The 57,671-nt window shown below is 52.7% G+C and carries 54 protein-coding genes and 1 tRNA gene (1 of these 55 running past the window's edge); 33 read left to right on the plus strand and 22 right to left on the minus strand.

Going from position 1 to position 57,671, the window contains the following annotated elements:
* The 3 genes from ACESNI_RS01375 to dapF all read right to left on the minus strand — a co-directional run.
* Positions 1–271 (minus strand): signal recognition particle receptor subunit alpha (locus tag ACESNI_RS01375; protein ID WP_373084246.1); only part of this gene is annotated, 271 nt, incomplete at its 3' end.
* A 9-nt stretch (positions 272–280) separates the two neighbouring features.
* Positions 281–1,546, minus strand: coding sequence for a tRNA (N(6)-L-threonylcarbamoyladenosine(37)-C(2))-methylthiotransferase MtaB (mtaB, locus tag ACESNI_RS01380; protein WP_373084248.1), 1,266 nt, complete (start codon positions 1,544–1,546; stop codon positions 281–283).
* A complete protein-coding gene (dapF, locus tag ACESNI_RS01385) occupies positions 1,546–2,385 on the minus strand; it encodes a diaminopimelate epimerase (RefSeq protein ID WP_373084250.1) in 840 nt (279 codons plus the stop codon). Before dapF ends, mtaB begins: the two co-directional genes overlap by 1 nt.
* Positions 2,386–2,633: 248 nt before the next feature.
* On the opposite strand from dapF, the gene ffh reads away from it, so the two are divergent.
* From ffh to ACESNI_RS01465, 16 genes are all read left to right on the plus strand, one after another.
* On the plus strand, positions 2,634–3,995 hold the full coding sequence (ffh, locus tag ACESNI_RS01390; RefSeq protein ID WP_373084252.1) for a signal recognition particle protein: 1,362 nt from the start codon (positions 2,634–2,636) through the stop codon (positions 3,993–3,995).
* Positions 3,996–4,029: 34 nt separating this feature from the next.
* Positions 4,030–4,515 carry a 30S ribosomal protein S16 gene (gene rpsP, locus ACESNI_RS01395; RefSeq protein ID WP_373084254.1) on the plus strand — a complete coding sequence of 162 codons (486 nt, stop codon included), beginning with the start codon at positions 4,030–4,032 and terminating at the stop codon, positions 4,513–4,515.
* A 9-nt stretch (positions 4,516–4,524) separates the two neighbouring features.
* Positions 4,525–5,076, plus strand: coding sequence for a ribosome maturation factor RimM (gene rimM / locus ACESNI_RS01400; protein WP_373084256.1), 552 nt, complete (start codon positions 4,525–4,527; stop codon positions 5,074–5,076).
* Positions 5,077–5,131: 55 nt separating this feature from the next.
* Positions 5,132–5,833, plus strand: a complete 702-nt coding sequence (gene trmD, locus ACESNI_RS01405) for a tRNA (guanosine(37)-N1)-methyltransferase TrmD (protein ID WP_373084258.1) — start codon at positions 5,132–5,134, stop codon at positions 5,831–5,833.
* Between the two features lie 16 nt (positions 5,834–5,849).
* Positions 5,850–6,233, plus strand: coding sequence for a 50S ribosomal protein L19 (gene rplS, locus ACESNI_RS01410; protein WP_373084260.1), 384 nt, complete (start codon positions 5,850–5,852; stop codon positions 6,231–6,233).
* Between the two features lie 62 nt (positions 6,234–6,295).
* Entirely contained in the window at positions 6,296–7,702 is a 1,407-nt protein-coding gene (gene leuC / locus ACESNI_RS01415) for a 3-isopropylmalate dehydratase large subunit (protein WP_373084262.1), read from the plus strand.
* A 12-nt stretch (positions 7,703–7,714) separates the two neighbouring features.
* Complete coding sequence (leuD, locus tag ACESNI_RS01420) at positions 7,715–8,338, plus strand: 3-isopropylmalate dehydratase small subunit (protein WP_373084264.1); 624 nt, start codon at positions 7,715–7,717, stop codon at positions 8,336–8,338.
* Between the two features lie 12 nt (positions 8,339–8,350).
* Positions 8,351–9,463 (plus strand): 3-isopropylmalate dehydrogenase, encoded by a 1,113-nt coding sequence (leuB, locus tag ACESNI_RS01425; protein WP_373084267.1) that lies wholly within the window; start codon positions 8,351–8,353, stop codon positions 9,461–9,463.
* 66 nt (positions 9,464–9,529) lie between these two features.
* A complete protein-coding gene (locus ACESNI_RS01430; RefSeq protein ID WP_373084269.1) occupies positions 9,530–10,552 on the plus strand; it encodes an aspartate-semialdehyde dehydrogenase in 1,023 nt (340 codons plus the stop codon).
* 174 nt (positions 10,553–10,726) lie between these two features.
* Positions 10,727–11,602, plus strand: a complete 876-nt coding sequence (locus ACESNI_RS01435) for a CoA ester lyase (RefSeq protein ID WP_373084271.1) — start codon at positions 10,727–10,729, stop codon at positions 11,600–11,602.
* An 11-nt stretch (positions 11,603–11,613) separates the two neighbouring features.
* Positions 11,614–12,684 carry a MaoC family dehydratase gene (locus ACESNI_RS01440; RefSeq protein ID WP_373084273.1) on the plus strand — a complete coding sequence of 357 codons (1,071 nt, stop codon included), beginning with the start codon at positions 11,614–11,616 and terminating at the stop codon, positions 12,682–12,684.
* 100 nt (positions 12,685–12,784) lie between these two features.
* Entirely contained in the window at positions 12,785–13,174 is a 390-nt protein-coding gene (gene sdhC, locus ACESNI_RS01445; protein WP_373084275.1) for a succinate dehydrogenase, cytochrome b556 subunit, read from the plus strand.
* 2 nt (positions 13,175–13,176) lie between these two features.
* Positions 13,177–13,557 carry a succinate dehydrogenase, hydrophobic membrane anchor protein gene (sdhD, locus tag ACESNI_RS01450; RefSeq protein WP_373084277.1) on the plus strand — a complete coding sequence of 127 codons (381 nt, stop codon included), beginning with the start codon at positions 13,177–13,179 and terminating at the stop codon, positions 13,555–13,557.
* Between the two features lie 10 nt (positions 13,558–13,567).
* Positions 13,568–15,361, plus strand: a complete 1,794-nt coding sequence (sdhA, locus tag ACESNI_RS01455; RefSeq protein WP_373084280.1) for a succinate dehydrogenase flavoprotein subunit — start codon at positions 13,568–13,570, stop codon at positions 15,359–15,361.
* Positions 15,362–15,379: 18 nt separating this feature from the next.
* Positions 15,380–16,156: a succinate dehydrogenase iron-sulfur subunit gene (locus tag ACESNI_RS01460; protein ID WP_373084283.1), complete on the plus strand. Its 777-nt coding sequence runs from the start codon at positions 15,380–15,382 to the stop codon at positions 16,154–16,156.
* 99 nt (positions 16,157–16,255) lie between these two features.
* Positions 16,256–16,849, plus strand: a complete 594-nt coding sequence (locus tag ACESNI_RS01465) for an FMN-binding negative transcriptional regulator (protein WP_373084286.1) — start codon at positions 16,256–16,258, stop codon at positions 16,847–16,849.
* A gap of 11 nt (positions 16,850–16,860) precedes the next feature.
* Here ACESNI_RS01465 and ACESNI_RS01470 read toward each other — a convergent pair whose 3' ends face one another.
* Positions 16,861–18,021, minus strand: coding sequence for an iron-containing alcohol dehydrogenase (locus tag ACESNI_RS01470; protein WP_373084288.1), 1,161 nt, complete (start codon positions 18,019–18,021; stop codon positions 16,861–16,863).
* Positions 18,022–18,092: 71 nt separating this feature from the next.
* Positions 18,093–19,226: a cell division protein ZapE gene (gene zapE / locus ACESNI_RS01475; protein ID WP_373084290.1), complete on the minus strand. Its 1,134-nt coding sequence runs from the start codon at positions 19,224–19,226 to the stop codon at positions 18,093–18,095.
* Between the two features lie 360 nt (positions 19,227–19,586).
* Here zapE and mdh point away from each other — a divergent pair, with 360 nt between their 5' ends.
* The 8 genes from mdh to ACESNI_RS01515 all read left to right on the plus strand — a co-directional run bounded on the left by mdh (position 19,587) and on the right by ACESNI_RS01515 (position 30,280).
* Positions 19,587–20,552 carry a malate dehydrogenase gene (mdh, locus tag ACESNI_RS01480; protein WP_373084292.1) on the plus strand — a complete coding sequence of 322 codons (966 nt, stop codon included), beginning with the start codon at positions 19,587–19,589 and terminating at the stop codon, positions 20,550–20,552.
* Between the two features lie 121 nt (positions 20,553–20,673).
* The gene (sucC, locus tag ACESNI_RS01485; RefSeq protein ID WP_373084294.1) at positions 20,674–21,843 is read left to right on the plus strand and encodes an ADP-forming succinate--CoA ligase subunit beta; all 1,170 of its coding nucleotides are present in this window, start codon (positions 20,674–20,676) and stop codon (positions 21,841–21,843) included.
* A complete protein-coding gene (gene sucD / locus ACESNI_RS01490; RefSeq protein ID WP_373084296.1) occupies positions 21,843–22,718 on the plus strand; it encodes a succinate--CoA ligase subunit alpha in 876 nt (291 codons plus the stop codon). The genes sucC and sucD overlap by 1 nt, the downstream gene beginning before the upstream one ends.
* 67 nt (positions 22,719–22,785) lie before the next feature.
* On the plus strand, positions 22,786–25,674 hold the full coding sequence (locus tag ACESNI_RS01495) for a 2-oxoglutarate dehydrogenase E1 component (protein ID WP_373084298.1): 2,889 nt from the start codon (positions 22,786–22,788) through the stop codon (positions 25,672–25,674).
* 10 nt (positions 25,675–25,684) lie between these two features.
* Complete coding sequence (odhB, locus tag ACESNI_RS01500) at positions 25,685–26,959, plus strand: 2-oxoglutarate dehydrogenase complex dihydrolipoyllysine-residue succinyltransferase (protein ID WP_373084300.1); 1,275 nt, start codon at positions 25,685–25,687, stop codon at positions 26,957–26,959.
* A gap of 27 nt (positions 26,960–26,986) precedes the next feature.
* Entirely contained in the window at positions 26,987–28,390 is a 1,404-nt protein-coding gene (lpdA, locus tag ACESNI_RS01505; RefSeq protein ID WP_373084302.1) for a dihydrolipoyl dehydrogenase, read from the plus strand.
* A gap of 88 nt (positions 28,391–28,478) precedes the next feature.
* The gene (locus ACESNI_RS01510; protein WP_373084303.1) at positions 28,479–29,078 is read left to right on the plus strand and encodes a glutathione S-transferase family protein; all 600 of its coding nucleotides are present in this window, start codon (positions 28,479–28,481) and stop codon (positions 29,076–29,078) included.
* A gap of 14 nt (positions 29,079–29,092) precedes the next feature.
* Positions 29,093–30,280 (plus strand): MFS transporter, encoded by a 1,188-nt coding sequence (locus ACESNI_RS01515; RefSeq protein WP_373084305.1) that lies wholly within the window; start codon positions 29,093–29,095, stop codon positions 30,278–30,280.
* A gap of 10 nt (positions 30,281–30,290) precedes the next feature.
* Here the strand turns inward: ACESNI_RS01515 and ACESNI_RS01520 are convergent, their stop codons facing one another.
* From ACESNI_RS01520 to fsa, 3 genes are read right to left on the minus strand one after another with little or no spacing between them, the layout of a single operon-like run.
* Positions 30,291–31,208: a tyrosine recombinase XerC gene (locus ACESNI_RS01520; RefSeq protein ID WP_373084307.1), complete on the minus strand. Its 918-nt coding sequence runs from the start codon at positions 31,206–31,208 to the stop codon at positions 30,291–30,293.
* A gap of 2 nt (positions 31,209–31,210) precedes the next feature.
* On the minus strand, positions 31,211–31,936 hold the full coding sequence (locus tag ACESNI_RS01525) for a DUF484 family protein (protein ID WP_373084309.1): 726 nt from the start codon (positions 31,934–31,936) through the stop codon (positions 31,211–31,213).
* 23 nt (positions 31,937–31,959) lie between these two features.
* A complete protein-coding gene (gene fsa / locus ACESNI_RS01530; protein ID WP_373084311.1) occupies positions 31,960–32,619 on the minus strand; it encodes a fructose-6-phosphate aldolase in 660 nt (219 codons plus the stop codon).
* Positions 32,620–32,684: 65 nt separating this feature from the next.
* On the opposite strand from fsa, the gene ACESNI_RS01535 reads away from it, so the two are divergent.
* From ACESNI_RS01535 to ACESNI_RS01570, 8 genes are all read left to right on the plus strand, one after another.
* Positions 32,685–34,865: a primosomal protein N' gene (locus ACESNI_RS01535; protein ID WP_373084313.1), complete on the plus strand. Its 2,181-nt coding sequence runs from the start codon at positions 32,685–32,687 to the stop codon at positions 34,863–34,865.
* A 207-nt stretch (positions 34,866–35,072) separates the two neighbouring features.
* On the plus strand, positions 35,073–35,633 hold the full coding sequence (locus ACESNI_RS01540) for a F0F1 ATP synthase subunit delta (protein ID WP_373084315.1): 561 nt from the start codon (positions 35,073–35,075) through the stop codon (positions 35,631–35,633).
* On the plus strand, positions 35,633–37,162 hold the full coding sequence (atpA, locus tag ACESNI_RS01545) for a F0F1 ATP synthase subunit alpha (RefSeq protein ID WP_373084317.1): 1,530 nt from the start codon (positions 35,633–35,635) through the stop codon (positions 37,160–37,162). Before ACESNI_RS01540 ends, atpA begins: the two co-directional genes overlap by 1 nt.
* A gap of 31 nt (positions 37,163–37,193) precedes the next feature.
* Complete coding sequence (locus ACESNI_RS01550) at positions 37,194–38,072, plus strand: F0F1 ATP synthase subunit gamma (protein WP_373084319.1); 879 nt, start codon at positions 37,194–37,196, stop codon at positions 38,070–38,072.
* A gap of 52 nt (positions 38,073–38,124) precedes the next feature.
* The gene (gene atpD, locus ACESNI_RS01555; protein WP_373084321.1) at positions 38,125–39,546 is read left to right on the plus strand and encodes a F0F1 ATP synthase subunit beta; all 1,422 of its coding nucleotides are present in this window, start codon (positions 38,125–38,127) and stop codon (positions 39,544–39,546) included.
* A gap of 30 nt (positions 39,547–39,576) precedes the next feature.
* Complete coding sequence (locus ACESNI_RS01560) at positions 39,577–39,978, plus strand: F0F1 ATP synthase subunit epsilon (protein ID WP_373084323.1); 402 nt, start codon at positions 39,577–39,579, stop codon at positions 39,976–39,978.
* Between the two features lie 148 nt (positions 39,979–40,126).
* Complete coding sequence (locus ACESNI_RS01565) at positions 40,127–41,449, plus strand: NAD(P)/FAD-dependent oxidoreductase (RefSeq protein ID WP_373084325.1); 1,323 nt, start codon at positions 40,127–40,129, stop codon at positions 41,447–41,449.
* A 211-nt stretch (positions 41,450–41,660) separates the two neighbouring features.
* Entirely contained in the window at positions 41,661–43,073 is a 1,413-nt protein-coding gene (locus tag ACESNI_RS01570; RefSeq protein WP_373084326.1) for a sensor histidine kinase, read from the plus strand.
* Positions 43,074–43,092: 19 nt separating this feature from the next.
* On the opposite strand, the gene ACESNI_RS01575 is transcribed toward ACESNI_RS01570, so the two are convergent.
* From ACESNI_RS01575 to rplU, 14 genes are all read right to left on the minus strand, one after another.
* Complete coding sequence (locus ACESNI_RS01575) at positions 43,093–44,553, minus strand: PilZ domain-containing protein (protein ID WP_373084328.1); 1,461 nt, start codon at positions 44,551–44,553, stop codon at positions 43,093–43,095.
* A 335-nt stretch (positions 44,554–44,888) separates the two neighbouring features.
* Positions 44,889–45,359, minus strand: coding sequence for an RNA pyrophosphohydrolase (locus ACESNI_RS01580; RefSeq protein ID WP_373084331.1), 471 nt, complete (start codon positions 45,357–45,359; stop codon positions 44,889–44,891).
* Positions 45,356–47,131, minus strand: coding sequence for a divergent polysaccharide deacetylase family protein (locus ACESNI_RS01585; protein ID WP_373084333.1), 1,776 nt, complete (start codon positions 47,129–47,131; stop codon positions 45,356–45,358). The genes ACESNI_RS01580 and ACESNI_RS01585 overlap by 4 nt, the downstream gene beginning before the upstream one ends.
* Before the next feature lie 83 nt (positions 47,132–47,214).
* Positions 47,215–48,507 carry a S41 family peptidase gene (locus tag ACESNI_RS01590; protein WP_373084336.1) on the minus strand — a complete coding sequence of 431 codons (1,293 nt, stop codon included), beginning with the start codon at positions 48,505–48,507 and terminating at the stop codon, positions 47,215–47,217.
* Positions 48,507–49,850 carry a murein hydrolase activator EnvC gene (locus ACESNI_RS01595; protein WP_373084337.1) on the minus strand — a complete coding sequence of 448 codons (1,344 nt, stop codon included), beginning with the start codon at positions 49,848–49,850 and terminating at the stop codon, positions 48,507–48,509. Before ACESNI_RS01595 ends, ACESNI_RS01590 begins: the two co-directional genes overlap by 1 nt.
* A complete protein-coding gene (gene gpmI, locus ACESNI_RS01600; RefSeq protein WP_373084339.1) occupies positions 49,837–51,414 on the minus strand; it encodes a 2,3-bisphosphoglycerate-independent phosphoglycerate mutase in 1,578 nt (525 codons plus the stop codon). The genes ACESNI_RS01595 and gpmI overlap by 14 nt, the downstream gene beginning before the upstream one ends.
* Before the next feature lie 44 nt (positions 51,415–51,458).
* A complete protein-coding gene (rlmH, locus tag ACESNI_RS01605; RefSeq protein WP_373084341.1) occupies positions 51,459–51,917 on the minus strand; it encodes a 23S rRNA (pseudouridine(1915)-N(3))-methyltransferase RlmH in 459 nt (152 codons plus the stop codon).
* 43 nt (positions 51,918–51,960) lie between these two features.
* On the minus strand, positions 51,961–52,320 hold the full coding sequence (gene rsfS / locus ACESNI_RS01610; RefSeq protein WP_373084343.1) for a ribosome silencing factor: 360 nt from the start codon (positions 52,318–52,320) through the stop codon (positions 51,961–51,963).
* A 73-nt stretch (positions 52,321–52,393) separates the two neighbouring features.
* On the minus strand, positions 52,394–52,999 hold the full coding sequence (locus tag ACESNI_RS01615) for a nicotinate-nucleotide adenylyltransferase (RefSeq protein ID WP_373084345.1): 606 nt from the start codon (positions 52,997–52,999) through the stop codon (positions 52,394–52,396).
* Between the two features lie 9 nt (positions 53,000–53,008).
* Entirely contained in the window at positions 53,009–54,295 is a 1,287-nt protein-coding gene (locus tag ACESNI_RS01620; protein ID WP_373084347.1) for a glutamate-5-semialdehyde dehydrogenase, read from the minus strand.
* A 21-nt stretch (positions 54,296–54,316) separates the two neighbouring features.
* On the minus strand, positions 54,317–55,441 hold the full coding sequence (gene proB, locus ACESNI_RS01625) for a glutamate 5-kinase (RefSeq protein ID WP_373084349.1): 1,125 nt from the start codon (positions 55,439–55,441) through the stop codon (positions 54,317–54,319).
* The gene (gene obgE, locus ACESNI_RS01630; protein ID WP_373084351.1) at positions 55,429–56,493 is read right to left on the minus strand and encodes a GTPase ObgE; all 1,065 of its coding nucleotides are present in this window, start codon (positions 56,491–56,493) and stop codon (positions 55,429–55,431) included. Before obgE ends, proB begins: the two co-directional genes overlap by 13 nt.
* Positions 56,494–56,613: 120 nt before the next feature.
* Positions 56,614–56,871, minus strand: a complete 258-nt coding sequence (gene rpmA / locus ACESNI_RS01635) for a 50S ribosomal protein L27 (RefSeq protein WP_373084353.1) — start codon at positions 56,869–56,871, stop codon at positions 56,614–56,616.
* 5 nt (positions 56,872–56,876) lie between these two features.
* Positions 56,877–57,395: a 50S ribosomal protein L21 gene (gene rplU / locus ACESNI_RS01640; RefSeq protein WP_373084355.1), complete on the minus strand. Its 519-nt coding sequence runs from the start codon at positions 57,393–57,395 to the stop codon at positions 56,877–56,879.
* A 239-nt stretch (positions 57,396–57,634) separates the two neighbouring features.
* Here rplU and ACESNI_RS01645 point away from each other — a divergent pair.
* Positions 57,635–57,671 (plus strand) — tRNA-Ser (locus ACESNI_RS01645); it runs 53 nt beyond the window's last position.

Raw genomic sequence — 57,671 nt, forward strand, 5'->3', positions numbered from 1 at the left:
CGGCGATCTCACTCGCGAGCGCAGCGCGAATTTCGTCGGGAGAAATTTCCTTGTCATACCGTGTCTTGGCGATATTTGCCGTAATGCGGGCGGCGGTTGGGACACCGAGATCGGCACTGATCAACAGGTCTTCCAGCTCTTCAACCATCTCGTCGTCAAGCTTTCGCTTGGTGAAGATGTCCGTAATGCCGCTGGAAAGAGCGTTGGAAGAGCGTTTCAGTCCCTCGCTCAGGCGCCGGAACCAGCCTCTTTTCTCTTTGGTATCACTCATGCAGATTACTTAGACCACGGGTTGGGCGAACAGTTTTTTACCGTCCGTACTGTAAATATTGACGTTAATGATGTCACCACCTGTCGCCATGAAGCTAAACTCGACCGGTGCATAATGTAGCGTGCGGCCCGTTTTCTCGTTTTCGACCAGTATGGATTGTTCCGTGCCGACAAGCGTTTCAAGAAAGCGGGCGAGATTTTTGTCTCCGGCGGCTCGTAAATTAGCAGCGCGGGTTTTGCGGATATCTCCTGCGATCTGCGGCATCCGGGCGGCGGGGGTACCGGGGCGCGCCGAATAGGGGAAGACGTGCATATAGGCAATATCGCATTCTTCCACTAACTTCAGGCTATTCATTGCCATATCATCAGTTTCAGTGGGAAAACCGGCGATGATATCAGCCCCAAACACCACATCGGGGCGAAGCCCCCGCGCTTTCGCGACAAAGTCATAGACATCGCTCCGAAGATGGCGGCGTTTCATCCGTTTCAATATCATGTCATCCCCGGCTTGCAGGCTGATATGCAAATGCGGCATCAGGCGTGGTTCGGTCTCGATCAGCTGCCAAAGATCAGCGTCGATCTCGACGGGATCGAGCGAGGACAGGCGCAGACGTTCAATACCGGGAACGAGGGCAAGCAGACGGCGGCACATCTGGCCCAAAGTCGGTGTGCCCGGCAAATCCTCGCCATATGCTGTGATATCGACACCAGTCAGGACAAATTCGCGATAGCCGTTCCGGGTGAGTGAAATTGCCTGTTCGACAATGGCGCCGAGCGGGACTGACCGGCTGTTGCCGCGGCCATAGGGAATGATGCAGAAGGTACAGCGGTGGTTGCAGCCATTCTGGATCTGCAGGAAGGCGCGCGCCCGACCGTCAAACCCCTCGATCAGATGGCCGGCGGTTTCCGTCGCCGACATAATATCGTTCACCTGGACACGTTCACTCTGTTCAAGACCGAAGGACTGCGGTTCAAGTTTTTCCATATTACCGAGAATCTGATCGACTTCCGGCATTTTTGAAAATTGCCCAGGGTTGGTCTGGGCGGCGCATCCCGTGACAATGATTTTGGCATCGGGATGCTCACGGCGGGCCTTGCGCACGGCCTGGCGAGCCTGCCGCTCGGCCTCATTGGTGACCGTGCAGGTATTAATGATAACAACGTTGGTCATGCCTGCGGCCATGGCGTGGCCGCGCATGACTTCCGATTCGTACGTATTGAGGCGACAGCCGAACGTAATCAACTCCGGGGCGGCTAGCGGCTTGATCTCTCCCATCAGGCGGCTCCTTCAAGCAGAGCCGGATTAAGCTCGCCGTTGTAAGACGTGGCAACGGCGCCGCTCATGAAGATGTGGCCATTTTCCCCGATCCTCATATCAAGATGGCCGCCATTCAAATGCAACCGTGCCGATTTCCCGGCAAGCCCGCGGATGTTGGCGGCGACCATGGTCGCACAGGCCGCGGATCCACAGGCAAGCGTGATCCCGACCCCGCGCTCCCAGACGCGCAGGCGAATATCGCCGTTCGCCATCTCGCTGGCGACGCTGATATTGGCCTTCTCGGGAAATAGCGGATCGGTCTCCGCGATCGGGCCCCATTTTTCAAGATCAATTGCCTCTGCATCGGCGACAAAAAACACGGCATGGGGATTACCCATATTGACCCCCACAGGATTTCGAAGTGGACCGATTGTGAGATTGATATTTGCCGTATCCGCGGGCATAGCCAGAGGGATCTGTTGCCAGTCCAGCTTTGGCTTCCCCATGTCAATGACGATGTCGCCGCCACCAATCTCATTTCCGGTGAGCATTCCGGCGCGGGTTTCTATGACAACCGCCTCTTTCCCCGTTTCCCGCATGAGTAATTGAGCGACACAGCGAGTGGCGTTACCACAGGCTTCGGCTTCCGACCCGTCAGCGTTGTAGATACGCATAAAAATTTCGGCCTCCCCTTGCGTTGGTTCCATGACAATCAACTGGTCATAGCCAACGCCGCGATGCCGGTCGGCGATCGCGCGCAAAGCAGAGGCAGAGAGGGTTGGCAGCTGTTCCCGTCCGTCAATTACTACGAAATCATTGCCAAGCCCGTGCATCTTTATGAAGGGTATCCGTTCCATACCTCGCGATATAGGCGTTTGTGGGCTTTCGGTCCAGTATATTTATGGCGGCGAATGGTCGGTTATACTTGACTTCCTGTCCTGCCTATGGCTAATTCCGGCCACTCAAGACAACGAGTCGCAACATATGAAGTGCCGTTATCGGCATCCGCCAGCCCGCGAGTTTCGCGCCCTGGCGTTTTTTGCGTTGTTTGAACTGGTTGTCTGGGATGCGAATTTGAATTTGTTTTGAACGGGTTGCAGACCATATGTTCGAAAATTTGACAGGCAGGCTGGGCGATGTACTTGGACGACTGACCAAGCGCGGCGCCCTTACTGAGGCAGATGTCTCGGAGGCCATGCGCGAAGTGCGTATCGCCCTCCTTGAGGCGGATGTGGCGTTGCCTGTCGTCAAAAGCTTTATAAAGCGCGTCAAGACCCGGGCGGTCGGGACGGAAGTCCTGAAGTCGGTCAATCCGGCACAGATGGTGATCAAGGTGGTCCATGACCAGCTTATTGAGATGCTGGGTTCCGAGCAGCAGGAACTAAACCTCGTCGCTGTCCCGCCGATCGTTTATATGATGGTCGGTCTGCAAGGCTCCGGTAAGACCACCTCGACCGCAAAAATTGCTAAATGGCTGACGGAACGCCAGGGGAAAAAGGTCATGATGGCCTCTCTCGACGTACGCCGTCCTGCCGCGCAGGAACAGCTTAAAATTCTCGGCGAACAGACCGGTATTACGACCTTGCCTGTGGTCGCCGGTCAAATGCCGGTCGAGATTGCGAATCGTGCCCTTCAGTCCGCCCGGCTGCAAGGGATTGATGTGGTTCTGCTTGATACTGCGGGCCGTTTACATGTTGATGAAGAGCTGATGGCCGAGATGGACGCAGTCCATCGTAATTCCCATCCGACCGAAACCCTGCTGGTGGTGGACAGCCTGACGGGTCAGGACGCCGTGAATGTCGCTGAGCAGTTCAAGGCCCGCGTGAATGTAACCGGCATCGTCATGACCCGTATCGATGGGGACGGACGTGGTGGTGCTGCGCTGTCCATGCGCGAAGTCACCGGCTGCCCGATCAAATTGCTTGGCACAGGCGAAAAACTGGATGCGTTGGAAGTCTTTCATCCGGATCGGATCGCCAACCGTATTCTCGGCATGGGCGATATTGTCTCGCTGGTGGAAAAGGCGGCGGAGACGATCGAGAAGGATGAGGCCGAAAAGCTCGCCCTTCGGATGCAGAAGGGTATTTTCGATCTCGATGATCTTGCCGGCCAGTTACGCCAAATGCGGAAAATGGGTGGCATGAGCGGGCTGATGGGTATGCTTCCCGGTGTTGGCAAAATGAAGAAGCAGCTTGATTCGGCCAATCTTGACGACAAGCTGTTGGTGCGTCAGGAAGCCATGATCCAGTCAATGACGCCGAAAGAGCGTCGAAATCCGCAAATTATCGCGGCTTCTCGCAAGAAGAGAATTGCCGCGGGATCCGGTATGAGTGTTCAGGATGTCAATCGTTTGCTCAAACAGCATAAGCAAATGGCGGGCATGATGAAAAAAGTGAAGAAGCTCGGTAAGAAGGGTATTGCACGCGGAGGCATGCAGGGTCTCCTTCCGCCGGGAATGAAATTTTAATCGAAATTAAGCTTGTTTAAGGAAAGAACGTAATATGGCATTGAAAATTCGCCTCACCCGTCAGGGCGCAAAGAAGCGCCCGTTTTATCGCGTCGTCGTTGCTGAAGCCAGCAGCCCGCGCGACGGACGTTACATCGAGCGTCTTGGACTTTATAATCCGATGTTGCCGAAGGATAGCGACCAGCGGGTTATTTTGGACGCCGACCGCATCCAATACTGGATCAGCAAAGGCGCCAAGGCAACTGATCGGGTCGCGAGCCTGATTGCGGCTGCGGGATTTGGTGAAAAAATTGTCCGCAATAACCCTGAAAAGGCAAAGCCGAAAGCCAAGGCTCAGGAGCGCCTGCGCGAACAGACTGAAGCGAAAAAGGCCGCAGAGGAAGCAGCAGCTGAAGCTGCCGCAGCTCCGGCAGAAGAAGCCCCGGTTGAGGAAGCGCCTGCTGAAGCACCTGCAGAAGAAGCGCCCGCAGAAGAAGTTGCAGCAGAAACTGCCGAGACTGAAGAGAAGGCTGAAGGTTAGGCTTATCTGATGCCGCACGAAGGTTACTTGCTTCTGGGCGTTATTGCCGGGGCCAAGGGTATCCGGGGGGAGGTGAAGATCAAAAGCTTTACTGAAAACCCAGAAGATATTACGGCTTACGGTCCCTTGAAGAACGCGACGGGCACGATAACTTACGACATGAAGGTTGTTGGCCTCAGCAAAGGTTTGCCGGTCGTGCGAATTAAGGGTATATCAGACCGCACTCAAGCCGAGGCCCTCAAGGGCACGGAGCTTTATGTGTCGCGGGAGATGTTCCCGGAGACGAGTGGCGAGGATGAGTTCTATCATGCGGACCTGATCGGTCTGCAAGTTGTCTTCGCCGATGGGACGCGATTTGGCAAGATACTGCGGGCACATGATTTCGGGGCAGGCGATATGCTTGAAATCCTGCCCGACGGCAAGAGTGAGAAGGCGGCAGTTCTGGTGCCTTTCACTCAGGAAATGGTGCCGGAAGTGGATCTGGATCGCGGAACGGTGACGGTCGAGCTGGGCGAGGACTTCTTTGATGTCCCGGAGGCTCCGGAGGAGATAAGAGACTAAGCCGCGCTGTGACGGGCGCCTGAGACAGAGTTGTGAGAGAAGGACAGACGGAAAGATGACCTGGACTGCCCATATCCTCAGCCTCTATCCGGAAATGTTTCCGGGACCGCTCGGCGAAAGTCTGGCAGGCAAGGGCTTGCAGGAGGGTGCCTGGGATCTGAAGGTCACTGATATTCGTGATTATGCCGTCGGCAAGCATCGCAATGTTGATGACAGTCCGTTCGGCGGCGGGGCTGGAATGGTGATGCGGCCGGATGTTCTGGGCCCCGCTGTGGATGGTGTGATTGCCACGGCAGGGGAAGTAGATCGGGTTATTTATTTCAGCCCGAGGGGCCGGGTCATGGATCAGGCCTTTGTTCGGGAACTGGCCGCGGAACCCGGCGCGATTTTGGTTTGTGGCCGGTTTGAAGGAATTGACCAGCGGGTTCTGGAGGCTCGCAATATGGAAGAGGTCAGTCTCGGTGATTTTGTCCTGTCAGGGGGCGAGATTGCGGCGCTGGCATTGTTGGATGCGGTGGTTCGGCTGCTTCCAGGGGTGACCGGAAATCGGGAATCGCTGGATGAGGAAAGTTTTGAAGGCGGGTTGTTGGAATATCCTCATTTCACCCGCCCCCCGGTCTGGGAAGGCCGGACCGTTCCGGAAGTTCTGCTTTCGGGGCATCATGAAAAGATACGGGAATGGCGGTTGCGTCAGTCCGAAGAGTTGACAAAGGAACGTCGGCGAGACCTGTGGGATCGTCGTAAGAGTAATTTTTGACATAAGGGTGAAAGCCATGAATACAGTTCAAAAGCTAGAGCAAGAACAGATTGATAAACTGGTCGCGGAACGTCCGGTTCCCGAATTTCGGGCAGGTGATACCCTGCGCGTTCATGTGAAGGTGGTTGAGGGAACGCGCGAACGTCTCCAGGCCTTCGAGGGAATTTGTATTGCCCGTAACGGGGGCAGTATCAATGCCAACTTTACGGTTCGGAAAATTTCCTACGGCGAAGGTGTGGAACGTATCTTCCCGCTCTATTCCCCGCGGATAGACAAGATTGAAGTTGTTCGCCAGGGTGTTGTCCGGCGCGCGAAACTTTACTATCTTCGCGAACTGCGTGGCAAGAAGGCTCGTATCCGCGAGCGTCGCGATGATCGTTACAACAAGGCGGCGAGCTAACAGCGCGTCGTCCTGGCAAATATTTGGTAATTTAAATAATGAACTAGAAATGAGGATATGTGATGGGCACCTCTAAAACCTTGTATGACAAAATATGGGATAGCCATATTGTGGATGAGTACGAAGATGGGGCTTATATCCTCTATATTGACCGTCATCTTGTTCATGAGGTCACCAGCCCGCAAGCCTTTGAGGGCCTGCGGATGGCGGGCCGCAAGGTTCGGCGGCCAGAAGCCACTTTTGCCGTCGCCGATCACAACGTCCCGACCAAGGATATTGAAAAAGGGATCACGGACCCTGAAAGCAGGCTCCAGGTTGAGACATTGGAAGCCAATACCGCAGAATTTGGTGTTCCCTATTTCTCAATGACCGATGACCGGCGCGGCATTGTCCATATTATCGGTCCTGAGCAGGGATTGACGCTTCCCGGCACGACGATTGTCTGCGGCGATTCCCATACCTCCACTCACGGGGCGTTCGGAGCGCTGGCCCATGGCATCGGCACATCGGAAGTGGAGCATGTTCTCGCGACCCAGACGCTGATCCAGGAAAAAGCCAAGAACATGCGTGTCCTGGTCAACGGAGACCTGCCGCCCGGCGTAACTGCCAAGGATCTGGCGCTGGCGATTATCGGCAAGATCGGGACTGCCGGCGGAACTGGACATGTCATTGAGTATGCCGGCGATGCTGTTCGCAGCCTTTCCATGGAAGGGCGGATGACCCTTTGCAACATGACGATCGAGGCGGGCGCCCGCGCCGGTCTGGTGGCACCTGATGAGACCACGTTTGAGTATGTCAAGGGACGCCCTTACGCCCCGAAGGCCGGGGCCTATGAACAAGCCGTTGCTTACTGGAAAACCCTGAAATCCGACGACGGCGCACATTTTGACAAGGAAGTCGTTCTCGATGCGGCGGATCTGGTCCCCTATGTCACATGGGGGACAAGTCCGGAAGACGCTCTGCCGATCACTGGCTATATCCCGGCGCTTTCTGATTTTGCCGATGAAGGAAAACGCGGCGCCGTCACCCGATCGCTTAAATATATGGGCCTGTCGGAGGGCATGAAACTGTCGGACATAGCCGTTGATCATGTCTTTATCGGCTCTTGCACCAACGGCCGGATTGAGGATTTGCGGGCTGTTGCGAAAGTTGTCGAGGGCAAGCACGTCAAGGACAGCGTGAACGCGATTATTGTTCCGGGCTCGGGTCTTGTTAAGATCCAGGCTGAAGAAGAAGGCCTCGATAAGATTTTCGAGGCGGCCGGTTTTGAATGGCGGCAGCCGGGCTGCTCCATGTGTCTGGCCATGAACGCGGACAAGCTCAGCGATGGCGATCGCTGCGCCTCAACGTCCAACCGGAATTTCGAAGGCCGTCAGGGTCGCGGCGGCCGCACACATCTGGTGAGCCCGGCGATGGCAGCAGCGGCGGCGATTACAGGCCACCTGACCGACGTACGGGACCTGGTGTGAGGAGAAATAACAATGGATAAATTCAATAAACTCACGGCTGTTGCCGCGCCCATGCCGCTTGTCAATATCGACACCGACATGATAATTCCCAAGCAATACCTGAAGACAATCCAGCGCGCTGGACTTGGCAAGCACCTGTTTGCTGAAATGCGCTACGACAATGATGGCAACGAGGTTGAGGATTTTGTCCTCAACAAGCCCGCCTACCGAAACGCAGAAATATTGGTGGCCGGAGACAACTTTGGCTGTGGTTCCAGCCGCGAGCATGCGCCCTGGGCACTAAAGGACTTTGGCATTCGCTGCGTGATATCGACAAGCTTTGCCGATATCTTCCATAATAACTGCTTTCGCAACGGCATTCTGCCGATTTCTGTTTCTCCCGAGGAACTTGAGAAATTGACGGAAGATGCTGAGCGCGGGGCGAACGCCACAATTTCGGTCGATCTGGAGGCCCAGGAAATCCGGGGGCCTGATGGCGGTGTCATTCATTTCAAGATCGACCCGTTTAACAAGCAATGCCTGCTGAGTGGCCTCGATGAGATTGGCCTGACCCTGAAAAAGCAAAACAAGGTCACCGATTATGAAGAGGCCCGCAAGCTGGATCAGCCCTGGCTGTCTGTTAGCCCCGTTTTGTGAGAGTAAATTATTATGGCATCAAATAAATCCCTGTTGATTCTGCCCGGTGACGGCATTGGCCCCGAAGCCATGGGGGAAGTGCGTCGTATCGTCAGCTGGATGGAAAAAAACCGCGCGGTCACTTTCGATCTTGACGAAGATCTCGTTGGCGGATCGTCAATTGATAAACATGGCACACCGATCACTGATGAAGTTGTTGAAAAGGCGCAGAATGTTGATGCGGTCCTGCTCGGTGCCGTCGGAGGACCGAAGTGGGATAATCTTGATTTTTCCATGAAGCCGGAACGCGGTCTTTTGCGTTTGCGCAAGGACCTCGAACTTTATGCGAACCTGCGCCCGGCGGTCTGCTTCGATGCGCTGGTTGATGCGTCAAGCCTGAAACCGGAACTGGTGAGCAATCTCGATATCATGATCGTGCGCGAACTAACAGGCGGTATTTACTTCGGAGAGCCACGCGGGATTGAGGATCTTGGAAATGGCATTCGCCGCGGAGTCAACACGCAGGTTTACACGACGCCGGAAATTCACCGGGTCGCGCGCGTCGCCTTTGAACTGGCAAAAAAGCGCAATAACCGTGTGTGTTCCAGCGAAAAGGCTAATGTTATGGAATCAGGCGTGCTTTGGCGTGAGGAAGTAACAAAAATCCATGAGACGGAGTTCCCGGAAGTGGAACTCAGCCATATGTACGCGGACGCTGCCTGTATGCAATTGGTGCGCGCCCCGAAACAGTTTGACGTCATCGTCACAGATAACCTGTTCGGTGACATACTCTCAGACTGTGCCGCAATGTTGACGGGTTCGCTTGGCATGTTGCCCTCTGCCTCCCTCGGGGATGTGGATGAAACCGGTCGCCGCAAGGCTCTGTATGAGCCCGTTCATGGGTCTGCCCCGGATATTGCCGGCCAGAATGTTGCCAATCCAATTGCGACCATCCTGTCTTATGCTATGGCATTGCGCTACAGCTTTGATATGGATGGAGAAGCGGACCTTGTTGAGAACGCTGTAAAAAAAGTACTTGCAAGTGGCATTCGCACTGGCGATATCATGTCTGCGGGCATGACGCAGGTATCGACGACGGCGATGGGGGATGCCATTCTTCGCGAACTGGACGTCGCCAACGGATAAGCAGGCTGATTGAACAACTGATTTAACGCCCGGGCTGACGCTTCGGGATAACAAAGAGATGAGACCATGGGATATAGAGTTGTCGTTGTCGGTGCCACTGGAAATGTGGGCCGTGAAATGCTTAACATTCTTCATGAAAGACAGTTTCCTGTCACGGAAGTTATCGCCCTTGCCTCAAAGCGGTCGGTGGGGCGGGAGGTTTCCTTTGGCAATAAAAACCTGAAGGTCAAGGCCTTGGATGGCTTTAACTTCACGGGCGTGGATTTCGCGTTGTTTTCTGCTGGCGCCACTGTTTCTGCCAAATATGCTCCAATTGCCGCGGCGCAAGGCTGTATTGTCATTGATAATTCATCCCATTACCGCATGGATCCGGATGTGCCGCTGATTGTGCCGGAAGTCAATCCCGAGGCCGCAGCTGGCTATACACGGAAAAATATCATCGCCAATCTCAACTGCTCGACGGCGCAGCTTGTGCTCGCGCTAAAGCCGCTGCATGACGCGGCAGTGATCAAGCGAGTTGTCGTCTCCACCTACCAGTCGACTTCCGGTGCCGGAAATGAAGCGATGGACGAGTTGTTCACCCAGACCAAGGGTATTTACGTGAATGATACGCCGACGCCCTCGAAATTTCCCAAGCAGATCGCCTTTAACGTGATCCCGCATATCGATGTCTTCATGGAAGACCGTTATACGAAGGAAGAGTGGAAAATGTCGGTCGAGACCAAGAAAATAATCGATCGGAAAATCAAGCTGACCGCCACCTGCGTGCGGGTACCGACATTTGTCGGTCATGCGGAAAGTATCAATATCGAATTTGAAAATGAGATGGATGCAGACCGGGCACGGGAAATTTTGCGTGAATCTCCTGGGATCATGGTTGTTGATAACCCGGAAGAAAACGGGTACGTCACCCCGGTTGAATGCGTTGGTGACTATGCGACCTTTATCTCGCGTATCCGCGATGATTCAACGATCGAAAATGGGATAAACCTGTGGTGTGTGTCAGATAACCTACGTAAAGGGGCGGCGCTTAACACTGTACAGATTGCCGAACTTGTCGCCCGGGAATACCTAAAAAAAGCAGCTTAAACCCGCATGCGCGATTTAGAAAAGCCAGCAGGATCATCCTCGCTGGCTTTTTTTATTTTGAGGTAAATTTTTAGTCGATTTGTTGCATCGCAATAAAAACCGACTATGATATAGCCAGATATTTTCACCAATAATGAATAATGAAGCAGGCGCAGGATGCGCCAGGGGAAATAAATGGATAAAACACGTCGCCCTCGCCGGTCGGTCCTCTATATGCCGGGGTCCAATGCCCGCGCCCAAGAAAAGGCAAAATCACTGGCCGCCGATGGCTTGATCCTCGATCTTGAAGACGCCGTGGCGCCAGACGTTAAGGCTGAGGCCCGCGAAATTGTCTGTGCCAATGCCGCCTCGAAAGGCTATGGAAACCGCGAGATCATAATCCGTGTCAACGGCTTGGACACGCTCTGGGGGCGCGAGGATATCATCGCGGCCTCCAAAGCGGCGCCCGATGCAATCCTGCTGCCCAAGGTTGAAAGCGCGGCGCAGGTCCATGAGATGGAGAAGATCATGGTCGCAGCGGGCGTCCCGAAGCAGACGAAAATCTGGTGCATGATGGAAACGCCGCTCGGAATCCTGAAGGCGGAGGAGATTGCCGGTGCAAGTCCGCGGGTCGATTGTTTCGTGATGGGAACTTCTGATCTGGTAAAAGACCTGCAGGCACAGCATACCGCGCTTCGTTTGCCCGTCCTGACGTCGCTCGGACTATGCCTACTGGCGGGCCGCGCCTATGGCCTGACGGTTCTGGATGGGGTATATCTTGATCTTGCCGATGACGAGGGGTTTCACTCTTCCTGCCTGCAAGGACTGGAGCTTGGCTTCGACGGCAAGACACTGATCCATCCCAAGCAACTTGCCTCCGCGAATGAGGTTTTTGCGCCGTCAGAAGAAGAGGTCACTCATGCCCGCAAGGTAATCGTGGCATTCAAGGAGGCAGAAAGCCAAGGAAAAGCTGTTGTCCTAGTTGATGGCAAATTGATTGAAAATCTGCATGTGGAGATTGCGAAATCAAAAGTCGCGATGGCCGAGGCCATTGCCGCGGCATCGGAATAAAGGACAGGTTCATGGTAGCCACAAAAACCAATCCGGGCAATTATTTTGAAGATTTCAAAATCGGCCAAATTTTGGATCATGCCACGCCCCGCACCATCACCGAAGGAGATGTTTCGCTTTATACGGCCCTGTATGGCAGCCGGTTTGCGCTGCAATCGGCGGACAGTTTCGCCCTCAACTGTGGGCTTGAAGCTGCGCCCATCGATAATCTTCTGGTTTTCCATATCATTTTCGGCAAGACGGTGCCTGATATCTCGCTGAATGCCGTCGCCAATCTCGGCTATGCCGATGTAAGGTTTGAAACATCGGTATTCCCGGGAGATACGGTTCAGGCAACTTCCGAGATAATCGGGCTCAAGGAAAACTCCAACGGCAAGACGGGCGTTGTGTATGTTCGCTCCACCGGAACAAACCAAATGGGGGCGGTTGTTCTGGAATACGTTCGCTGGGTTATGGTCCATAAAAAGGACATCATGGCGCCGGCACCTGAAACGGTAGTTCCCGTATTGCCGGAACGGGTTGATCCTGCCCGCTTTATGCTTCCGCACGGGCTCGATTTCTCGGGTTACAATACAACCCTTGCCGGATCACCGCATTATTTTGAAGATTATGAAATCGGTGAAAAAATTGATCATGTGGACGGCATGACGATAGAGGAAGCCGAGCATATGATGGCGACCCGGCTATATCAGAATACAGCTAAGGTACATTTTAACCAGCACCAGATGCAGGAAGACCGTTTTGGGCGGCGGCTAATCTATGGCGGGCATATTATCAGTCTTGCGCGGGCGCTTACCTTCAATGGCCTTGGGAATGCCCAGTTGATCGCGGCGATAAACGGTGGATCACATACCGCACCAACATTTGCCGGGCATACTATCTATGCCTGGAGTGTAATTCTGGAAAAAGCTGAAATTCCGAACCATCAGGATGCTGGCGCGCTACGGGTTCGCACGCTGGCGACAAAAGACATGCCCTGTGAGGCGTTTCCCGACAAATTACCTGACGGAAAGCGGAATTCGGCTGTTATTCTTGATTTTGATTATTGGGCTATCTTGCCAAAAAAAACAATCGAGGTATAAAAGGGACAAAGGTCTGTTGACTTGATATTGGGGAGGATTAAACTCCCCAACGAAAAAAGAACAATAAATATGAAATTTATTCAGCGAGAAAGACTTCCCAATGGCGGATATTGAACGACCGCTGTCGCCGCATCTGCAGATATATAAGCCGCAGATCACGATGGTTACCTCATTTACGCATCGTGCGACGGGCGTCGCTCTCGGTGTTGGTACGTTATTGCTTACCTGGTGGTTGGTTGCCATTGCCAGCGGACCGGAAGCCTATGCGACCGTCAGCGGTTTTATTTCTTCCTGGTTCGGGCAACTGGTACTGTTCGGCTTTACATGGTCGCTGTTCTATCATCTTTGTAACGGCATCAGGCATTTGTTCTGGGATGCCGGCAAGGGGTTTGAACTGCCGACAATGAGGAAAACCGGCATGACGGTGATCATTGCGTCTGTCGTCCTGACACTCCTGACCTGGATTGTCGCGTATGGAATGGGGGGTTGAACATGGGAATGAGAGCACCGCTTAAAAAGGTTCGCGGCCTTGGTTCGGCGAAGGACGGAACAGGACATTGGTGGTATCAGCGGGTGACCGCTCTCGCTATGATCCCGCTGTTCGTTGTCGCGTTAGTCTACGGTATCGGTCTCGTTGGCAGCGATTACCAGCATGTGCGCTATATCATCAGCTTGCCTGTCATGTCCGGGGTGCTCCTGCTCCTGATCGGCGCGACCTTTTTTCATTTGAAGCTCGGTCTGCAGGTTGTTATTGAAGATTATATTCATGCCGAAAAAACGAAAATTATTCTGTTGCTGCTTAACAGTTTTATATGTGCGGTCGTTGGATTGACCGCTGCGCTGGCTGTATTGAAGCTGGCGTTTGGGGGATAAAGTAAAAACTATGTCAGAAGCCTACCCAATCACAGAACATAAATATGACGTTGTTGTTGTCGGTGCCGGGGGCGCGGGCTTGCGCGCGACCATGGGCATGGCGGCAGCCGGTCTGAAAACGGCAGCAATCACCAAGGTCTTTCCGACCCGCAGTCATACGGTTGCCGCACAAGGGGGCATTTCCGCGTCTCTCGGCAATATGGGCGAGGATAACTGGCAATGGCATATGTATGACACAGTGAAGGGCTCTGACTGGCTCGGCGATCAGGATGCTATTGAATATATGTGCCGGGAAGCCCCGGCGGCGGTGCTGGAACTGGAACAGTTCGGCATGCCGTTCAGCCGCACCGAGGAAGGCAAGATTTACCAGCGCGCCTTTGGTGGCATGACCACCCAGTTTGGCGAAGGGCCGGCCGCGCAGCGTACCTGTGCCGCCGCTGACCGGACAGGCCATGCTATGCTACATACGCTCTACAGTCAGTCGCTTAAGCATGATACCGAGTTTTTCGTTGAATATTTTGCCCTCGATCTCATTATGGACAAGGATGGCTCCTGTAAGGGTGTCCTCTGTCTTTGTCTTGAAGACGGGACACTGCATCTATTCCGTTCGCATCTGGTTGTGCTGGCAACGGGCGGTTATGGCCGGGCGTTCTTCTCCTGTACCTCTGCCCATACCTGCACAGGGGATGGTGGCGGCATGGTTCTTCGCGCCGGATTACCGCTTCAGGACATGGAGTTCATCCAGTTTCACCCGACCGGCATTTATGGCGCCGGTTGCCTGATCACGGAAGGGGTTCGCGGTGAAGGCGGCTTCCTCGTGAATGGCGAAGGTGAACGTTTCATGGAACGCTATGCCCCTCATGCCAAGGATCTAGCCAGCCGCGATGTCGTTAGCCGCTCCATGACCATTGAAATCCGCGAAGGTCGCGGCGTCGGTGATCGCAAGGATCATATCTTCCTGCATCTCGACCATCTTGATCCGGCAATGATTGACGAGCGCCTGCCCGGCATTTCGGAAAGTGCCCGCATTTTTGCTGGCGTCGATGTGCATAAGGAACCGATCCCGGTTCTGCCGACGGTGCATTACAATATGGGTGGTATACCGACAAACTACCATGCCGAGGTTGTTAACCTGAAAGACGGCAATCCGGATAGTATCGTACCGGGCCTGATGGCAGTGGGAGAGGCTGCCTGCGTCTCGGTTCACGGGGCCAACCGACTTGGCTCCAATTCGCTGATTGACCTTGTGGTCTTTGGCCGGGCTGCGGCACTCCGGGCCAAGGAAATCGTGAAGCCAGGCCAATCGCATGCGCCCTTGCCGACAGATGCCTGTGATGCCGCGCTTGCCCGTCTTGACGCCTTCCGTTATGCCAAGGGCGGAAGCTCAACAGCGGCCATTCGCGATAATATGCAGCGCGTCATGCAGGACGACTGTGCGGTCTTCCGTACCAGTAAAACCCTGAAGGAAGGCGTTGGCAAGATCAACAAGGTCTGGGATCAGATGGCGGATATCAAGACAACGGATCGCTCGCTTGTCTGGAATTCCGATCTCGTTGAAACGCTGGAGCTTGATAATCTGATCCGTCAGGCGATTGTATCGATGACCGCTGCGGAAAACCGGAAAGAAAGCCGCGGGGCCCATGCTCATGAGGATTTCCCGGATCGCGACGATAAAAACTGGATGAAGCATACACTCTCCTACCATAGTGATGAGGCGGGTGTGAAACTGGATTATCGCCCGGTTCATGATTACACGCTTACGGACGAGATAGACTATATCACACCAAAAACGCGCGTATATTAGGCGTGTGAGGACGACAAAATGGCTGAATTGACATTACCTAAAAACTCCAAGGTCGGCACGGGCAAGACACATCCCAAACCGGACGGGGCCACAAACCTCAAGGCGTTCAATGTTTATCGCTGGACTCCCGATGACGACAAGAACCCTGCCATTGACACGTATCAGGTGGATCTCGATACCTGCGGCCCGATGATTCTGGACGGGCTGATCAAGATCAAGAACGAGATCGACCCGACCCTGACGTTCCGCCGTTCCTGCCGCGAAGGGATTTGCGGCTCCTGCGCCATGAATATCAACGGCACCAACACATTGGCCTGCACAACGGGCATGGACGAGATTGATGGCGCGATCAATATCTATCCGTTGCCGCATCAGCCAGTAGTGAAGGACCTCGTGCCGGACCTCACCAATTTCTATGCGCAATATGCCTCGATCAAGCCTTGGCTGCAGGCGGAAACGCCGTCCCCGTCAAAGGAACGGCTGCAATCGAAAGAGGATCGGGAGAAGCTCGACGGGCTTTATGAATGTATTCTCTGTGCTTGTTGTTCGACCTCTTGCCCGAGCTATTGGTGGAATTCCGACCGGTTCCTGGGGCCAGCTGTCCTGCTACAGGCCTATCGCTGGATTATTGACAGCCGCGATGAGCATACCGGCGAGCGGCTTGATAACCTCGAAGATCCCTTCCGGCTTTATCGGTGCCATACGATTATGAATTGCACGAATACCTGTCCCAAGGGCCTCAATCCGGCCAAGGCAATTGCCGAGATCAAGAAACTGATGGTGGAACGCCGATAACTGGCTCTGTCGGGTTAGGAAAATTGGTGCTGGAAAGCCGCCAGTTTGAAGATAAAGTAAGGCCGCTCAATGAAGTGGCCTTTTTTATGGAATTAACCAATGTATGTCCCTCCCCATTTTTCGGTTCCGGGTAAGGAAACCCTAGTTAGACTTCTGCCCGCGGCCAGTTTTGCGACCCTTGTCTCGACTGGGGACGATGGCGCGCTGATCGCTACGCATTTGCCTTTCTCCTATGACAAAACGCGCGGAGAGAACGGGACGCTGATCGCCCATATGGCCCGAGCCAATCCCCATGGGAAATTGCTTGAGAAGAGTGAGGCGCTGACGATTTTTCAAGGGCCTCACAGCTACATCTCCCCCAGTTACTATGCGACCGACATTAACGTACCGACATGGAATTATGTGGCGGTCCATGCCTATGGCACACCTGAAATCATTGAGGATATGGAAGACGTTCGCGCGTTGCTGGAACGATTGACGGCTGAAAACGAGCGGGAAATGCCAAATCCCTGGAGTCCGGCCCAACTGGATCGGAAACGGCTGACCGGCCTGATGCGCGGCATTATCGCCTTTGAAATTCCTGTGAGCCGGATTGAGGGCAAGGCCAAACTCGGCCAGAACAAAACGGCGGAGGATCAGGCCGCGGTTCAAGCCGCCATTGGTAATTTATGGGAACAGAGTGAGCGCCGGTAGCAGCGTTAATTTCAACCTGAAAAATTGAAGATTTGCGTCACATCCTCAATTGTCTTTATCGGCTTCGGATTTGCCTGAACGACCGGATGGGTCAAGGCCCCGGATTTGATTTCATCAAGCGTCTCGGTGGAAATATCAAGAGCGCTCAGCCTGTTCGGCAATCCAAGCCTGCCAATGAAGTCCCGTAATGCGGGGCCAACTTCTTCGGCTGTTTGAAGATCGAGCACTTTCGCAATCTGTTGTTGCGCCTCTTTTGTTTCCGGGAGGTTGTAGGTGACGACCGCGGGCAGAAACACACAGGACGTTATCCCATGTGGCACGTGACCAATGACGCCGAGTAGATATCCAAGTCCGTGACTTGCCCCCATTCGATATCGGGATATGCCTGCCGTCGCGTAATAGACCCCTAACTGGCTGGTTTCCCTAGGGGGCAGGTCCTCCGGGTTCTGCCGCGTCGCCGTCATTCCCTGATAAAGCATCTTCAGGCCTTTCGCGCAGAAATCGGCACTCTCAATGTCAACGCCTGGCACGCAGATTGTCTCTACTGCATGATCGACGGCGCGAATGCCAGTGGAAAGCCAGAGCCGCTCGGGTGTATATTTACTGAGTGCGGAGCTTAGCACTATATAATCGGGGACGAGCGCGGTGTGGGCAAAGCCCGTTTTGCGGCCCGTGATACTGCTGGTCGCGCCAGCAATCGGAGTGAATTCGGCACCAGAGAGTGTAGTTGGGACCGCAATGTGCTGGATTGGCCATGAGGTAATGCCGAGATCCTTTCCGGATCCATAATTAATCGCTTCAAGTTCTTCCGCGTCTTTTATTTTGAGATTGGCGACAAGCAGCGCAATCTTTCCGCCATCAATAACGCTTCCCCCGCCGATAGAAAGGAGATGGGTAGCCTTGAGGCGGGAGATTTCCCGTGCCAATTCGAAGACCTTGTCATAAGGCGTATGTTCGCGGAGTATGCTTCCGACCCCCACGATTTTGGTTCTCAGCCTGCTTTGCAGGTCCTTTGTGATTGGAGAATTTTTTGCGAGCGAGCGGGAAATCGAAACAAATATACGGGGGTTGGGCTCTGAAGTTATAATTTGGGCAATTGCTTCAGGAGCATCCCGCTCGATGACCAAACGCTTTTGAATCTCTGTCATATCCGGGAACGCAGTTTCAGTCATTGAGCTCTCCCCTTTTTATTTTATGCCGACAGCTGGATTATAGAGCTTCATTGCGGGAAGGGATACACGGATTACGTGGTGTGTTTCCTGTGATCTTTCAGATATTCCTCAGAGCGCATTTCCATAAGCCTGGAAACGGTGCGGGCGAACTCGAATTTTCCGTCTCCTGCGGTATAGAGCTGATCGGCCTCTTTCTCAGCGGAAATAATAAGATTGGTGCGCGCCTCATAGAGGATATCAATCAGTGTAACAAACCGTTTGGATTCGTTCCGCCGCGCAGGAGAAAGTGCCGGGACGTCCTCAAGCAGCAGTGTGTGGAAATGCTCCGTCAGAGTAAGATAATCAGCTGCGCCGAGAGGACGGCTGCATAGTTCCTCGAAAGTGAAGCGTGCTGTGCCGCGCGCGCATTGATGCACCTCTAGTGTTCTGCCTTTCGTCTTAAGGGAAGTAGAATGTACTTGCGAACCTTCGGTCAGCTCATTAAAAACCTGGTTCATCTTCGCCTTTGCCGCAGTGTCCAGCGGGGTGAAGTAACCCGGATTTTGCGCGAGCCGGTCAAGGCGATAATCCGTTCCTCCCTTCAAGTGCAATACATCCAGCTGTTCTTTCAGCATAGCAATAAAGGGCAGAAATAATTGCCGGTTTAGACCGTCTTTATAGAGATCGTCCGGGACCCGGTTCGAGGTGGCGACCACGACAAGGCCTTTATTGAACAGAAACTCGAACAGGCGACCCAGTACCATTGCATCGGCGACGTCGGTAACCTGAAATTCGTCAAAGCAAAGCAACCAGGCATTCTCGAAGATCATGTCGGCGACAGCGGCAATTGGATCATCCCCGTTTTTATCCTCGCGTTGTCGCCAGCTGTGGATGAAATCATGCACCTCCAGCATAAAGGCGTGAAAATGCACACGCCGCTTCCGTTCGATAGGAGCAGTTTCAAAAAACAGATCCATCAACATCGATTTTCCGCGTCCGACATCTCCATATAAATAGATACCCTGTGGCGGTTCCACCCGGGGTCTGCGAGGGCCAAGCCGGAAAATATCGGTCCATTTGGCACTCGTTCCTGGATCGTAACGCATCAGTCGCCGATGTAGGGTCTGCAACTTTTCCACGGCAAGAAGCTGCATGGGATCATGTTGCAGGGCATGACTTGCCAGCAATTTTCTATATGCCTCAAGCGGGCCGGTCAAATCTGTCATGAAATTGTGGGAGCTGTTGAATCCGATATGAAAATAAGGTGTGAGTTTGATATTGATCTGTATAGATATGAGCGTCCTCTGGCAACGGACAAAGGCGCTTTTTGATTCATTTTTAAAAGCCGGAATTCTGCTGGTTTCGCGTAATATTGGCAAATAGCAGGCGAAAAATAGCCGATAAACCGGGTAATTTTCAAAATCCCAAACCATAATTTCTCAATTTTGGAAAAATATGAATAAATTCACTTGCTTATCTTGCTCTTCGTCTCGAAACGGTTTAGTACCGCATCGAGAATATTCAACAGAGGACTTTCTGTCTTCTCAGAGAGCCCTCCCACTTAATTGATGAATGCGGAGAAAGAAATGGCTCGCAAAAAAATTGCGTTAATCGGCGGCGGAAATATCGGCGGCACCCTTGCTCATCTGGCTGGGCTCAAGGAACTGGGCGATGTTATTCTTTTTGACATTGTTGACGGATTGCCGCAGGGAAAGTCCCTCGATATCGCTTCTTCTTCACCGGTTGAACGCTTTAATGCCAATATTCAGGGCGCGAATGATTACAGTGCTATCGAAGGGGCCGACGTCTGTATCGTGACCGCCGGTATTGCCCGCAAGCCCGGCATGAGCCGTGATGATCTTCTGGGGACAAACATCAAGGTCATGCAGTCGGTCGGTGAAGGGATCAAGAAATACGCGCCGAACGCCTTCGTTATCTGTATCACCAACCCGCTCGATGCCATGGTCTGGGTTTTGCGCGAAAAATGCGGGCTTCCGCATAACAAGGTTGTCGGCATGGCCGGTGTTCTTGACAGCGCCCGGTTCCGTCTATTCCTGGCTGAAGAATTCAACGTTTCCGTCGAGGATGTCACGGCATTTGTTCTTGGTGGGCACGGGGACAGCATGGTCCCGCTCATTCGCTACTCAACGGTCGCCGGCATTCCGGTTCCTGACCTGATTAAAATGGGCTGGACTACTCAGGAAAAAATCGATGCGATCGTGGACCGCACCCGAAACGGCGGCGCTGAGGTTGTCGCGCTGCTGAAAACCGGCTCCGCGTTCTATGCTCCGGCGTCAAGCGCAATCACCATGGCGGAGGCCTACCTGAAGGACAAGAAGCGTGTGCTACCCTGTGCGGCCTATGTGGATGGCCCTTATGGTCTGGATGGCATGTATGTCGGTGTGCCGACTGTTATTGGCGAAGGCGGTATTGAACGCATCGTCGAAATTGACATGAACCCCGATGAAAAAGCCATGTTTGACAATTCGGTAAATGCAGTAAAAGGGCTTGTCGAAGCATGTATCGGACTTGATCCAAGTCTGGCAAAATAATCCCCTAAAGAAAAAGGGCGCGACAATAGCGGTTGTGCCCTTTTTTCTGGTGCTATACCGTGGCATTGAAATATCCGGCGATTGGTAACCGAAAAATTAAAATAAATGATAACGGAAAACTATGAACATACATGAATATCAGGCGAAGAGCCTACTCGCAAAATACGGCGTGACTGTGCCAAAAGGTGGTGTCGCCTATACCTCTGATGAGGCAACAACTGTTGCCCATGACCTCGGCGGCCCTGTCTGGGTCGTGAAAGCCCAAATTCACGCCGGTGGGCGTGGCAAGGGAGGCGGCGTGAAGGTTGTAAAATCCATCGACGAGGTTACGGAAACGGCCAAGTCCATGATCGGTATGCAACTGGTGACACACCAGACGGGTCCCGAAGGAAAGGAAGTCAAGCGGGTCTATATCGAGGAGGGATGCGATATTGCCCGGGAACTTTATCTTGGCGCTATTATCGACCGGGCGAACGATTGCGTGACATTCATGGCCTCTACGGAAGGCGGCATGGAAATCGAGGAAGTGGCGGAGAAAACGCCGGAAAAAATTCACATGGTCAGTATTGATCCAGCAACTGGCATTATGCCCTTTCATGCCCGCAAGATCGCTTTCGGCCTTGGACTGGAAGGCAAGCAGGTAGGATCCGCGGTAAAATTCATCCTTGCGCTTTACAAGGCGATCATTGATACGGACGCCAGCCTTGTCGAGATCAACCCACTGGTGGTGACAAGCAGCGGTACCATTATCGCGTTGGACGCGAAAATGAACTTTGACGACAATGCGTTGTTCCGACACAAGGATATTGCCGAGCTTCGCGATCCGGACGAAGAGGATCCGGCAGAGCTTGAAGCCGCTCAATATGATCTCAACTATATCAAGCTTGATGGAAATATCGGCTGCATGGTCAATGGCGCAGGCCTTGCGATGGCAACCATGGATATCATTCAGCTGAATGGCGGAACGCCGGCAAACTTTCTTGATGTCGGCGGAGGCGCGACCAAGGAGAAGGTGACCGAAGCTTTCAAGATTATTCTGAAAGACGAAAATGTCGAAGGCATTCTGGTAAATATCTTTGGCGGTATCATGCGCTGTGATGTGATTGCCGAGGGTATCATCGTTGCGGGACGGGAGGTCGCGTTGAGCGTTCCGTTGGTGGTACGGCTGGAAGGAACAAATGTCGATCTTGGCAAGAAAATTCTTGCGGACTCCGGTCTTCCCATTCTGTCTGCGGACGATCTCGGGGATGCAGCGGAAAAAATTGTTAAAGCAGTGAAGGAGGCAGCGTAATGGCCGTTCTCGTTAATAAGGACACCAAGGTCATCTGTCAGGGCTTCACCGGTTCTCAGGGGACATTTCATTCAGAACAGGCAATTGCCTATGGCACCAAAATGGTTGGCGGGGTGACACCTGGAAAAGGCGGGGAAACCCATCTTGATTTACCGATTTTCAATACGGTCGACGAAGCAGTTCACAGAACCGGTGCCAATGCCAGTGTTATCTATGTACCGCCACCCTTCGCGGCTGATGCCATCCTGGAGGCGGTAGATGCCGAAATAGAGCTGATCGTCTGTATCACAGAGGGCATACCGGTTCTCGATATGGTGCGGGTAAAAAGGGCGCTGAGAAACAGTAAATCACGGCTGATAGGGCCGAATTGTCCGGGCGTCATAACCCCGGATGAATGCAAGATCGGGATTATGCCCGGGCATATTCATCGCCGCGGCAATGTTGGTATTGTATCGCGCTCAGGTACGCTTACCTATGAAGCAGTGGCGCAGACAACGGCGGCTGGCCTTGGGCAGTCGACCTGTATCGGTATTGGTGGTGATCCGGTGAACGGTACCAGCTTTATTGACTGCCTTGAACTTTTTCTCGGCGATGACGAGACCGAGTCGATTATCATGATTGGCGAGATTGGCGGTTCCGCAGAGGAAGAAGCAGCTGAATTTCTGAAGTCATCGGGAACGAAGAAGTCGGTTGTTGGTTTTATTGCCGGTGTTACGGCGCCTCCAGGTCGGCGCATGGGTCATGCCGGTGCCATTATATCGGGTGGTAAAGGCGGGGCCGAAGATAAAATAGAAGCGATGCGAAGCGCCGGGATAACCGTTTCTGACAGTCCATCTGCCTTGGGATCAACTTTGGTAAGGGTTTTGAAAGGCTGATGAGATAGGTTAGGCCGGGAATTTAATATATATTTTAAAGGAGGCGGGGGAAACCCCGCCTGTTCAAATGGCTCAACAACTGGATAACTCTTCCTTTCTCTTTGGTTCCAACGCCGGATTTATTGAGAATCTCTACGCACGCTTTCTTGATGACCCCGCCTCGGTCGATACAAGTTGGCAACAATATTTTCAGTCGTTGGGGGATGATGCCGAAACGGTTCTCGCGGAAGGTCGCGGTGCCCCCTGGACGCCAATAAACGGCTTTGACCCCGAGGATGAATATGAAATTCTCGGAGATGCGGCGAATAAGGCCTCTGAAAAGGCAGTTGAAATCGGCGCCTCGCAAGAGAGTGTCAGGGCGGCGGCGGTTGATACAATTCGCGCGCTGATGTTGATACGATCCTATCGCGTCCGGGGGCATTTGAAAGCCAACCTTGATCCGCTGGGACTCGAAATTCCAAAAGAGCATCCAGAACTGAACCCCACGACCTATGGTTTCATGGAAGCGGACTGGGATCGGCAAATCTTTCTCGATAACGTTCTGGGTCTGGAGACAGGCAGTATTCGTGAGATATTGGCAATCGTCAAGCGGACCTATTGCTCGACCATTGGCGTTGAGTTCATGCATATTCAGGAGCCAGATCAGAAAGCCTGGATACAGGAGCGGATCGAAGGCCGGCATAAGGAAATTTCATTCACCTCCGAGGGCAAGGTTGCCATCCTGCGCAAGCTGATCGAGGCCGAAGGCTTCGAGCATTTTCTCAATGTCAAATATACCGGCACAAAACGTTTTGGCCTTGATGGCGCGGAAGCGCTTATTCCCGCGATGGAGGGAATAATCAAACGGGGCGGTCAACTGGGTGTCCAGGAAATTGTCCTTGGCATGCCACATCGCGGCCGGCTGAATGTGCTGACGAATGTGATGGCGAAACCTTTCCGCGCCGTGTTTTCGGAATTTCAGGGGACTCCGGCCAATCCCGAAGACGTTGAGGGCTCAGGAGATGTAAAATATCATCTTGGCACCTCCTCCGATCGTGAATTTGATGGAAACAAGGTTCATATGTCCCTGACCGCCAACCCGTCTCATCTGGAGGCGGTTAATCCCGTGGTTCTGGGTAAGGCCCGCGCGAAACAGGCGCAAATCGGTCAGGATGTCGGTACCCGTGTGATGCCGCTCCTCATGCATGGCGATGCCGCCTTTGCCGGACAGGGAATTGTCGCCGAATGCTTCGGGTTGTCTGAACTGAAGGGGTACCGGACCTCCGGTACCATTCATTTCGTTGTCAACAATCAAATCGGCTTTACAACCAGCCCGAAATATTCCCGCTCAAGCCCCTATCCTTCTGATGTCGGCAAAATGGTCCAAGCTCCAATTTTCCATGTCAACGGGGATGATCCGGAAGCGGTTTGCCACGTCGCCAAGATCGCAACGGAATTCCGGCAGCTGTTCCAGATTGATGTCGTCATTGATATGTTCTGCTATCGTCGGCACGGACATAATGAAGGCGACGAACCGGCCTTTACACAGCCGTTGATGTACCGGACGATTGCAGAGCATCCGACCGCCATGCAGATTTACGCCAAAAAGCTGATTGCGGAAGGCGTGGCGACGGAAAAGGATGTGGAAGGTTGGATTTCTGAATTCAAGGATTATCTGGAAAAGCAGTTTGAAACGGCCAACACCTTCAGGCCAAACAAGGCGGACTGGTTCGAAGGTCGCTGGTTGGGCTTCGAGCGCGCCGATGAGGGCGCACGGCGAGGTACAACGGCGGTCCCGATCGAAGAGCTGAAGGCCATCGGAAAGAAACTCTCTGAGATTCCGCCGGAGCATAATGTTCACCGGACGCTCCAGCGGGTTCTGAAAGCCAAGAAAAAGATGTTCGAAACCGGGAAAGGTATTGACTGGGCAACAGCCGAGGCTCTCGCGTTCGGCTCGCTGTTGAACGAAAAAGTACCGGTCCGGTTATCCGGACAGGATTCTGGACGTGGAACCTTCTCCCAACGCCATTCCGTCATCGTCGATCAGGTGACTGAGGATCGGTATATCCCCCTGAATAACCTGAGTAGCGAACAGGCACATTATGAGGTCATCGACAGCCTGTTGTCAGAGGCGGCAGTGCTGGGCTATGAATATGGCTATACCCTTGCGGAACCGAACGCGCTCGTGCTGTGGGAGGCTCAGTTTGGTGATTTTGCCAATGGCGCTCAGGTCATGTTTGACCAGTTTATTTCCAGTGGCGAGGCAAAATGGCTGAGGATGAGTGGTCTTGTGATGTTGTTGCCTCATGGATATGAAGGACAGGGGCCCGAACATTCCTCTGCCCGTCTTGAACGGTTCTTGCAAATGTCGGCGGAAGACAACTGGCAGATCGTCAACTGTACGACGCCCGCCAATTATTTTCATGCATTGCGCCGTCAAATTCACCGGAAATTCCGCAAACCGCTTGTTGTCATGACCCCAAAATCATTGCTCCGTCATAAGCTCGCGGTGTCCACATTGGAAGACATGGGGCCGGACTCGGCGTTTCATCGCGTGCTTTATGATAACGAAAAGCTTTGCCCCGACAAGGAAATCAAGCGCGTTGTCCTTTGTTCGGGTAAAGTTTATTACGATCTTCACGCGCGCCGCGAAGAATTGAAAATCAAGGACACATACTTCCTGCGCCTTGAACAGTTATATCCGTTCCCTTATCAGGCGCTAGAGCAGGAAATGGAAAACCTGCGGCATGTGGAAGAAGTTGTCTGGTGTCAGGAGGAACCCCGCAATATGGGAGCCTGGAGTTATGTTGAACCGCATCTGCAAAAGACCTTCGAAGATTTGAAGATGAAAAAAGTAAAGCGCGCGCGCTACGCTGGCCGCAAGGAATCGGCGGCAACGGCGACAGGCGTCCTGAAAAAACATAACCTACAGCAAAATGCATTGGTAGATGACGCCCTCGGCGTCAAATCTGAATAGGAAAGTCAAGATGGCGATAGAAATTCGCGTGCCCATACTTGGGGAATCTGTAACTGAAGCAACGGTTGGCCAATGGTTTAAAAAAGTGGGTGACGCGGTTGCCAAGGATGAGCCTATTGTCGAGCTGGAAACAGACAAAGTCACGCTTGAAGTAAACGCGACCGAAGCTGGACGGCTTGACGAGATCATCGTTGCTGAAGGAGAAGATGTCGAAGTCGGTGCCCTGCTTGGGCAAATCGCGGCGGGGGCATCGGGTAAGGAAGCCGAGCCTGCAGCCACGAAGACGGAAGAAGCCAAACCGGCAGAACCTGCCGTTGCGCTGCCTGCGGAAAAAACGGAGGACAAGCCCGAATCCACTAAATCCGATGTTAACGCGCTTCCCGCGGCACAGAAGCTGATCGATGAGAATAACTTGGATGTAAGCAAACTAAAGGGGACCGGCAAGGATGGCCGGATAACCAAGGGGGATGTGCTCGAAGCGCTTGATAACGGCGGAAGCTCGGCAGCCCCGGCGACATCGGACAAACCGTCCACACCGGCTCCTGAGGCTAAACCTTCTGAACCGTCTGGCCCGCGGTCGGAAGAAGATCGGGAAGAACGGGTAAAAATGTCCCGTCTTCGCAAAAGCATCGCCTCCCGGCTGAAAGAGGCACAGAATACGGCAGCAATGCTCACCACCTATAATGAGGTGGATATGGGCGCAATGCTCGACCTTCGGACCGAATACAAAGAACTCTTTCTTAAAAAACACGGCGTGAAGCTGGGGTTTATGTCCTTTTTCACCAAAGCCTGTGTTGCTGCATTGAAGGAATTGCCCGCGGTCAATGCCGAGATTGATGGCGATTACCTCGTTTACAAGAATTATTACAATATGGGCATTGCGGTGGGAACGTCCTCCGGCCTTGTTGTCCCCGTTTTGCGGGATGCCGATAAACTCAGCTTTGCCGAAGTTGAAAAAGGAATTGGTGAGCTTGGCAAAAAGGCTCGGGACGGAAAATTGAGCATGCCCGACCTTCAGGGGGGTACCTTTACCATCACGAATGGCGGGGTTTACGGCTCGCTGATGTCATCGCCGATCCTCAATCCACCGCAGGCCGCTGTTCTTGGTATGCATAAAATCCAGGAACGGCCGATGGTGGTAAAAGGGGAAATCAAGATCCGCCCCATGATGTACCTGGCGCTGACGTATGATCACCGGATTATCGATGGCAAGGAAGCGGTGACATTTCTTGTCCGCGTGAAGGACGCTCTGGAAGATCCACAGCGGTTACTACTGGACCTTTAGTTACTAGACTCCGATGCGAGGAATAAAATGAGCGACGAAACATACGATCTGGTCGTAGTGGGAGGCGGACCGGGCGGCTACACGGCCGCAATCCGGGCAGCTCAACTCGGGATGAAAACCGCCTGTGTCGAGAAGCGCGGCGCTCTCGGGGGGACCTGTCTGAACGTTGGCTGTATTCCATCAAAGGCCCTGCTGCAATCTTCCGAACTGTTCGAGGAAGCAGGCCATAGCTTTGAATCCCGGGGAATAACCGTCGGTACGCCCAAGCTCAATCTGAAGAAAATGATGGAGCAAAAGGACACAACCGTTACTGGCCTCACCCAGGGGATCGAATTTTTGTTCAAGAAGAACAAGGTGACCTATATCAAGGGGGCCGGTGTGTTGCAGGGCAACGGTCGGGTTGAGGTGACAGGCGACGAGCCGCAAACGCTAAAGGCCAAGAATATCCTGATCGCGACGGGATCGGACGTCATGCCGCTTCCCAATGTTGAGATTGATGAAAAACTGATTGTGTCCTCCACCGGCGGACTGGAACTTGGCAAAGTGCCAAAGAAGCTCGTGGTGATTGGCGCCGGGGTTATCGGGCTTGAACTCGGCACCGTGTGGCGGCGTTTGGGCGCCGAGGTAACGGTGGTTGAGTTTCTTGATCGTATCCTGCCGGGCACCGATAATGACGTTGCCAAGAACACCCAGCGGATTTTGAGAAAGCAGGGCATCAATTTTATGCTCGGCAAGAAGGTGACGGGCGCGAAGACCACAAAAACCAGCGTTACATTGACCATGGAACCTGCCAAAGGCGGCGACGAAGAAACCCTGAAAGCGGACGTTGTGCTCGTGGCTATTGGTCGCCGGCCCTACACCAAGGGCTTGGGCCTTGAGGACCTGGGCATTGAGACGGATCGGGCGGGGCGCATCGTCGTCGATGAGAACTTCAAATCCAGCGTTGACGGTATTTATGCCGTTGGGGATGTGATTGAGGGCCCGATGCTTGCGCATAAGGCAGAAGACGAAGGCGTTGTCTGCGTCGAAAAACTCGCAGGCCAGAAACCCCATATCAATTATAATACCATCCCCGGGGTGATTTATACTTGGCCGGAAATTGCGACTGTTGGCAAAACAGAAGAGCAACTGAAGGAGGCGGGGGTCGAGTATAACATTGGCAAGGTTCCGTTTATGGCGAACAGCCGTGCCCGTGCTAACGGATTTACGGACGGATTCGTTAAAATACTGGCCGACAAGAAAAGCGACAAGGTGCTTGGCGTTCATATTATCGGGCCAGATGCTGGAACGATCATCCATGAATGTGTTTTAGCGATGGAATTTGGTGCCTCATCTGAGGATATCGCTCGAACTTGCCACGCTCATCCGACCTTAAGTGAAGCGGTCAAGGAAGCGGCCCTTGCTGTTGCCGGACGTACAATAAATAGTTGACGTCTCTCGCGTAAAGTTATCACAATGCGGGGCCGGTTCATTTGGATCGGCCCTTTTTTATTGATATTGACTTCCCGAAGGAGACGTTATGAAGCTGTGTTACAGTGCGCTCTCGCCGTTTGTGCGCAGGGTCAGAATAACCGCCATTGAGCATAAACTTTTCGACAGGATCGAGATTGTCGATTCTGACCATAGCGATATGTTCAAAGGGATCAACCCGGCGACGCCCCTTGGAAAGGTTCCCAGTCTCACGCTGGAAAACGGTGATGTCTTGTATGACTCTCTCGTAATCTGTGAATATCTCAACAGTATCGGAAGCGGTCCGAGTCTCTTCCCTGCTAAAGGCGATGATCGCTGGCGGGTTTTGACCCTGCATGCCATGGCGGACGGCATGACCGACGCGGCCTATCAGCGTCGCGTTGACAGTATCCTGCCGGAAGGTGAGGGGTCACCAAGCTGGAGTGGGCGGTTGAAAATTTCCATGGAAAATTGCCTCGATGAGATGGAACGGCAGGTGGGATCGTTCGGGGACAGCTTCAATATCGGGACTATCGCCGTCGCTTGTGCACTTGGCTATCATGATTTCCGCTTCGGACAGGAACAATGGCGTGACGGCCGCCCAAAACTGGCAGACTGGTATGAAAGCTTTACCGCCCGCCCGTCAATACAGGAAACAATGCCAGCCTAGACGGGTAATCGCTGATGTCCGCTGTAAGACTGACCGTTGCAATATGTCTGGCGGAAATTCTGGTGATGTCGTCTTACGCTTCCTTTCCCGCTCTGACTCCCTTTTTCTTTGATGCCTGGGGCCTGTCGGGAGCGGATGCCGGTTGGATAAATGGTGCCTTTTTTTTTGGATTCATGCTTGTTGGCCCATTATCTACATCGCTGACCGACAGGGTAGATGCGCGAAATATCTATCTGGCGGGATGCTGTTTCGCGACGATCGGCGCCTATGGGTTTGCATTCCATGCAACGGATTTCTGGTCCTCTCTTCCCTGGCGGTTCATTACCGGCGCCGGGCTTGGCTGTAGCTATATGCCCGGCCTGAAACTGCTGACTGATCGCTTGCCCTCCGGCGACCAGTCCCGGTCCATTGCCTTTTATACCGCCTGCTTTTCGGCCGGATCGGCGATTTCATTTCTGGTGGTTGGCCAAATGAATTTGTGGGTCGACTGGAAGACGGCCTTGGTGAGTGTCATTGCTGGGCCTCCGCTGGCCGCGACGATTATTCTGTTTGGGACGACGTCAAAAATACCAGCCACCCGCCGACCCTGGTCGCAGATCGTCAATTACGCGCCCGTCGTAAAGAACAGGTTTACCATGGGGTATATTCTCGGATATGTCTGCCATACATGGGAACTGGTGGCGATGCGCTCCTTTTTGCTCGCCTTTCTCGCCTATGCGCATACCCTGACCGATGCACCGCGCTGGATGGATGTGTCAGCAATTACGGCGGCGGTTGTCTTTTTGGGGCTCCCTGCAAGTGTTCTTGGGAACGAGCTTTCCCTTAAAGTAGGACGACAGCGGTCCATAACCACTATCATGATTGTCTGCCTTGCCTTTTCTTTTACCATTGGTTTTACCGCCGGGTTCCCGTTCGGGGTCGTTGTCGTGATGGCGGCAATTTACGGCATTTTAATAACCGCTGACTCGTCGTCCCTGACGGCGGGCGCCATTGGCAGCGCGCCCATTGATTTAAAAGGGGGCACATTGGCCGTGCATAGCTTTCTCGGGTTCGCCGGGGGCATGCTCGGTCCGGTCGTGGCAGGTATCGTGTTGGATCAGGCAGGAGGCCCGATGATGACAATGGGATGGGGATTGATGTTCGTTTCCATGGGCGCGATTACGATTCTGGGACCCTTCGCCCTGCGCATGACGCGGAGTTAGTCGCAGGCCGTCAGGATTTCGGATGGCTGCTATCATACACTTCCAGCAGTTTTTCGACATCCAGATCGGTATAGCGCTGGGTTGAGGATAGGGAGGCATGACCTAGCAGTTCCTGAATTGATCTGAGATCACTCCCGCCTGCCAGAAGATGGGTTGCGAAGCTGTGCCTCAGCGCATGCGGCGTTGCCGTTTCTGGAAGGTTCATATTGCGCCGAAGGTTTTGCATTTTTAACTGGATAGCCCGCGCGTTCAGCCGTCGCCCCTGTCGTCCGATAAAAAGTGGGCTTTTGCTGTCCAGAGGAAAAGGGCATTCGCAAACATACGCTTCCACTGCCTCGATGACCACGGGGAGGACCGGCACCATCCGTTCCTTATTCCCCTTACCGATGAGCGTGAGGGTATGTGACACTGGCCTGTCGTCAAAATTAAGAGAGAGCGCCTCCCCTATCCGCAAGCCACAGCCGTATAGCAATGTTAATACTGCTGTATCTCGGTGGCGGACCCAAAGCGGCTCCGTCGCGGTGGTCGCTTTCTGGAGGAGTTCCCTCGTATCGGCGGCATTAAGGGGCCGTGGAAGGCGGGCCCCTGACCTTGGCGAGCGCAGTGTCTTGAGATACGGATTATGCAGGTAGCCGTCACGCTCCTGACGCTTATAAAAGCTTCGGATCGACGACAGAACCCGTCGTAATGAACTTGCTGTTAAACCACCCTGGCGGCGTTGGGCGAGATAGGCCCTAAAATCCGCAAGGCGTAAATTCTCGAGATCCTCAAGTTCGACAATGCCACCGATATAACCGGAGATAAATTCAAGAAAATCGCGAACATCCCGTTCGTAGGCCTCAATGGTGTGGGGGCTTGCCTTCTTCTCATGCCGGAGCCAGCCGAGCCAGTTATCAAATGCCTGTGACAGCGGGGGACGGATTGTCATTGTCAGCCCGTTTTCTGCTCCAGCCACATCTGCAGACAGGACTGCATAGCGATGGCGAGGAAACGAAGTAGGTCAGTGGCTTGTTCTTCATGAAAATGTGCCGGCTCCCGGCTGCCAAAGGCCGCCATTGCATGGGCGTGAAGGGACGGGACCTCAAGCTTTATGAGGGCATCCGAGCGCACAAGGTCCTTAGCAGGGCCAAAAACAGCTTTGGATTTTGGAGCGGATGGCCTCAGGATGATGCTCCGTTTTTGCCAATTGGCGCGGGCAATACTTCCAGCTTTGAGGCGCTGCAGCCCGGTCATATCAGGCAGCGGGATTGGCCCTTCTTCCACACATAGAGTGATCACGTCGATTTCAAGAAGTTCCGGCAGGTCCTGGGTCATGATGTGAACGAAATGCCCAAGACTGGTTGCCGATAAAATCGCCTGGATGGAGGCGTGAACCATTTCCTGTGTATGCTGGTTGGTGCGTGCGGCCTCAACAAAATCATCTTGCAGCGCCGTAAGTTGCGTCACCTCGCGCTGCAAACGGCTAACCAGAAAGGACTGCATGTCTATCACGCCATCCCCGGATATCCGCTCTGGCGGGATTACCATGGTTAGCAAATCTGCGTTCTCGGTTAAAAATTCCGGATGAGAGATCAGCCAGCTACGGACCTGCTCTTCCTTTAATTCCGGTTTGGCTTCCTTGCTGCGGGCGGCTTTGCTGTCTGATTTTTCACGCACGTTACATACTCACTCTTTGGTCGTTATCCGAGGATATCCTGTCCTGTCTTTTCCCAGTCTGCCAAAAATGCGGCCAAGCCCTTATCGGTCAACGGATGAGAGATCAATTGTTTCAAAACGGCGGGTGGTATTGTGCAGACATCGGCCCCCATCAGAGCCGCGTCGACGATATGGGTCGGGTTGCGGATTGACGCGACAAGCACTTCGGTTTGCAGGGTCGGGTAATTATCGTAAATCTGGACAATATCGGCAATCAAGTCCATGCCGGACTGGCCGATGTCGTCAAGGCGGCCAACGAACGGGGATACGAATGTTGCGCCCGCCTTCGCCGCCAGAATTGCCTGCGCCGCTGAAAAGCAGAGGGTGACATTAACCTGCGTCCCCGCCTTGCTAAGCTGAGAGCAGGTCTTGAGCCCGGCCATGGTCAGAGGCACCTTGACGGCAACATTCTCGGCCAGCCCCGCCAGCCGTTTGCCTTCCTCAAGCATTTTCTCAAAATCCGTTGCGGCCACTTCGGCACTGACCGGACCCTCGGTCAGGGTACAGATTTCCTTGATTACCTCAAAAAAATTGCGGCCTGATTTGGCGATCAGCGACGGGTTGGTCGTCACCCCATCGAGCAGGCCGGTATCGGCAAGCTCCCTGATTTCTTCAGTATCGGCCGTATCAACAAAAAATTTCATAAGTTTTTCTCAAATCCTAAAGCTAACGACTGGTTCCATTCGGTATAATAGTCTATCGCATAGATATGAGCAGCACAATTAAACATCGCCGCGTTCGCGTGCTTCTCCCCCTTTCCGTCGGGGATGTTTATGATTACCGGGCGCCGGCGTCCCTGGATATTGAAATCGGCCATTTTGTGACGGTGCCGCTTGGCCGCCGCGAACTCACCGGGGTTGTCTGGGAAGAAGCGGAGGATTCCGATCTTGCCGAAGACAGGATGAAGGATATTGTGGCAGTTCTACCCTGCCCGAAGCTTCCCGATGAAAGCCGTGATTTCGTTGACTGGGTGGCAAATTACACCATGCAGAGGCGCGGCCGCGTGTTGCGCATGACGATGAGCGTTCCCGATGCGCTATTTCCAAGGGCGCCGCGGATTGGATATCGCTTTACGGGCGAGTCGCCGAGCAAATTGACGCCTGCCCGAAGCCGGGTTCTGGAAATTGTGATGGCGGGCGCCGTCCACACCGCCAGTGATCTTGCTTCTCTCGCGGGGGTAAGCGTTTCCGTGGTCAAGGGGCTGGCAGCGAAAGCGGTGCTGGAGGTTGTCGATTTACCAGCAGAAAATCCAATCGCGAAGCCGGACTGGGGACATGTTGGTGTCGAACTTTCCGATGACCAGTCTGCCGCTGCATCCCGGATGAGACCGTCCGTTGTAAAACCTGATTTCGAAATCTCCCTGCTGGAGGGCGTAACGGGATCCGGCAAGACAGAGGTATATTTTGAGGCCATCGCCGATTGCCTTGAACAGGGGCGCCAGGCCCTCGTCCTGCTTCCGGAAATTGCTCTTTCCGCCCAATGGCTGAAGCGTTTTGCTGCTCGGTTCGGCGTCCCGCCCGTTGAATGGCATTCCGATCTTGGCCAGTCTGAACGCCGCCGCAATTGGCGCGCGGTAATCGAGGGTAGGGCCGATGTGGTCGTCGGCGCCCGCTCCGCGTTGTTTCTGCCGTTCACGAACCTTGGTCTGATTGTTGTTGATGAAGAACATGAAGCCTCCTTCAAGCAAGATGAAGGTGTGCCCTATAACGCCCGGGATATGGCGGTTGTCAGAGGTAAAATCGGGAATTTCCCGGTTATTCTTGCCTCAGCTACGCCCTCACTTGAAAGTTTGGTAAATGCGCAAAACGAAAAATACACGCATGTAAAACTCCCTTCGCGCTACGGCGGGGCTTCTCTTCCTGACATTGAGATCGTCGATCTGAAAGAGCATCGCCCGGGTGTCCAAAGCTGGATTTCGGAGCCGCTCCGCCTCGCCATTGAGACGACGCTTGGCGCCGGAGAGCAGGTAATGCTTTTCCTGAACCGCCGCGGCTATGCCCCGCTCACTTTGTGTGATTGCTGCGGGCATCGCCTGCAATGCCCCCATTGCAGCGCGTGGCTAGTGGAGCACCGCCTGATGGGCCGGTTACAATGCCATCACTGTGGCTATACGACGCGCTTGCCCAAGTCATGTCCGGAATGCGATGCTGAAGAAAGTTTCAAGGCTTGTGGGCCCGGTATTGAGCGGCTGACAGAAGAGGCTGAGCGACTATTTCCTGATCGTAAAATAGCGATGATGGCCAGTGATACTGTGACCAGTCCGCAGGCCGCCGCCACTTTTGTCGCTGCGATGGAACGGGGTGACATCGAAATTTTGATTGGAACCCAGATTGTCGCCAAGGGATATCATTTTCCGAATTTGACATTGGTTGGCGTCATTGATGCGGACCTCGGGCTGGCCGGAGGTGATTTGCGCGCGTCAGAGCGGACTTACCAGTTGCTGTCGCAAGTCGCCGGGCGTGCCGGACGTGAAACCCGTCAGGGCAAGGTTTTCCTGCAATCCTATCTGCCTCAACATCCGGTGATCGAGGCGATAGCCCGTCAGCAGGGAGATGCTTTCTTTGCCCTTGAGGCGGCGGGGCGGGAAAGTGCCGCTATGCCACCCTTCGGAAGACTGGCCGCGGTCATCCTTTCCAGCGCAAATGCCGAATCGGTGGCCAGTTTTGCCCGTAATCTCGCGAGGCGCGCGCCGATAGCGGAAAATTTGTCCATTCTGGGACCGGCTCCAGCTCCTCTTTCGATGATACGCGGTCGTCATCGTCATCGTTTTCTGATCAAATGCGCCCGTGATGTTAATATCCAAACTGTCATAAAAAAATGGTTGCAAGGTGAGAGAGTCCCGAATGATATAAGGCTGCAAATCGATATTGATCCGTATAATTTTATGTGAAATTCGGGGTTTTCCTGAAACCTGCAGACCAAATGCGACCATTTTGGTGAATAAACTAACGTCCTGCATATTGCCACCCGGAATTCCCTGTGCTAATAACCCGATGCCTTGGTGGCGGGGCGCTGTATTGGTGATCCGTCGCGGGTAGAAATTCTGGTTTTTATTTGGCGTGTTTCACGTCTTTTTTTTAGGCTTGGAGATCGTTTTTTGTCAGCTGAGAACATAACAGTTTCCGGTATCTCAGGTCGTTACGCGACAGCCCTGTTTGATTTGGCGGTTGCCGACAAACAGCTTGATGCTGTCGCCACTGATCTGTCCACGCTCCAGTCAATGATGGACGAGAGCGCTGATCTGGCCCGACTCATTCGAAGCCCTCTTGTAAGTCGTGGTGATCAGGCGAAGGCAATGGCCGCAGTTCTAGCAAAGCTTGGTGTTGGGGATCTGGTACGGCGGTTTGTCGGTACAGTGGCGCAAAATCGCCGTCTGTTTGCCTTGTCGGATATCATCACCGATTATGGTAAGCTTCTGGCGGCTGCCCGAGGCGAAGTCGCCGCACGGGTCACGTCAGCAAAAAAACTCAGCGAAAGTCAAATAAATGCTGTGTCAGCAGCCCTTAAATCAGCCATAGGCAGTGATGTCCGGCTCGAGTCGGATGTCGATGCGAGTTTGATAGGGGGCTTGGTAATTAAAGTTGGTTCACGTATGGTCGATAGTTCGATCCGGACTAAACTTCAGAATCTTAAGTTTGCGATGAAAGGGGTTGGGTGATGGACATCCGCGCCGCAGAAATTTCCGAAATTCTTAAACAGCAGATTGCGGGTTTTGATACGCAAGCTGAAGTCTCAGAAGTTGGCCAGGTGCTGTCAGTTGGTGACGGTGTTGCCCGTGTGTACGGACTGGACAACATCCAGGCCGGTGAAATGGTCGAATTTCCTGGTGGCATTAAGGGTCTTGCCCTGAACCTGGAAACCGACAATGTCGGTGTCGTGATTTTCGGTTCCGATCGGGACATTCGCGAAGGCGATACAGTTAAGCGAACCGGTGCAATTGTCGAGACAGGTGTCGGCAAGGGTCTGCTGGGTCGCGTGGTGGACGGTCTTGGTAATCCGATCGATGGCAAAGGCCCGATCGAGTCAACCGAAACCCGCCGAGTGGATGTGAAGGCGCCCGGCATCATGCCGCGTAAATCCGTGCATGAACCCATGATGACCGGCTTGAAGGCTATTGACAGCCTGGTGCCGATCGGACGCGGTCAGCGCGAATTGATCATTGGAGACCGCCAGACAGGTAAAACTGCCGTTGCCGTTGACGCTATCCTCAACCAGAAGACAGCGAATGCCGGCGATGATGAGAGTAAGAAACTCTATTGCGTCTATGTCGTGATCGGTCAGAAGCGCTCGACTGTTGCGCAGATCGTCAAGACCCTCGAAGAAAACGGGGCAATGGAATATACGATCGTTGTTGCGGCAACGGCCTCTGATCCGGCGCCGCTGCAGTATCTCGCACCCTTTACCGGCTGCGCCATGGCGGAATTTTTCCGCGATAACGGTATGCATGCCCTGATCATTTATGATGATTTGTCGAAACAGGCCGTGGCTTATCGCCAGATGTCCCTGTTGCTTCGCCGTCCGCCCGGACGTGAAGCCTATCCGGGTGACGTGTTCTATTTGCATTCCCGCCTTCTTGAACGCTCCGCCAAGCTGAATGAGGCGAACGGTTCAGGCTCAATGACCGCTCTCCCGGTCATTGAAACCCAGGCGGGCGATGTGTCCGCATATATTCCAACCAACGTGATCTCAATCACTGACGGACAGATATTCCTGGAAACGGAACTTTTCTATCAAGGTATCCGGCCCGCCATTAACGTCGGTCTGTCGGTGTCTCGGGTAGGATCATCGGCGCAGACAAAAGCCATGAGACAGGTCGCTGGCTCCATCAAGCTGGAACTTGCCCAGTATCGTGAAATGGCCGCCTTTGCGCAGTTCGGGTCCGATCTCGACGCGGCGACACAACGGTTGCTGGCTCGCGGCGCGCGCCTGACCGAGCTGTTGAAACAGCCACAGTATAGCCCGCTTACCATGGATGAGCAGGTTGTCGTCATATTCTCCGGTGTTCGGGGGTATCTGGATCGTATCGAGGTATCCCAGATCGGTGATTTTGAAGAGCAATTATTGTCGGAAATGCATGCCAAGCATCAGGATCTAATGAATACGATCGTGAGCGAGGGCGCGCTGTCCGACGATACTGAATCGAAGCTGAATGAAATTATTGACAGCTTCTCAAAGACTTTCGCGTGAGTATTGAGCTTAGGAAAGGGGCCGCCTGACAATGGCGAACCTTAAAGAACTCAAAAACCGGATCAGCAGCGTTAAGTCAACGCAAAAGATCACAAAAGCCATGAAGATGGTGGCAGCGGCAAAACTGCGTCATGCAGAGGAAGCCGCCAATGCTGCGCGCCCCTATGCGGAGCGCATGGACAGCATGATGGCGTCACTGGCGAGTGGTATGATAGGCCGCGACGATGCGCCAAGGCTTCTCTCTGGAACCGGGTCGGATCAGCGTCACCTGATCATTGCGGCGACTGGTGAGCGTGGTTTGTGCGGGGGTTTTAACAACTCCATCGCCAAGGCGGTCTCGCACCGGGTTGACAAGCTTATGGCTGAGGGCAAGGATGTTAAAATTCTTTGCGTGGGAAAAAAGGGCCGGGACGCTCTGAAGCGGAAATATGGCCATTTGATCGATGGGCTCGTCGATCTATCAGGTCCGAAGCGGATTGGCTTTGGCGATGCCCTGCCTATCGCGCAACAGGTGCTTGGAATGTATGACGCGGGCGAATTTGACGTCTGCACGATATTCTATGCCAAGTTTATCTCGGTTATGACGCAGGAAGTCACGGGGCAGCAAATTATCCCGGCACCCGTACTGGAAGGCCAAAGCGACGAGAATAGCGACATTGTCTATGAGTATGAGCCTGACGAGGAAGAAATTCTTGCGGAGCTTCTCCCGAGAAACCTGTCGGTCCAGATTTTCCGTGCCCTGCTTGAAAATGCGGCTTCCGAGCAAGGTGCCCGTATGTCGGCAATGGAAAACGCAACACGTAATGCAGGGGAAATGATTGATAAATTAACCTTGCAATATAACCGTGAACGCCAGGCGGCGATTACGAGTGAACTGATTGAAATTATCTCTGGTGCGGAAGCCCTTTAGGACTTCCCATCGTTTTTTTAAGAACTAAAGTGACCCTGTAGGGAGCATGAAAATGGCGAAAAGTGTCGGCAAAATTACCCAGGTGCTGGGGGCCGTCGTGGACGTTCAATTCGACGGCGAATTGCCTTATATTCTGAACGCTCTGCATTGTGAAAATAACGGCCAGCGGCTGGTTTTGGAAGTTGCGCAGCATCTTGGCGAGAATACCGTGCGAACAATTGCCATGGACGCGACAGAAGGTTTGGTTCGCGGCCAGGAGGTAACCGACACCGGCGACGCAATTCGGATGCCGGTTGGACCGGAAACGCTTGGACGCATTATGAATGTGGTTGGTGAGCCCGTCGACGAACGGGGTCCCATCAAAACATCCAAAACCTCGCCTATTCATGCCCCGGCCCCGGATTTTGCCGATCAGTCGACAGAGTCTGAAATTCTGGTGACCGGTATCAAGGTCGTCGACCTGCTCGCGCCTTATGCAAAAGGTGGTAAAATTGGCCTGTTCGGCGGTGCCGGTGTGGGCAAGACGGTTTTGATCATGGAGCTGATCAATAACGTTGCCATGGGCCATGGCGGTTATTCCGTGTTTGCCGGTGTTGGCGAGCGGACGCGTGAAGGGAATGACCTTTACTATGAAATGATCGAAGGCGGCATTATCGACCTTGAAGGCGACAAGTCGAAAGTGGCACTTGTCTATGGTCAGATGAACGAGCCTCCGGGAGCGCGTATGCGGGTGGCACTGTCCGGACTGACCCAGGCGGAGTATTTCCGTGATGTCGAAGGGCAGGACGTGTTGTTTTTCATCGATAATATCTTCCGCTTTACGCAAGCCGGTTCTGAAGTGTCCGCACTTCTTGGGCGTATCCCGTCCGCGGTGGGCTATCAGCCGACACTAGCTACTGACATGGGCGCCTTGCAGGAACGTATTACCTCGACCAATAAGGGCTCGATCACTTCGGTTCAGGCTATTTACGTGCCTGCCGACGATTTGACGGACCCGGCCCCTGCAACGTCATTTGCCCATCTTGATGCGACGACTGTTCTCTCCCGTCAGATTGCGGAGCTCGGGATTTATCCGGCCGTGGATCCGCTGGATTCCACTTCACGTATGCTGGACCCGGCGGTTGTTGGCGAACGTCATTATGGCATTGCCCGTGAAGTGCAGGAAACCCTGCAGACATACAAATCGCTGCAGGATATCATTGCCATTCTGGGAATGGACGAATTGTCGGAAGAGGATAAACTTATTGTCGCCCGGGCTCGGAAGATCCAGCGCTTTCTGAGCCAACCGTTCCACGTGGCAGAGATATTTACCGGGTCGCCCGGTAAATTCGTAAAGCTCGAAGACACAATTGATGCTTTCGAAAAGATCTGTGCCGGTGAATATGACGAACTTCCAGAATCCGCTTTCTATATGTGCGGTGGTATTGAGGAAGTGATTGAAAAGGCCAAGAAACTGGCTGCAGAAGCGGCCTGATTGCTGCTGCCTGAAGGAGTGCATAATTAGATGGCCGAAATGATAACCATGGACCTTGTGTCACCTGAGAAGCTTATGCTCTCGGCCGAATACGAAATGGTTGTTGTACCAGGTGCAGAGGGTGATTTTGCGGTGCTTGCAGGGCATGCACCCATTATTTCCACACTGCGCCCCGGTGTAATCAGCATTTATGAAGGTGATAAGGAAAAAGAGCGGATTTTTGTAAACGGCGGCTTTGCTGAGGTTTCAAATGACAAACTCACTGTTCTTGCGGAAGAAGCTATCTACGTCGCTGATCTAAACCGTGCAGACCTGGAACAACGTGTCCAGAATGCCCGCGAAGACGAAGAAGATGCTAAGGATGATGAGACCCGTCGTCGTGCCATCGAAAACAGGGATCATCTCCAGCAACTTCTGGAAGCTCTGAACTAGAGTAGCCGGTGAATTTCACGCGTATAAAGAGGTCCTGACGGGCCTCTTTTTTATGTCTGAACGCTGGATCGGGAAATTAATGTAGTACAGTTTTCATTCCAAGCTACGGTTTTGAACGTAATTTTGAGGGTTAGTCATAGTTGAGAAGATGAAAACGGTGATCATCGCAGGCGGCAGTATTGCCGGTCTCGCGTCGGCGAAAGCATTATCGGGGAAATTTGAAAAGATTCTGATCCTTGAACCTGATGCCTTTGATCAACATGGAGAGGTCAGGAAGGGGACGCCGCAGGCCAATCATGTTCATGGCCTTTTAAAAGGCGGTAGCGACGCCCTCACGCATTTATTTCCGAACCTGCCGAAACGACTAAAAGAGCGAGGTGCCGTTTCGTGTGATTTTTGTCAGGACGTGCGGTGGTATATAAATAAAAAATGGATGCCGCGATTTTGCGGACCCCTCCCGATCTCATTTCAAACGCGATCGTTACTGGAGCGGTGCATTCGTGACGAGGTGCGGCAATTATCTAATGTCGAATTCATAACGGGATGCCGGGTGAAGGATTATCGGCTGGATGCGGAGGGAAAACGCATTGTCGCGGCGGTGGTCGAGCGTGACAACGGAACGACAGAAACTCTTAATGCGGAATTCTTTATCGATGCGACAGGGCGGGGCAGCCTGTTTCCAAACTGGCTGAGCCGAAATGGTTTTGGGGCCGTTAAGGTAGACAAGGTCAAGGTTGATCTGGGGTATGCAAGTTGCCTGATGGAATTGCCAGCCGGAGAAAGAGATTGGCAGAGTATCCTGATTTATCCGAAAGGACCGGAGGAGGTAAGAGGGGCGACCCTGGTTAACGTGGAGGATGACAGATGGATGCTGACACTTGCAGGATATCATAATGATCATCCGCCTGCGGATATTGACGGATATATGACGTTCGCAAAGACCCTGCCTCAACCGGACATCTATGAGGCGGTAAAAGATGCCAGAATTCTTACCCCCATCAAAATCCACAAATTTCCTTATGGGCAGAGACGCTATTACGGTGATTTGCCGAGGTTCCCTAAAGGCATTTTGCCGGTTGGGGATACAAACGCCAGTTTAAACCCGCTATTTGGGCAGGGGATGAGTGTCGCTGCGTTGTCCGCAAAGTCGTTGTCGCATCTGGCTGAAAGTACAAATTTTGCTGATACGAAAAGCCTGAAAGCTCTGAAAATGGGATATTTTCAGTCTCTACGCCATATATTTGCGACCCCTTGGGGGCTCGCCTTAGGTCAGGATTTCCGTTACCCAATGACGATAGGACCAAAACCGTTCGGGCTTTCCGTGAAAAATGCTTTAAAGGAAATTATTATGGGTGCCTCTTCCACAGAAATAATAGAGCGATTTTACCAGGTTGTACATCTCGTCGAAGAGGAGAAGTCTTTCTATCATCCCAAATGGATTTCTAAATATTTCCGACCAAGAACGAAGTAAAGTAAAAGCTGACCTTATGGAACAGAAGGTGATATTATGCTTTTAATTCCTTTTTTACCTGTAGAATTAAACAAGATCATTTTAGCTAAGGATTAATAAAATCTTTACCACCTTTCTATAGGTTGCAGATTGCAGAAATTTTAAATGCATGGATGCGTTGGCGGTAAAATTGCAATTTTTCTTAGGACATTTATCTACGATTGAATCCGTTATGAACGGAACAGTTATTCGCAGGCTTTCGCTGCGATTTGTAGATAATGCTGTCGAGAGTGCCTATAACGATACAGCGGTTGCCCGGTCACGTGCCGTGATGAGGCTGTCTCTTCTCTCTGCCGTATTGATTTACGGTTGCTTTTCCATTCTTGATTTCTATGTGATTCCTGAAGTTTTTGAGACGGCATTTTTTATTCGATTTGGGGTCGCCATCCCGATTTTCCTAATTACGCTGTTTCTTACCTATACAAAATATTATGCTAGGATAGCCCAGGCTGGGGCTGCTTTTTGCATGCTTGCATCGGGTCTCAGTATTATCGTGATGACGGCGATTTCTGACCAGCCCGGCAATTATTTGTACTATGCCGGCCTGACGCCGCTAATTATATTTTGCTGTTGTCTGCCGCCTACAAGATTCTTGTATGCGACCTCTGTAACGGCTTGTCTAATTATTTCCTATCATATTTCAGCGGTCATTTTGAATCCAATACCGTTGTTGATTTTGCTCGGAAATGATTTCTTCCTGTTATCTGCGGCCGGTATGGGTGTTTTCGCGGCGTATTTCCAGGAACTGGCTCAGCGTCGTGACTTTATGAATATGCGGCTCCTGGAGGATGAGCGCGTGAAAAGTGATATACTGGCGGAAAAAGCGCAGGCCGCGAACCACTCGAAATCGGAATTTCTGGCGATCATGTCGCATGAATTGAGAACGCCCCTTAATGCCATTATCGGATTTTCCGAAATTCTGGAAAAGGAGATGTTTGGTCCTCTCGGGAAGGAGCAATATAAAGAATATTCAAAGGATATCAATGTCAGCGGGCAACATCTTCTTAGTATTATCAATGATATTCTCGATCTGTCGAAAGCAGAAGCTGGCAAATTGACCTTGCAAGAGGGTGCCGTTTCGCTTGCAGATGTCGTGAACTCGACTTTACGAATTATCCGAGATCATGCGGCGGAGCGGGGTGTCCGGTTATCATTTGACGTTCCAACTGAAAACTACGAGTTAAAGGGTGACCCACGTTTGTTGGCCCAGGTATTCCTAAACCTCTTTTCAAATGCCGTTAAATTCACCCATAAGGGCGGCTCGGTACGAATAGGTTTTGAGGAACAGTTGAATGGTAATTTGCAGGTCAAGATCACGGATACCGGTATCGGAATTGATCCGGAAAATATCGAGAAGGTATTCGCGCCCTTTGTCCAGATCGAAAGCTCCATGTCCCGCAGCTATGAAGGGACAGGTCTCGGTTTGCCACTATCCAAGAATATCATGGAATTACATGAAGGCAGTATCAAGCTAGACAGCCGCCTTGGCGAGGGAACAAGTGTAATCGTTGAGTTTCCGAAGAAACGGATTACCATCCCACACCACGCCCGTACTGGGGATACACAGAAACGGGCGCGCGGCTAAGTGTCTCGCTGAGAAAGTACTATTCCGGTTTCGTAATAATGAGCAGGTGACAGTGACCGGTTGAATCCACCACAACTTCACGCTTTGCATTCGTTTCAAGCTCTTTCGTCAATTCCAGCATTTCTTGCTCATCACGATGGACCAACGTCCAGTCGCACACATATTCTACCTGCCAGCTGAGACTTTCGTCCGATGTTCGCATACAGCCAATAAGCAGGGTGCCGCCGGGAACAAGATTGGCATAGAGATCGGTGACAAGCTTCGTTCCACGCTTTGCGCCTAGATAATCCGCGAGCCCTACTGCATAGATCAGGTCCTGCTTATCCAGCTTTTTGAACAGTTTTCCCGTTGCCAAGAACTCAAGAAAGGTTGCATGCAGGCATTTTACCGACGCTTTTCCATCAAGCCGGGAGACTTCCGGATACGTGCTTTTATACGCATAGGATAACGCATCATGATCCTGATCAATCAGGGTGAAATTAATCGATATCGGCAAAGGAGAAGACTTCAGGAAATTTGCGACTTCCTGTGCCGGGCCACATCCCAGACTGGCAACATTAAACGATTTTTGCCCTTTTGCAGACGCGCGTGAACTTAAACTGGCAATCATCTGTTTGGTCATCGTCATGCGAGTTGCAATAAATTCGCCGGTCGATGTCCCGAGACGATGACAGAATTTTTCGTATGCGGTCGCACCTTCCAATACCAGATTATAGGCATAATTCATAACCTGATAGTCGCCCGGGTATCCGAGGGGTTTCATATACGCTCGGTTCCAACTGGCGCCCGCCATGAGTTCGGGCGTCAACAATAGCTCGGTATAGCGTTTTGTCGCGGCAATAGCGAGTGTATCGCCGTCAAGTGCCTGCGTGATTTTCAGACAGGTTTTCGATATCTCCCGCCACTGCTCCAGGGCCTTTTCCTCGCAGGCGAGGACAATATCCTTTATGCGATCTTCACCGCGAGAATCATTGCGCCCTAAATCTTTTTCGACTTTTTCTAACAACTCCCGTGCGGATCGAAGCATGTAGACGGCGTCCCCGATCGCCTGCTTATATTCGCCCGGAACAAGATGGGCGTGGTCAGACAGGCCGCTAGAAATTGTGTGTTGTAGGGCGAGGTCATCATGTTGTTCGAGGATTTTCTGGATATCCAGAAATCCTTTTGTAAGCTCAATAGCGATTTTATGCTGGTTTTCATGGGGTTCAATACGACGGATTTTACCGTTGCCGATAAAAATTTCAGTCGTCCCGAGTTTCAGCTTAAGCGGAACATCCCTATTCATCTCATCGAGCCATGAAGAGTTTTCGGGACTGACAAAGCTGATGCCGCTCATGCTGATATCAAACAAATCAAAAGTTTCGTTATCAACATTTACAACAGGAGAAATGCTTTTCATCAATGTTTTAGCATCGAAACGTTCGGCGCGGTAGAAAACGCGTCTACCTTCTCCGCCCGCAAGCTCTTCATAATGTTTCATGTCACGCTCACTATACGATTACTAAAAAATACTTAAAACAGTATAGGTAGTAGCGGCTTTCTGCAACCTACTACATCTAAAATATTTACAACTCCGGGCTTCTTACAGTACCTTCCCCAGCCGCCGTACAAATTAACCATATTTATTAACTAGAAATCTAAATATGATTAACAATTAGTTAATATTATACGCGTAACTTAAATGCAAAGACAACCCAGTTAAGAAGCAAATTTTACTAAACAAAAAAGAAAAACTAAATATTGTGGGTTTTAGTTCAAATGCCGATATTTTTTTCCACAAATTGTGTTTTTAGGCATTGGAGTTTCAGAGTATTTCTAGATGTGGGGCTTAAATTCTCTGACGATTGTTTCATAAAGGTCACGTTTGAATGGAACAATCAGATGCACAAGGTCGTTAATATCTGCCCATTTCCATTCTGAAAATTCTGGATGGACGGTTTTAATATTGATCTCTCCGTCATCTCCCAGAAACCGGAATAAAAACCATTTCTGCTGCTGCCCGCAGTATCTGCCTTTCCAGATCTTTCCGACGAGGTTGTCCGGCAGATCATAGGTCAACCAGTTATCGAGACGGTGCAATAAAGTGACATTGCGCGTTCCAATTTCCTCTTCAAGTTCACGGTAGGCTGCCTCCAGAGGGTCTTCATCCGGATCGATACCCCCTTGCGGCATTTGCCAATGTTCGCTCACCATATCCAGACGTCGTCCGACCAGAACCTTGCTTTTGTCATTGATAACCATCATTCCGGCGCACGGCCGATAGGGAAGAGTTTTGGGCTCCGTCATTTGATTTCCTGTCTGTTTACGAGGGCTGAAATCGGCGCCAATACGATCCCCCTTTCAGCCAAGGTTGCGGCCCAGGCGCGTAGATGTTCGAACGTAAGCGGATGCGGATATCCGATACCGATCGCAGAGCCGGTTCGTTTCGCTATCTCCTCCAATATTTCCAGCCGGGCATCGATTGTCTCGCCATTCGCCTTGTGATCAAGGAAACGATTGTTTATTGCCACTGGAATTTCCAAGGCGTGGGCAATCGACGCTGCGACACTGTCACTGGCAGTTCGGCTATCGAGATACAGCAGGCCGCGGGATTTTACCTCGGCGAGAACCGGTTGGATGTTTTCCGCCGAAGCGGTAAATTTCGACCCCATTTGGTTTGTTATGCCAACGTAGCCTGTAAATCGTTCCAATGCCCAATTCAGCCGGGCGAGGTTCTCCTTTGCAGAGAGATTTGTCAATAAGGCATGCGGCCCCGGATCGTAAGCTGGATAGCCTTTCGGTTCCATTGGCAATTGAAGAAGAACTTCATGCCCAGCGTCTCGCGCCTCGGTCACGATCTTCTGTAAATTTCGGGCGTAAGGGTTAAAGGCGAGCGTCATGTTCGCGGGCAGATTTTTGATCGCAGCGTTGGTATAGGTGTCGCTTACGCCCATTTCACTGATGACAATCGCAATTCGGGGGAGATTTTTAGGATCCTCAAAAGGCTGGGCATTTTCCTGCCAAGGCAGCTTTTGCGCGAGTAGGGGCTCAGTGGCCGCAGGTGTTTTTGCGGGCTCCGGCGCTGCCACTGCCGTTGATGTGGAACTCCCCTCCAAGTCATTTTGCGGTTGCCTGTCCGGCACCTTTGTCGGCTCAACAGAAAGCGTTTGCGTGTCGCCCGCCTCACTTGTTGCAGGCGCATCATCATCCATTGCAGTCACTTCGGGGGGCGTAGCCTCACCTTGCTCATCTTTCCGGGTTACGTCTTTTGTTTTATCATCTTGTTCCGAAGGTGACGCCTGCACGACCACCTCCGGCAGCATCGCTTCCGGCTCACTCTCTGAGATCGGCTCTTTCTCAATATTAGCGGCCGTCTCCGGTAACTGCGGTTCGATTTTCTTTTCAACAATTTGTTCAGATGCAGCGGTTTCATCGGACGCCGGGACGTCCTCGGGGAGAGGGGGCTCTGCCAGTGGTTCGGTGGAGGGGGCTGTCTTGTCGGCAGTGGGCAATTGGTCAGTCGTCGGCGTTAGCACTGTGGCCGCCGGCTTTTCTGGCGATTCCCTATCGAAAGGCTTTGTCGCCGGATTTAGATCAGGAGTGATAACTTTGGCCTCGCTCTCGGTCGCGCTCTCTTCCTGAATTGGCGACGGTTCAATCTCCGGTTCGGCCATTAGCGGACCAGGGATATCTGCCTTTTGAGTTAGTAAAGGATTGTCTACAGCTTCTGCCTTTTGGCCCGCATCCGGAATAGTCGTATCGGCTTGCGGTGTCGCGGCTATGATTGGTGGAGCAGGAGGTATATCCGGAATTTTAGAAACGGAACTTTGGGGCTCCGCCTTCCTTTCTACTTCAGAAACGGGCTTGTCCGGTTCGATTGGTGGTGTAACCGCTACTGGCTTTTCAATTTCAGCGCGGGCCGTTACTGCCTCCGGTCTGGTCCGCAGGCTTTCGTTCAAATAAAACCATCCACTAACACCGATGACGGCAAGGATGACCAAAAAGCAGACAACAAACAGAACCGACACCCGGCTGTCGGGAGTCGGTTTTGGTACGCGGCTTTTATTTACATTCTGCAATAGCCCGGCCTTATCAACAAAATCGGGGCCTGAAATCAAAATATATGGAATTCAGGGCCCCGACCCCGAGCCTTATCTGACGTTTATTTGGTATCTTTCTTGGCAAACAACCAGACACCTTTTAAGAGATCCTTTGCCCGAAGAAGCTGGTAATCAAGTTTTTCATTAGGACTTTCGACGGCAGCATTTTCATCCACCGTCGGCGTGACTTCGCCGCCATTTACCAAATGGTTGCGCAGATCCGCTTCCGACCTGCCCGTGACGCGTTCTACAACTTCCAGTTTCGCCTGTTCGACTTCAATATCCGGCGTAATCCCCTTTGCCTGTATCGATGTGCCGGACGGTGTGTAATAGCGTGCGGTCGTCATACGCATGGCGCCATTTCCCTGCAGGGGAACAATTGTCTGCACTGATCCCTTGCCGAAGCTTCTGGTGCCAAGAATAACCGCACGGCTGTGATCCTGTAAAGCACCAGCAACAATCTCCGAGGCGCTGGCGGATCCGCCATTTATCATGACGATGATTGGTTTGCCATCGATGATGTCGTCAGGTTTTGCATTGTAGCGCTGGGCGTCCTCACTTCTCCGACCGCGTGTCGAAACGATCTCCCCTTTTTCCAGGAAGTCATCCGAAACCGCGATAGCCTGATCAAGCAATCCACCAGGGTTATTGCGAAGATCAAGGATCAACCCTTTGAAGTCAGCGCCCGCTTCGGCTTTCAGCTTTTCAACCGTCTTTCGAAGGCCCGTGTCGGTCTGTTCCGTAAAGCTGGAAATGCGGACATATATTATATCGTCGCCTTCGAGCCGCCCGCGAACGGACTGCACTGTAATAATGGCCCGTGTCAACGTGACCTCAATAGGGTCCTTCTCCCCTTCGCGGCGGATAGTAAGCGCCAGATCCGTATCGACAAGTCCGCGCATCTTTTCGACGGCTTCGGCCAAGGTCAGGCCGAGAACTGCTTCGCCATCTAAATGGGTAATATAGTCGCCTGCGAGTATGCCGGCTTTTGCAGCGGGCGTATCATCGATTGGCGACACGACTTTCACCAAACCATTTTCCATGGTAACTTCGATGCCCAGACCGCCAAATTTACCCTTGGTTTGCACCTTCATGCCGTCATAATTCTTTGGGTTGAGGTAGCTTGAATGCGGATCAAGTGAACTCAGCATCCCGTTGATGGCGGCTTCTATAAGTTTCGAATCATCTACTTCCTCGACATAGTCTTCGCGAATTTTTGCAAATACATCACCGAACAAATTCAGCTGACGGTAGGTTTCCGAACTCGCCTCGACCCGATCATCAGGTGTGGTTATAATGGCGAAAGACAATACTAGCACTGCTATTGCCAAAGCACCTGTCACAACATTTCTCATTATCCACTGACCTTTCTATTCGTAGCCACTAACCAGGGGATGGGGTTAATGGGCGCGCCGTTATTTCTTAGTTCCATATAGAGTCTTGGTTTTTCTTTACTACTGTTTTTCATCTGTCCAACCGGTTCACCGGCTAAAAGCAGTTGTCCGGTGGTGGCAACAATTGATCCCAAACCTGCAAGCAATGTATGGAAACCATCACCGTGATCGATGATTACCAGCAACCCGTAATGCCGAAACGGACCGGCGAACGCAATTTCCCCGTCAAACGGAGAGATAACGGCAGCATCCGCCCTCGATTCAATAACAATTCCCTTTTCCTGCCCAGAGGCGGATGATTCACCGAACTTTGAAATTATCCTACCACCAACTGGTAAAGGAAGGGTACCTTTGGCATCCAAAAAATGTTGGAATGGTACGACGCTGGCCATCTGCTCGGCTGCTTTAGGTGGTTTCGCTGGGACGGGCACAGGGGGCGAGGAAAGAGGAACCTCAGCTTTTTTGGCCTGTAGTTCCTGTTGTCGCTGACGCTGTTCCAGTTCTTTACGCGCAATTTCCTGTTCCAGGCGCTCCTTGTCGAGAGCTGCCTGACGCTTTTTTTCTTCATCTAACCGGCCGATCAAATCGGTTAGATCCTGAACATTGGCCGTCAGCTTTTCAAGCCGTGCCTGTTCAGACTTACTGGCCATCGCTATTTTTTCCTGCGCCGTATTTTTGGTTGCCAGCAGGCTATCCAGTTCTTCTTGATCCGTAACCCGCTGATCGCGCAACGATATATAGGTTTCTTTCTCGGTAGCATACTGCTCTCGCAGGCTGGCTAGCGATTCCAACTGATGCGACAGTTGATCCGCATTCTTCTTGAGGGTCGGCAGAATGGATTGTAAAAGCGCCGATGCCCGCAGACTATCAACAAGGCCTGCCGGATTTCCCATCAAGGTTCCTTCTGGCTGGCGACTCAGATTTATCAATGCAGAAAGTGTATGGGCAAGCTCGATATTTCGCTTCGATAAATCTGCGAGAGTATCATCTTCAACCTGTCGTATTTCCTCAAGGCGTTGTTCAACATCAATAAGGTTCTGGTCAACGGCGGTAAGATTGCGGGCGGCAATGACTAGTTTTTGTTTGAGGGCCTTTATCTCGCTGTTGAGATTCTGCAATTGAGCTGAAAAACTTTCTTTTCTGCTGGTCGAGGCAGCCAATTCGTCTCGCAGGGCTGTCAACTCTTGATCGGGTGTTGCTGCAGCAGCCTGAAAGGGGCCAATCAGCAACAGCCCAAACACCGCGACGGTAATCGGTCTCAAAATACGGTGAACGGGTAAAAAGCTCAACTCAGGACGCAACACGATTCTTTTCCAGGTCCTCTCCATCTTGTAAAAGACTTACACCAGTCATTTCCGCCGGAACATCCAGCCCCATCAATGTCAGAATGGTGGGTGCGATATCGGCCAGGGTTCCATTTTCAAGTTTCGTCGCTTTTTCTCCGACCGCGAGAACCAGCGGGACGAGGTTGGTGGTATGCGCAGTATAGGGACCCTTTGTCGTCGGGTCCCGCATCATTTCAATATTTCCATGATCCGCTGTAATCAGCATAACGCCATGGACTGCATCAATCTGCTCTGCCAACCGGCCGATGCACCCGTCGATGACTTCTACCGCCTTAATTGCTGCGCTCATCACTCCCGTGTGGCCAACCATGTCCGGATTGGCAAAATTGACCACAATAAGATCAAATTTGTTTGAACGGATCGCCGTGATCAGTTTCTGTTCGACTTCGGGGGCCGACATTTCCGGTTGAAGATCGTAGGTCGCAACTTTCGGGCTGGGAACAAGGATACGTTCTTCTCCCTTGAATAAGCGCTCCTCTCCGCCATTGAGGAAGAATGTGACATGAGCATATTTTTCCGTTTCGGCAATGCGCAGTTGCGTCCGCCCCGCCGCAGAAACAACATCGCCCAAGGTATGGAGAACCGGCGTTTGAGGGAACAGCGCCGGTACGTACTTTAAAAGCTCACTTGAATATTCTACCATCCCCTTTATTCCGGCGAGCGCAGGGCGGGCGCAGCAGTTAAACCCGTCGAAGTCCTTTGCCGTTATGGCAACAAGAAGCTCCCGGGCTCTGTCGGCACGAAAATTGGCCATGATAAACCCATCACCATCCTTGATGCCGCCATATCCGGTGGCAATGCAGGGTTTGATGAATTCGTCTGTTTCGCCGTCCGCGTAGGCGGCCCGAATAGCGTCCACGGGATTAGTGAAGACATGCCCCGCAGCCTTGAAAATGGCGTTATAGGCAATTTCCACCCGATCCCAGTTAGAGTCGCGATCCATGGCGAAATACCGGCCGCATATCGTGGCAATCTCGGCATTTTTGAGCGACTTGAGCTGGGTATTCAAGGTATTTGTATATTCGGCACCGCTTTTCGGAGGGGTGTCGCGGCCATCCATAAAACCGTGAAGGCGCACCGGAACACCCGCCGCATCAACAATTTTTGCTAATGCGAACAAATGATCCTGATGTGAATGGACGCCGCCCGGTGAGAGCAATCCGGCAATATGACAGGTGCCACCGGAAACTTTCAGCTTTAATATCAGATCTATAAGCTCTGGATTTTTCGCCAATCCCCCAGAGGCGATCGCCTGATTTATCCGCGGCAGGTCCTGCAGGATAATTCGGCCGCTGCCGATTGCCATATGCCCGACTTCGGAATTTCCCATTTGCCCGTCAGGCAGGCCAACATCGGAACCGGACGTTCCTAGCAAACTATGCGGACGGGTTTTAAGCAAACGATCCCAATTCGGTGTGTCGGCCTCTGAGATCGCATTATCAACGCTGGTGGCGCTATGTCCCCAGCCGTCAAGAATGCAAAGTAGGACAGGGCGATTTCTCTGAGTATCTAAATGGGTCATGATAGCGTCTTTATAATACCGTTGGGCTCAAGTTTCCAATATAATCACGCGCGGTGATATGGATGATTCGCGAGGATTGACGTGGCGCGATAGAGTTGCTCCGCCAGTAACCCCCTGACCATTAAATGGGGCCAGGTCATCGGACCCAAGGACAACAATCTGTCGGCACCTTGCAGAGTCGTCTGACAATGCCCGTCAGCGCCTCCAATTAGAAAGGCAACGTTCTGGGTCCCATCATCTGCAAGCTGTCCCATGAGTTTTGCAAATTCCGTACTGCTCATCGCGCGGCCTTTTTCATGAAGGGCTATCACTTTGGCGCCGTCTGGAATTGCCTTCATGAGAAGCTCAGCCTCCCGGCGTTTACGTTTTTCGCCGGTGAGCGGTTTTTTTTCGTCAACTTCCTTAAGCTCAAGCGGCCAAGAAAGGCGGCTGGCATATTCGTTATAAAGTGCTTCCAAGGGGCCGCCCCGAAACTTGCCGACGCTGGCAATCGTGAGGCGCATAGGGCCCTCCTGTATGCTCTACGCTAATTCCTAAGGCGAGAAATCAGCTAATCATTTCCATGGGAATATCCGGAGCCCAGATTTTTTCCAGGTTATAGAAATTCCTCACTTCCGGTCGGAACAGGTGAATAATGATGTCACCGGCATCAACCAGAACCCAGTCACCGCTGGTCTGTCCTTCAATCCGGACCGATCCAAACCCTGCTTCCTTGATCCGCGTTTTCAAATGATCGGCCATTGCCGCAACCTGACGCGAGGAGCGGCCATTGGCAATAATCATATAATCTGCAAAAGAGGTTTTACCGGCGAGGTCGATCGAAACAAGTTCTTCCGCTTTATCGTCATTCAAGGTTTCTTCAACGAGATCGCGGAGATTAGCAACTACAGCTTTGTTAGCTTTCATAATAGGGGTCAATTATTCTCCATATATGTGATCATCTCACGTACTTACTCCCCTAATTTGGGAATTTTTTAAGTCAAGAGCAAGCTTTTCCTGCAGTGTCACGATAATTTCTTATCTCCGTACTACTCACTTTATGAGCAGTTTGTGGAAGATATGTCCATGCGGGAGGTTTCATCGTCGGAAATGCTCGGAGGGATATTCCCGCCGAATTCGCCAAAACGCGGTTTTCCTTATATTTTTGCGCAACCATTCCATTCAAGGCTTTATATCTATAACCGGGTCGATTGAAAACAGCGATGGGAACCTGATTCATGATGCTTTCCCATCGATACCAGTGCGGGAATTGCACGAGGTTGTCTGCCCCCATCAGCCAGACAAATTTATGTTGCGGATAAGTCACTTTGAGGGCCGCAATGGTTTTCGCCGTTTGGCTGGTGCCGGCGCGATTTTCAAAATCGGATATCTTTATCTTCGGATGTCGGGCGGCCTCCTTGGCCGATGCCAGCCGTTCGTCATATTCGGCCATGCCCGTTTCGGACTTCAGAGGGTTTTGCGGGGACACCAGCCACCATATCTGATCCAGGGCCAGAACCTTCAGAGCTGTTAGGCTGATATGGCGGTGGCCATCGTGGGCCGGATTAAACGATCCGCCCAGCAGTCCGATTTTAAGTGCCGGCATTGATTCGTTTCAAGGCCGCGTCTGGCCGGTCCCTTTGACAATATATTTGAAGCTGGTGAGCTGTTCGACACCGACCGGGCCACGGGCGTGCAGTTTTCCGGTTGAAATGCCGATTTCCGCCCCCATGCCAAATTCGCCGCCATCGGCGAACTGGGTTGAAGCATTTCTGAGCACGATGGCGCTGTCCACTCTGTCGGCAAATATTTTTGCGGCAGCATCATTTTCGGTAATAATGCAATCAGTATGATGGGAGCCATATGTTTCAATATGATTGATCGCCGCCTCGAGATCATCGACGATCCTGATAGATAAAATCGGCTCCAGATACTCCGTTCGCCAGTCATTCTCTGTTGCCGGAGTAACGCGGGCATCAAGGGCTTGCACGGCGCTATCGCCCCGGATCTCACAGTCCATGCCGACAAGTGCCTCGATAATTCCGGGAAGCTGTGCGTCGGCAATATCGCGATTTACGAGAAGGGTTTCAAGGGCGCCGCAGACACTGACCCGGCGCATCTTGGAATTAATAACGATATCATGGGCCTTGTGGGCATCGGCGTTCTTATCAATGTAAATATGGACCAGTCCGTCCAGATGCGAAAAGACCGGAATCCGGCTTTCCTGCTGGACCCGTTCAATCAGGCTGCGTCCGCCGCGGGGAACAATGACATCGATATAGGCGGACATGGTCAGCAGTTCGCCGACAGCGGCACGGTCGGTTGTCGGGATCATCTGAATGGTGTCGCGTGGTAGATTGGCGGCAACAAGTCCCTCCTGCAGGCAAGTCCAGATGGCATGACTGGAATGATAACTTTCCGATCCGCCCCTTAAAATACAGGCGTTGCCGGCCTTCAGGCAGAGGCTGCCCGCATCTGCCGTTACGTTGGGACGCGATTCATAAATTATACCGATGACGCCCAAGGGCACGCGAACCCGTGAGATTTCAAGTCCGTTTGGACGATCCCATTCGGCAATCACCTCACCAACCGGATCCGGGAGTTTTGCAATGTCCTCAAGCCCTGACGCCATGGCGTCAATGCGGTCCGGATTAAGAAGCAGGCGGTCCTGCAGGGCGGCTGAGATACCCTTTTTCCGGGCGGCAGCCATGTCGAACGCATTGGCATCAAGGATATCTTTCGCGCGCGCGCGCAGGGCCTTCGCCGCCAGCAGAAGAGCTTTGTTCTTTACCTCCGTCGGGGCGAGAGCCAATGTCCGCGCCGCCTTTTTAGCATTGCGGCCCAGTTTCTCCATCATGTCGACAATGGCTTCGCTCTCGTTTATTTTCCGCTGTATCGTCATGACTATTGTCCGTTTTTCAGGTCAGTTTAACGCTAGCTCGTCTCGGTGAATCATCTCATCACGGCCAGAATAGCCGAGAATTTCAGTAATCTCACCACTTTTATGGCCAATTATCTTTTCTGCGTCCTCTGATGAATAGGCAATAAGGCCGCGGCCTAATTCCCGTCCGTCCATATTCGATACCGTGACAAGGTCGCCGCGTTCAAACGGACCGGCGATTTTGATTACCCCGGCCGGGAGCAGGCTCTTGCCGGACTTGAGCGCGGTCTCGGCGCCTTTGTCGACAAATATCCGTCCGCGGGAAGTAAGGCTGGCTGCTATCCATTTCTTTCGGGCTTTGCGTGGTGTATCGCGGGCTATAAAACAGGTGCTGTTGGCTCCCTGTTCCAGCGCTCTTAATGGATGAGGTATCGTGCCGCTGGCAATGAACATGTTACAGCCCGCTGCCATGGTAATCTGTGCCGCTTTTAACTTGGTCGTCATGCCGCCACTGCCGACCGAAGTTTGTGATTTCCCGGCCATGGACAGGATTTTATCATCCAGCGTTCGCACTTCGGCAATGAGTTTCGCGGATTTGTCGGTTTTAGGATCAGCGTCGTAAAGCCCGTCTATATCGCTTAACAGAACTAGGCAGTCTGCACTGATCATTTGCGCAACCCGCGCCGCCAGCCGGTCGTTGTCACCATAGCGGATTTCGCTGGTGGCAACGGTGTCATTCTCGTTGACGACGGGGAGGGCCCCGAGGTCCAGCAGCGTTGCAATGGTGCTTCGGGCGTTGAGATAACGCCGCCGTTCCTCTGTATCTGTGGGGGTCAGCAGAATTTGCGCGACCTGAATTTTCTGAAGCGCCAGAATTTCCTGGTAGGCATGGGCAAGCTGGATCTGCCCGGCGGCGGCGGCGGCTTGGCTTTCCTCCAGTTTCAACGGTCCGGAACGCAGGCCGAGTACATGGCGCCCCATGGCGATGGACCCGCTGGAAACAATAAGAACCTCTTGGCCGCGCCTGCGCATATGGGCAATATCTTCCCCAAGCGCAGTCAGCCAGTCACGCCGTATCTTGCCGGTCTCGCCGTCAACAAGCAGGGCAGAGCCAATCTTGACAACAACGCGTTGCGCGTCGGTGAATCTGGAAATCAGGGTTGCCATGTCGAGGGTTCTTCACCAGCAAGCGCTTTCATTTCGGCCTCTTGTTCCGCCCGTTCTTCGGCTTTACCTGCTTCTACAATTTCCAGCAGAGTGAACAGCATCTGCTCCACATTCTCGCCAGTCACCGCGGAAATCATCTGGATTGGTTTGTTGGCAACTTTTTTGAGCGCCTTGACTTTCTTTTTCTTCTCCTCATCGGAGAGTGAATCCATCTTGTTGAGTGCGAGAACTTCCGGCTTGTCGGCCAGCAATTCAGCGTAGGCGGATAGTTCTTTGCGAATCGTCAGGTATGCGCCTGCCACATCGTCCTCAGTGCCATCAATCAAGTGGAGGAGGACTCGGCAGCGTTCCACATGGCCGAGAAACCTGTGGCCAAGACCTATCCCCTCTGACGCCCCTTCGATCAGGCCGGGAATGTCGGCGATGACAAATTCCCGCTCACCCGCGGCGGCGACACCAAGCTGGGGAACCAGGGTAGTAAACGGATAATCCGCGATTTTCGGCTTTGCCCGGCTGGTGGCACTCAGAAATGTCGACTTTCCAGCATTTGGTAGTCCGACGAGGCCGACATCGGCAATGAGCTTCAAGCGCAGCCAGATCCAGCGTTCTTCGCCCGGCCAGCCGGGCTCTATCTTTCGAGGGGCGCGATTGGTGGAGGTTTTGAAGGCAGCATTTCCGCGCCCGCCGTCGCCGCCCTTGCAGAGAACAAGTTTCTGTCCGACTTCGGTGAAATCGGCAATAATTGTTTCGTTGTCTTCTTCGAGAATCTGCGTGCCGACAGGAACCTTCAAGATCACATCATCAGCCGCCGCCCCGGATCTATCCCGTCCCATTCCGTGGCCGCCACTGGAGGCCTTGAAATGCTGCTGGTAGCGAAAATCAATCAACGTGTTCAGGCTGTCCCCGCATTCAATGATGACAGAGCCGCCCCGCCCGCCGTCACCGCCGTTGGGGCCGCCAAACTCGATATATTTCTCACGCCGGAAGCTGAGCGCGCCGGGCCCGCCATTGCCGGAGCGAAGATAGACCTTGGCTTGATCCAGAAATTTCATAACCCTGCTGCCTACCGTTTGCGTTGCCGGAGAAATTCCCGGAGACTATCGTGTAAATAAAAAAAGGGGAATGGTCGGACCATTCCCCTTCTTCAATCTCTTAACCGTTTTGGAGAGGCGTTACGCCTGCTGCTCCACGGATACATAGACTTTTCCGCCACTTTTTTTGGTAAATTTAACATTACCATCGGTAACGGCGAAGATGGTGTGATCCTTGCCCATGCCAACATTCACGCCCGGGTACCATTTGGTGCCGCGCTGGCGTAGAATGATATGGCCGGGGATAACCTTTTCCCCGCCATATTTTTTGATGCCGAGACGGCGACCCGCTGAATCACGGCCGTTGCGGGATGAACCACCAGCTTTTTTATGTGCCATCTAGCTTACTCCTCGGTTTTCTTGGCTGCGGCTTTCTTCGGCGCAGCTTTTTTCGGGGTTTCTTTTTTAGCAGCCGCTTTCGGGGCCGCCGCTTTTTTCGGCGCGGCCTTCTTTGGCGCAGTGTCCGGCTTTTCCACTTTTTCTGCGGTGTCAGCCTTGACGGGCTTAGATGCTGCTTTCGCCTTCGGCTCTGCGGCTTTCTTCGCACCCTTGGCGGAAATATCCGTTATCCGGAGAACCGAAAGATTCTGGCGATGACCGGCCTTGCGGCGATAATTCTGCCGGCGCTTTTTCTTGAAAACGACGATCTTGTCTGCCCGCGCCTGCTCAAGCAGTGTTGCGGACACAAAGGCACCTTCCAGCAAGGGGGCGCCAATGGACAAGGCGCCGTCGTCACCTGTTATGGCCAGAACCTGGTCCAGCTGCACGTCATCGCCGGCTTCGCCCGTTAGGCGTTCGACCTTGATAACGTCGTTTTTGGCGACTCTATATTGCTTGCCGCCGGTTTTGATCACTGCAAACATGGCTGATCCGTTTCAAACATAATGAATAGGCCGCCAAGACCGAGTTCTTCGCGCACCGCAATTGAAGGCCGCAATATATCCATGGACAGGGCGAAGTCAACAGGATTCAGGCTTGATTTTAAAGTTTTTAGGCTATTCTGCGCTTGCGCCGCCAAATGCCATGCGTTAAAAGCCGGTCTCCAAGAGAAACGGGACAGGCCGCAGGCTGATTATAGCCTTGACCCGCCGTTTCTCCCTGCGGTCGGTTGGCAGAGTGGTTGAATGCGCCGGTCTCGA

This window comes from Sneathiella sp. (genome assembly GCF_041689005.1).
In the GTDB taxonomy this organism is placed as follows: Bacteria; Pseudomonadota; Alphaproteobacteria; order Sneathiellales; family Sneathiellaceae; genus Sneathiella.

Coding starts and splice junctions, on each gene's coding strand:
- ACESNI_RS01460 (WP_373084283.1), top strand. CDS start 15,380: ATGGCTGAATTGACATTACCTAAAAACTCCAAGGTCGGCACGGGCAAG.
- ACESNI_RS01580 (WP_373084331.1), bottom strand. CDS start 45,359: ATGACGGAGCCCAAAACTCTTCCCTATCGGCCGTGCGCCGGAATGATG.
- atpA (WP_373084317.1), top strand. CDS start 35,633: ATGGACATCCGCGCCGCAGAAATTTCCGAAATTCTTAAACAGCAGATT.
- ACESNI_RS01465 (WP_373084286.1), top strand. CDS start 16,256: ATGTATGTCCCTCCCCATTTTTCGGTTCCGGGTAAGGAAACCCTAGTT.
- rpmA (WP_373084353.1), bottom strand. CDS start 56,871: ATGGCACATAAAAAAGCTGGTGGTTCATCCCGCAACGGCCGTGATTCA.
- sucC (WP_373084294.1), top strand. CDS start 20,674: ATGAACATACATGAATATCAGGCGAAGAGCCTACTCGCAAAATACGGC.
- mtaB (WP_373084248.1), bottom strand. CDS start 1,546: ATGGGAGAGATCAAGCCGCTAGCCGCCCCGGAGTTGATTACGTTCGGC.
- ACESNI_RS01565 (WP_373084325.1), top strand. CDS start 40,127: ATGAAAACGGTGATCATCGCAGGCGGCAGTATTGCCGGTCTCGCGTCG.
- sucD (WP_373084296.1), top strand. CDS start 21,843: ATGGCCGTTCTCGTTAATAAGGACACCAAGGTCATCTGTCAGGGCTTC.
- ACESNI_RS01470 (WP_373084288.1), bottom strand. CDS start 18,021: ATGACTGAAACTGCGTTCCCGGATATGACAGAGATTCAAAAGCGTTTG.
- rlmH (WP_373084341.1), bottom strand. CDS start 51,917: ATGCGCCTCACGATTGCCAGCGTCGGCAAGTTTCGGGGCGGCCCCTTG.
- lpdA (WP_373084302.1), top strand. CDS start 26,987: ATGAGCGACGAAACATACGATCTGGTCGTAGTGGGAGGCGGACCGGGC.
- rimM (WP_373084256.1), top strand. CDS start 4,525: ATGCCGCACGAAGGTTACTTGCTTCTGGGCGTTATTGCCGGGGCCAAG.
- ACESNI_RS01520 (WP_373084307.1), bottom strand. CDS start 31,208: ATGACAATCCGTCCCCCGCTGTCACAGGCATTTGATAACTGGCTCGGC.
- rplU (WP_373084355.1), bottom strand. CDS start 57,395: ATGTTTGCAGTGATCAAAACCGGCGGCAAGCAATATAGAGTCGCCAAA.
- mdh (WP_373084292.1), top strand. CDS start 19,587: ATGGCTCGCAAAAAAATTGCGTTAATCGGCGGCGGAAATATCGGCGGC.
- ACESNI_RS01515 (WP_373084305.1), top strand. CDS start 29,093: ATGTCCGCTGTAAGACTGACCGTTGCAATATGTCTGGCGGAAATTCTG.
- ACESNI_RS01510 (WP_373084303.1), top strand. CDS start 28,479: ATGAAGCTGTGTTACAGTGCGCTCTCGCCGTTTGTGCGCAGGGTCAGA.
- ffh (WP_373084252.1), top strand. CDS start 2,634: ATGTTCGAAAATTTGACAGGCAGGCTGGGCGATGTACTTGGACGACTG.
- rpsP (WP_373084254.1), top strand. CDS start 4,030: ATGGCATTGAAAATTCGCCTCACCCGTCAGGGCGCAAAGAAGCGCCCG.
- odhB (WP_373084300.1), top strand. CDS start 25,685: ATGGCGATAGAAATTCGCGTGCCCATACTTGGGGAATCTGTAACTGAA.
- leuD (WP_373084264.1), top strand. CDS start 7,715: ATGGATAAATTCAATAAACTCACGGCTGTTGCCGCGCCCATGCCGCTT.
- ACESNI_RS01575 (WP_373084328.1), bottom strand. CDS start 44,553: ATGAAACATTATGAAGAGCTTGCGGGCGGAGAAGGTAGACGCGTTTTC.
- ACESNI_RS01570 (WP_373084326.1), top strand. CDS start 41,661: ATGAACGGAACAGTTATTCGCAGGCTTTCGCTGCGATTTGTAGATAAT.
- ACESNI_RS01620 (WP_373084347.1), bottom strand. CDS start 54,295: ATGACGATACAGCGGAAAATAAACGAGAGCGAAGCCATTGTCGACATG.
- trmD (WP_373084258.1), top strand. CDS start 5,132: ATGACCTGGACTGCCCATATCCTCAGCCTCTATCCGGAAATGTTTCCG.
- ACESNI_RS01560 (WP_373084323.1), top strand. CDS start 39,577: ATGGCCGAAATGATAACCATGGACCTTGTGTCACCTGAGAAGCTTATG.
- ACESNI_RS01495 (WP_373084298.1), top strand. CDS start 22,786: ATGGCTCAACAACTGGATAACTCTTCCTTTCTCTTTGGTTCCAACGCC.
- zapE (WP_373084290.1), bottom strand. CDS start 19,226: ATGACAGATTTGACCGGCCCGCTTGAGGCATATAGAAAATTGCTGGCA.
- dapF (WP_373084250.1), bottom strand. CDS start 2,385: ATGGAACGGATACCCTTCATAAAGATGCACGGGCTTGGCAATGATTTC.
- ACESNI_RS01590 (WP_373084336.1), bottom strand. CDS start 48,507: ATGAGAAATGTTGTGACAGGTGCTTTGGCAATAGCAGTGCTAGTATTG.
- atpD (WP_373084321.1), top strand. CDS start 38,125: ATGGCGAAAAGTGTCGGCAAAATTACCCAGGTGCTGGGGGCCGTCGTG.
- ACESNI_RS01440 (WP_373084273.1), top strand. CDS start 11,614: ATGGTAGCCACAAAAACCAATCCGGGCAATTATTTTGAAGATTTCAAA.
- obgE (WP_373084351.1), bottom strand. CDS start 56,493: ATGAAATTTCTGGATCAAGCCAAGGTCTATCTTCGCTCCGGCAATGGC.
- ACESNI_RS01615 (WP_373084345.1), bottom strand. CDS start 52,999: ATGCCGGCACTTAAAATCGGACTGCTGGGCGGATCGTTTAATCCGGCC.
- ACESNI_RS01435 (WP_373084271.1), top strand. CDS start 10,727: ATGGATAAAACACGTCGCCCTCGCCGGTCGGTCCTCTATATGCCGGGG.
- leuC (WP_373084262.1), top strand. CDS start 6,296: ATGGGCACCTCTAAAACCTTGTATGACAAAATATGGGATAGCCATATT.
- fsa (WP_373084311.1), bottom strand. CDS start 32,619: ATGAAATTTTTTGTTGATACGGCCGATACTGAAGAAATCAGGGAGCTT.
- rsfS (WP_373084343.1), bottom strand. CDS start 52,320: ATGAAAGCTAACAAAGCTGTAGTTGCTAATCTCCGCGATCTCGTTGAA.
- sdhC (WP_373084275.1), top strand. CDS start 12,785: ATGGCGGATATTGAACGACCGCTGTCGCCGCATCTGCAGATATATAAG.
- leuB (WP_373084267.1), top strand. CDS start 8,351: ATGGCATCAAATAAATCCCTGTTGATTCTGCCCGGTGACGGCATTGGC.
- sdhA (WP_373084280.1), top strand. CDS start 13,568: ATGTCAGAAGCCTACCCAATCACAGAACATAAATATGACGTTGTTGTT.
- ACESNI_RS01550 (WP_373084319.1), top strand. CDS start 37,194: ATGGCGAACCTTAAAGAACTCAAAAACCGGATCAGCAGCGTTAAGTCA.
- rplS (WP_373084260.1), top strand. CDS start 5,850: ATGAATACAGTTCAAAAGCTAGAGCAAGAACAGATTGATAAACTGGTC.
- proB (WP_373084349.1), bottom strand. CDS start 55,441: ATGGCAACCCTGATTTCCAGATTCACCGACGCGCAACGCGTTGTTGTC.
- ACESNI_RS01535 (WP_373084313.1), top strand. CDS start 32,685: ATGAGCAGCACAATTAAACATCGCCGCGTTCGCGTGCTTCTCCCCCTT.
- gpmI (WP_373084339.1), bottom strand. CDS start 51,414: ATGACCCATTTAGATACTCAGAGAAATCGCCCTGTCCTACTTTGCATT.
- sdhD (WP_373084277.1), top strand. CDS start 13,177: ATGGGAATGAGAGCACCGCTTAAAAAGGTTCGCGGCCTTGGTTCGGCG.
- ACESNI_RS01430 (WP_373084269.1), top strand. CDS start 9,530: ATGGGATATAGAGTTGTCGTTGTCGGTGCCACTGGAAATGTGGGCCGT.